Annotated in this window: 59 protein-coding genes and 1 tRNA gene (2 of these 60 only partly in view); 30 read left to right on the forward strand and 30 right to left on the reverse strand. The window is 59.7% G+C overall.

Annotated features, from left to right (window positions below):
* Together WJU23_RS22420 and WJU23_RS22425 are read left to right on the forward strand one after the other, a co-directional pair.
* Nucleotides 1-902 carry the 3' portion of a lactonase family protein gene (locus tag WJU23_RS22420; RefSeq protein ID WP_346334872.1) on the forward strand. The gene continues 178 nt to the left of window position 1, outside the view, so only the last 902 of its 1080 coding nucleotides appear in the window; the start codon falls outside the window, past its left edge; the stop codon is at nt 900-902.
* Nucleotides 903-948: 46 nt separating this feature from the next.
* A complete protein-coding gene (locus tag WJU23_RS22425; RefSeq protein WP_346334873.1) occupies nt 949-1746 on the forward strand; it encodes an endonuclease/exonuclease/phosphatase family protein in 798 nt (265 codons plus the stop codon).
* A 14-nt stretch (nt 1747-1760) separates the two neighbouring features.
* Here the strand turns inward: WJU23_RS22425 and WJU23_RS22430 are convergent, their stop codons facing one another.
* Nucleotides 1761-2681, reverse strand: coding sequence for a hypothetical protein (locus WJU23_RS22430; protein WP_346334874.1), 921 nt, complete (start codon nt 2679-2681; stop codon nt 1761-1763).
* Nucleotides 2682-2929: 248 nt separating this feature from the next.
* Here WJU23_RS22430 and WJU23_RS22435 point away from each other — a divergent pair, with 248 nt between their 5' ends.
* The gene (locus WJU23_RS22435; RefSeq protein WP_346334875.1) at nt 2930-4039 is read left to right on the forward strand and encodes a L,D-transpeptidase family protein; all 1110 of its coding nucleotides are present in this window, start codon (nt 2930-2932) and stop codon (nt 4037-4039) included.
* A gap of 70 nt (nt 4040-4109) precedes the next feature.
* Here WJU23_RS22435 and pncA read toward each other — a convergent pair whose 3' ends face one another.
* The 6 genes from pncA to WJU23_RS22465 form a co-directional block, all read right to left on the reverse strand.
* The gene (gene pncA / locus WJU23_RS22440) at nt 4110-4637 is read right to left on the reverse strand and encodes a bifunctional nicotinamidase/pyrazinamidase (protein WP_346334876.1); all 528 of its coding nucleotides are present in this window, start codon (nt 4635-4637) and stop codon (nt 4110-4112) included.
* An 11-nt stretch (nt 4638-4648) separates the two neighbouring features.
* A complete protein-coding gene (locus tag WJU23_RS22445) occupies nt 4649-6109 on the reverse strand; it encodes a nicotinate phosphoribosyltransferase (RefSeq protein ID WP_346334877.1) in 1461 nt (486 codons plus the stop codon).
* A 28-nt stretch (nt 6110-6137) separates the two neighbouring features.
* Nucleotides 6138-6530, reverse strand: coding sequence for a hypothetical protein (locus WJU23_RS22450; protein ID WP_346334878.1), 393 nt, complete (start codon nt 6528-6530; stop codon nt 6138-6140).
* Between the two features lie 188 nt (nt 6531-6718).
* Nucleotides 6719-7666, reverse strand: a complete 948-nt coding sequence (locus WJU23_RS22455) for an ADP-ribosylglycohydrolase family protein (protein ID WP_346334879.1) — start codon at nt 7664-7666, stop codon at nt 6719-6721.
* Complete coding sequence (locus WJU23_RS22460; RefSeq protein WP_346334880.1) at nt 7663-8214, reverse strand: hypothetical protein; 552 nt, start codon at nt 8212-8214, stop codon at nt 7663-7665. The genes WJU23_RS22455 and WJU23_RS22460 overlap by 4 nt, the downstream gene beginning before the upstream one ends.
* Nucleotides 8211-8900 carry an NUDIX domain-containing protein gene (locus WJU23_RS22465; protein WP_346334881.1) on the reverse strand — a complete coding sequence of 230 codons (690 nt, stop codon included), beginning with the start codon at nt 8898-8900 and terminating at the stop codon, nt 8211-8213. The genes WJU23_RS22460 and WJU23_RS22465 overlap by 4 nt, the downstream gene beginning before the upstream one ends.
* A 268-nt stretch (nt 8901-9168) precedes the next feature.
* On the opposite strand from WJU23_RS22465, the gene WJU23_RS22470 reads away from it, so the two are divergent.
* From WJU23_RS22470 to WJU23_RS22530, 13 genes are all read left to right on the forward strand, one after another.
* Nucleotides 9169-9342, forward strand: a complete 174-nt coding sequence (locus tag WJU23_RS22470) for a hypothetical protein (protein ID WP_346334882.1) — start codon at nt 9169-9171, stop codon at nt 9340-9342.
* Nucleotides 9343-9429: 87 nt separating this feature from the next.
* Complete coding sequence (locus WJU23_RS22475; RefSeq protein WP_346334883.1) at nt 9430-9684, forward strand: GlsB/YeaQ/YmgE family stress response membrane protein; 255 nt, start codon at nt 9430-9432, stop codon at nt 9682-9684.
* A gap of 57 nt (nt 9685-9741) precedes the next feature.
* A complete protein-coding gene (locus tag WJU23_RS22480; RefSeq protein WP_346334884.1) occupies nt 9742-11565 on the forward strand; it encodes an alpha-amylase family glycosyl hydrolase in 1824 nt (607 codons plus the stop codon).
* 154 nt (nt 11566-11719) lie between these two features.
* Entirely contained in the window at nt 11720-13378 is a 1659-nt protein-coding gene (locus tag WJU23_RS22485; RefSeq protein ID WP_346334885.1) for a HAMP domain-containing sensor histidine kinase, read from the forward strand.
* A complete protein-coding gene (locus WJU23_RS22490; RefSeq protein ID WP_346334886.1) occupies nt 13375-14058 on the forward strand; it encodes a response regulator transcription factor in 684 nt (227 codons plus the stop codon). Before WJU23_RS22485 ends, WJU23_RS22490 begins: the two co-directional genes overlap by 4 nt.
* A 241-nt stretch (nt 14059-14299) precedes the next feature.
* Nucleotides 14300-14887 carry a TetR/AcrR family transcriptional regulator gene (locus tag WJU23_RS22495; protein ID WP_346334887.1) on the forward strand — a complete coding sequence of 196 codons (588 nt, stop codon included), beginning with the start codon at nt 14300-14302 and terminating at the stop codon, nt 14885-14887.
* 61 nt (nt 14888-14948) lie between these two features.
* The gene (gene trxA, locus WJU23_RS22500; RefSeq protein ID WP_346334888.1) at nt 14949-15266 is read left to right on the forward strand and encodes a thioredoxin; all 318 of its coding nucleotides are present in this window, start codon (nt 14949-14951) and stop codon (nt 15264-15266) included.
* Between the two features lie 30 nt (nt 15267-15296).
* Complete coding sequence (locus tag WJU23_RS22505; RefSeq protein WP_346334889.1) at nt 15297-15734, forward strand: DUF5069 domain-containing protein; 438 nt, start codon at nt 15297-15299, stop codon at nt 15732-15734.
* 27 nt (nt 15735-15761) lie between these two features.
* Nucleotides 15762-16784, forward strand: coding sequence for an NAD(P)-dependent alcohol dehydrogenase (locus WJU23_RS22510; protein WP_346334890.1), 1023 nt, complete (start codon nt 15762-15764; stop codon nt 16782-16784).
* A gap of 308 nt (nt 16785-17092) precedes the next feature.
* Nucleotides 17093-18175, forward strand: coding sequence for an alkene reductase (locus tag WJU23_RS22515; RefSeq protein ID WP_346334891.1), 1083 nt, complete (start codon nt 17093-17095; stop codon nt 18173-18175).
* Nucleotides 18175-19413, forward strand: a complete 1239-nt coding sequence (locus WJU23_RS22520; protein ID WP_346334892.1) for an MFS transporter — start codon at nt 18175-18177, stop codon at nt 19411-19413. The genes WJU23_RS22515 and WJU23_RS22520 overlap by 1 nt, the downstream gene beginning before the upstream one ends.
* Nucleotides 19410-19811: a nuclear transport factor 2 family protein gene (locus WJU23_RS22525; RefSeq protein WP_346334893.1), complete on the forward strand. Its 402-nt coding sequence runs from the start codon at nt 19410-19412 to the stop codon at nt 19809-19811. Before WJU23_RS22520 ends, WJU23_RS22525 begins: the two co-directional genes overlap by 4 nt.
* 54 nt (nt 19812-19865) lie before the next feature.
* Entirely contained in the window at nt 19866-20543 is a 678-nt protein-coding gene (locus tag WJU23_RS22530) for a DUF1080 domain-containing protein (protein ID WP_346334894.1), read from the forward strand.
* A gap of 373 nt (nt 20544-20916) precedes the next feature.
* Here WJU23_RS22530 and WJU23_RS22535 read toward each other — a convergent pair.
* Nucleotides 20917-20991, reverse strand: a tRNA-Val gene (locus tag WJU23_RS22535).
* Nucleotides 20992-21163: 172 nt separating this feature from the next.
* On the opposite strand from WJU23_RS22535, the gene WJU23_RS22540 reads away from it, so the two are divergent.
* Nucleotides 21164-22087, forward strand: coding sequence for a sugar phosphate isomerase/epimerase family protein (locus tag WJU23_RS22540; protein WP_346334895.1), 924 nt, complete (start codon nt 21164-21166; stop codon nt 22085-22087).
* A gap of 186 nt (nt 22088-22273) precedes the next feature.
* Nucleotides 22274-23719, forward strand: coding sequence for an MFS transporter (locus tag WJU23_RS22545; RefSeq protein WP_346334896.1), 1446 nt, complete (start codon nt 22274-22276; stop codon nt 23717-23719).
* Nucleotides 23720-23872: 153 nt separating this feature from the next.
* Here WJU23_RS22545 and WJU23_RS22550 read toward each other — a convergent pair whose 3' ends face one another.
* From WJU23_RS22550 to WJU23_RS22585, 8 genes are all read right to left on the reverse strand, one after another.
* Nucleotides 23873-24559: a pseudouridine synthase gene (locus WJU23_RS22550; RefSeq protein WP_346334897.1), complete on the reverse strand. Its 687-nt coding sequence runs from the start codon at nt 24557-24559 to the stop codon at nt 23873-23875.
* 34 nt (nt 24560-24593) lie between these two features.
* Entirely contained in the window at nt 24594-24980 is a 387-nt protein-coding gene (locus tag WJU23_RS22555; protein WP_346334898.1) for a ribonuclease E inhibitor RraB, read from the reverse strand.
* Between the two features lie 46 nt (nt 24981-25026).
* Entirely contained in the window at nt 25027-25353 is a 327-nt protein-coding gene (locus WJU23_RS22560; protein WP_346334899.1) for a hypothetical protein, read from the reverse strand.
* 15 nt (nt 25354-25368) lie between these two features.
* Nucleotides 25369-26214, reverse strand: a complete 846-nt coding sequence (panC, locus tag WJU23_RS22565) for a pantoate--beta-alanine ligase (protein ID WP_346334900.1) — start codon at nt 26212-26214, stop codon at nt 25369-25371.
* On the reverse strand, nt 26211-27059 hold the full coding sequence (locus WJU23_RS22570; RefSeq protein ID WP_346334901.1) for an ABC transporter permease: 849 nt from the start codon (nt 27057-27059) through the stop codon (nt 26211-26213). Before WJU23_RS22570 ends, panC begins: the two co-directional genes overlap by 4 nt.
* A complete protein-coding gene (locus WJU23_RS22575) occupies nt 27056-27949 on the reverse strand; it encodes an ABC transporter ATP-binding protein (RefSeq protein ID WP_346334902.1) in 894 nt (297 codons plus the stop codon). Before WJU23_RS22575 ends, WJU23_RS22570 begins: the two co-directional genes overlap by 4 nt.
* Nucleotides 27950-28006: 57 nt before the next feature.
* Nucleotides 28007-28663 carry a hypothetical protein gene (locus tag WJU23_RS22580; RefSeq protein WP_346334903.1) on the reverse strand — a complete coding sequence of 219 codons (657 nt, stop codon included), beginning with the start codon at nt 28661-28663 and terminating at the stop codon, nt 28007-28009.
* Nucleotides 28664-28732: 69 nt separating this feature from the next.
* Entirely contained in the window at nt 28733-29203 is a 471-nt protein-coding gene (locus tag WJU23_RS22585; protein ID WP_346334904.1) for a hypothetical protein, read from the reverse strand.
* Nucleotides 29204-29345: 142 nt separating this feature from the next.
* On the opposite strand from WJU23_RS22585, the gene WJU23_RS22590 reads away from it, so the two are divergent.
* On the forward strand, nt 29346-29954 hold the full coding sequence (locus tag WJU23_RS22590) for an FHA domain-containing protein (protein WP_346334905.1): 609 nt from the start codon (nt 29346-29348) through the stop codon (nt 29952-29954).
* A 59-nt stretch (nt 29955-30013) separates the two neighbouring features.
* Entirely contained in the window at nt 30014-31198 is a 1185-nt protein-coding gene (locus WJU23_RS22595) for a Gfo/Idh/MocA family oxidoreductase (RefSeq protein WP_346334906.1), read from the forward strand.
* Here WJU23_RS22595 and WJU23_RS22600 read toward each other — a convergent pair.
* Nucleotides 31182-34448, reverse strand: coding sequence for a PAS domain S-box protein (locus WJU23_RS22600; RefSeq protein WP_346334907.1), 3267 nt, complete (start codon nt 34446-34448; stop codon nt 31182-31184). The two genes, WJU23_RS22595 and WJU23_RS22600, sit on opposite strands and share 17 nt — an antisense overlap.
* A gap of 88 nt (nt 34449-34536) precedes the next feature.
* A complete protein-coding gene (locus WJU23_RS22605; protein ID WP_346334908.1) occupies nt 34537-34689 on the reverse strand; it encodes a hypothetical protein in 153 nt (50 codons plus the stop codon).
* Nucleotides 34690-34915: 226 nt separating this feature from the next.
* Between WJU23_RS22605 and WJU23_RS22610 the strand changes: the two genes are divergently transcribed.
* Nucleotides 34916-35305, forward strand: coding sequence for an EF-hand domain-containing protein (locus WJU23_RS22610; protein ID WP_346334909.1), 390 nt, complete (start codon nt 34916-34918; stop codon nt 35303-35305).
* A 72-nt stretch (nt 35306-35377) separates the two neighbouring features.
* Here the strand turns inward: WJU23_RS22610 and WJU23_RS22615 are convergent, their stop codons facing one another.
* Nucleotides 35378-36628 (reverse strand): hypothetical protein, encoded by a 1251-nt coding sequence (locus WJU23_RS22615; protein ID WP_346334910.1) that lies wholly within the window; start codon nt 36626-36628, stop codon nt 35378-35380.
* Between the two features lie 45 nt (nt 36629-36673).
* Entirely contained in the window at nt 36674-37834 is a 1161-nt protein-coding gene (locus WJU23_RS22620; RefSeq protein ID WP_346334911.1) for a PLP-dependent aspartate aminotransferase family protein, read from the reverse strand.
* Nucleotides 37835-38003: 169 nt separating this feature from the next.
* On the opposite strand from WJU23_RS22620, the gene WJU23_RS22625 reads away from it, so the two are divergent.
* Nucleotides 38004-38255, forward strand: a complete 252-nt coding sequence (locus WJU23_RS22625) for a hypothetical protein (RefSeq protein ID WP_346334912.1) — start codon at nt 38004-38006, stop codon at nt 38253-38255.
* A gap of 16 nt (nt 38256-38271) precedes the next feature.
* On the opposite strand, the gene WJU23_RS22630 is transcribed toward WJU23_RS22625, so the two are convergent.
* From WJU23_RS22630 to WJU23_RS22670, 9 genes are all read right to left on the reverse strand, one after another.
* Complete coding sequence (locus WJU23_RS22630; protein ID WP_346334913.1) at nt 38272-39516, reverse strand: MFS transporter; 1245 nt, start codon at nt 39514-39516, stop codon at nt 38272-38274.
* A 65-nt stretch (nt 39517-39581) separates the two neighbouring features.
* Nucleotides 39582-40472 carry a helix-turn-helix domain-containing protein gene (locus WJU23_RS22635; protein ID WP_346334914.1) on the reverse strand — a complete coding sequence of 297 codons (891 nt, stop codon included), beginning with the start codon at nt 40470-40472 and terminating at the stop codon, nt 39582-39584.
* A gap of 123 nt (nt 40473-40595) precedes the next feature.
* Nucleotides 40596-41945, reverse strand: coding sequence for a DUF1501 domain-containing protein (locus WJU23_RS22640; RefSeq protein WP_346334915.1), 1350 nt, complete (start codon nt 41943-41945; stop codon nt 40596-40598).
* Between the two features lie 21 nt (nt 41946-41966).
* Nucleotides 41967-43955, reverse strand: a complete 1989-nt coding sequence (locus tag WJU23_RS22645; protein ID WP_346334916.1) for a DUF1549 and DUF1553 domain-containing protein — start codon at nt 43953-43955, stop codon at nt 41967-41969.
* Nucleotides 43952-45400, reverse strand: a complete 1449-nt coding sequence (locus tag WJU23_RS22650; RefSeq protein WP_346334917.1) for a polysaccharide lyase — start codon at nt 45398-45400, stop codon at nt 43952-43954. The genes WJU23_RS22645 and WJU23_RS22650 overlap by 4 nt, the downstream gene beginning before the upstream one ends.
* A gap of 99 nt (nt 45401-45499) precedes the next feature.
* Complete coding sequence (locus WJU23_RS22655; RefSeq protein ID WP_346334918.1) at nt 45500-47122, reverse strand: M56 family metallopeptidase; 1623 nt, start codon at nt 47120-47122, stop codon at nt 45500-45502.
* A 9-nt stretch (nt 47123-47131) separates the two neighbouring features.
* Nucleotides 47132-47536: a BlaI/MecI/CopY family transcriptional regulator gene (locus WJU23_RS22660; protein ID WP_346334919.1), complete on the reverse strand. Its 405-nt coding sequence runs from the start codon at nt 47534-47536 to the stop codon at nt 47132-47134.
* Between the two features lie 58 nt (nt 47537-47594).
* The gene (locus tag WJU23_RS22665; RefSeq protein ID WP_346334920.1) at nt 47595-47723 is read right to left on the reverse strand and encodes a hypothetical protein; all 129 of its coding nucleotides are present in this window, start codon (nt 47721-47723) and stop codon (nt 47595-47597) included.
* Between the two features lie 272 nt (nt 47724-47995).
* On the reverse strand, nt 47996-48502 hold the full coding sequence (locus WJU23_RS22670) for a hypothetical protein (RefSeq protein WP_346334921.1): 507 nt from the start codon (nt 48500-48502) through the stop codon (nt 47996-47998).
* A 92-nt stretch (nt 48503-48594) separates the two neighbouring features.
* On the opposite strand from WJU23_RS22670, the gene WJU23_RS22675 reads away from it, so the two are divergent.
* The 3 genes from WJU23_RS22675 to WJU23_RS22685 are packed head-to-tail and all read left to right on the forward strand — an operon-like array spanning nt 48595 to nt 50589.
* On the forward strand, nt 48595-49140 hold the full coding sequence (locus WJU23_RS22675; protein WP_346334922.1) for a flavoprotein: 546 nt from the start codon (nt 48595-48597) through the stop codon (nt 49138-49140).
* Complete coding sequence (locus WJU23_RS22680) at nt 49137-49787, forward strand: phosphopantothenoylcysteine decarboxylase (RefSeq protein WP_346334923.1); 651 nt, start codon at nt 49137-49139, stop codon at nt 49785-49787. Before WJU23_RS22675 ends, WJU23_RS22680 begins: the two co-directional genes overlap by 4 nt.
* A gap of 43 nt (nt 49788-49830) precedes the next feature.
* Nucleotides 49831-50589, forward strand: coding sequence for an inositol monophosphatase family protein (locus WJU23_RS22685; protein WP_346334924.1), 759 nt, complete (start codon nt 49831-49833; stop codon nt 50587-50589).
* A 12-nt stretch (nt 50590-50601) separates the two neighbouring features.
* Here the strand turns inward: WJU23_RS22685 and tyrS are convergent, their stop codons facing one another.
* Nucleotides 50602-51774, reverse strand: coding sequence for a tyrosine--tRNA ligase (tyrS, locus tag WJU23_RS22690; protein WP_346334925.1), 1173 nt, complete (start codon nt 51772-51774; stop codon nt 50602-50604).
* 171 nt (nt 51775-51945) lie between these two features.
* Between tyrS and bioD the strand changes: the two genes are divergently transcribed.
* The 5 genes from bioD to WJU23_RS22715 form a co-directional block, all read left to right on the forward strand.
* Nucleotides 51946-52578, forward strand: a complete 633-nt coding sequence (gene bioD / locus WJU23_RS22695; protein ID WP_346334926.1) for a dethiobiotin synthase — start codon at nt 51946-51948, stop codon at nt 52576-52578.
* 115 nt (nt 52579-52693) lie between these two features.
* The gene (locus WJU23_RS22700) at nt 52694-53416 is read left to right on the forward strand and encodes a metallophosphoesterase family protein (RefSeq protein ID WP_346334927.1); all 723 of its coding nucleotides are present in this window, start codon (nt 52694-52696) and stop codon (nt 53414-53416) included.
* A gap of 45 nt (nt 53417-53461) precedes the next feature.
* Entirely contained in the window at nt 53462-54427 is a 966-nt protein-coding gene (locus WJU23_RS22705; RefSeq protein ID WP_346334928.1) for a glycosyltransferase family 9 protein, read from the forward strand.
* Between the two features lie 77 nt (nt 54428-54504).
* Nucleotides 54505-54744, forward strand: coding sequence for a DNA-binding protein (locus WJU23_RS22710; protein WP_133795053.1), 240 nt, complete (start codon nt 54505-54507; stop codon nt 54742-54744).
* 42 nt (nt 54745-54786) lie between these two features.
* Nucleotides 54787-55539: the start of a serine/threonine-protein kinase gene (locus WJU23_RS22715; RefSeq protein WP_346334929.1), read on the forward strand. 1269 nt of this gene lie beyond the right edge of the window; the window shows 753 of its 2022 coding nt (coding positions 1-753); its start codon is at nt 54787-54789; its stop codon lies off the right edge, out of view.

Here is a 55539-nt window from a genome sequence, read left to right on the forward strand (position 1 = left end):
CAGGCAGCCTAGCTGTCAGCCAGGACCAGCGGCATCTCTATGCCGCTGTGCGCAGCACCCGCCAGTTCGCCTCATTGGCGATTGATCCTGCCACCGGCCTGCTCGCGGAGCCTGTCCTGACCCCTCCCGGCATCAATGCCGCCTATGTGCATGTGGACAAAACCGGCCGCTGGCTGCTGGCCGCCTCCTACAGTGAGGGCATGGTCTCCCTGAGCAAGATCACCCAGGGCGTCATTGACGGCGCGCCGGTGCTGACCATGGAGACCGGCAAGAAGGCCCACAGCATCCAGACCGATGCCGCCAACCGCTTCGCTTTTGTGCCCCATGTGGGGGAGCTGAACAAGGTGGAGCAGCTCCGCTTTGATGCCGCCGCCGGCACCCTCAGGCCGAACACACCGCCCGCCCTGCCGGGAGGCGAAGGGGAAGGTCCGCGCCACATGCAGTTTCACCCCAACGGGCGCTGGGCCTACTTCGTTAACGAACAGGGAAAAAGCGTGACCCTGTGCGACTACAACGCGGAAACCGGCACCTTGAAAAGCCGCCAGTCCGTTTCCACCATCCCGGCAGACTGGGACAAAACCAAGGGCTCGTGCGCGGACATTCATGTGAGTGCCGATGGCCGTTTTGTCTATGCCTCCAATCGCGGCCATGACAGTCTGGCCGTCTTTTCCATCCATCCGGAGACCGGGGAGCTGACCTCCCATGGCCAGACGCCGACGGAAAAGACCCCGCGTTCCTTTTGCTTGGTGCCAGGAGGAGAAAACTATGTCATCTCGGCGGGCGAGGGCTCCAATCGCCTCATCGTCTTCCGCCGCGATGCTAAGACAGGCGCCCTCACTCCGCTGAAGACCTATGACTGCGGCAAAGGCCCGGCCTGGGTCACTGCTGTAAAGTTTGACTGAGCCTTATACCTGCCCCTTCACCTCCTCATTTCATCTGCTAAACCATATGCGCTTTATCCTCTTCTTGGCCTTGGTCAGCATCACTTTCAGTATGAAGGCGGCGGAGCCTGCACCGGTGCTGCGGGTGCTGTGTTACAACATTCATTATGGCCAGGGCATGGACGGAAAGTATGACCTGGAGCGCTTGGCCAAAGTCATCACGGCGGCCAAGCCGGACCTTGTGGCGCTGCAGGAGGTGGATGTGGTGGTGCGCCGCTCCGGCCAGGTGCACCAGGCTCAGAAGCTGGGGGAGCTGACCGGCATGGCGGTGCGCTTCGGTCCCACGCAGCACTATGAAGGCGGTCTGTATGGAAATGCCATCCTGACCCGCCTGCCCATCCTGGATGAGCTCATCCACCCCCTGCCTTATACGGAGGCCACGCCGGAGCGGCAGACCTACCCGCGTGGGGCCATCGCCCTGAAGGTGCAGGCACCGGACGGGCAGCCGCTGCGGTTCATCAGCACGCACTTTCAGCATAACCTGCCGGAGGACCGGGTGGCCCAGGCCAAGGCGGTGAACCAGCTCTTCGCCGCAGAAGGCGACACCCTGCGCACAATCCTTGCCGGGGACTTCAATGCCACGCCTGAGGCCGAGCCCATCACCATTCTCACAGAGCGGTGGACCCATGCTCTGGATGCGGAAAAGGCTCCCTCCTCCCCCTCCGTGCAACCGCGCGCGCGTATAGATTATATCTTTTACCGCCCGCAGACCCGCTTCCGCCTGCTTAGCAGCGAGGTCATCCCGGATGCCATGGCCTCCGACCATCGCCCTGTGCTGGCCACCTTTGAAATCCTGACCCAGTAGTCCAAGGCCATCATTCAGTATCGCTTGAAGATGATTTTCAGTGAGGTGTGCTTCAAGATCTCTAATTGTTCCGGGTTCAGGAAAGCCGCTGCCCTTTGGAGGTATCCCGCGTCGAGTTCGTATTCGCCAGTTGCGATTTGTGCAGCGGTCGGGCTTGGGGTGCTGCGTTTGACAGGTTTGGACGACCTCTCCTGGCGGATGTCGGCCATCAGCCCCATGAGCTGGTCCCGCTGCTCCAGAGTCAGAGAGGCACCGGCGGAGTCAAAGCTGCCCATAGCGATTTGAACCAGCCCGCGCTCACCCTTGCTGTTTTCCCAGATTTGAAAGGCCTTGAAGTCCTCTTCATTGTTGAGGAAATGCCGGATGGCCTCGTCGGACTTCTTGCGGCTGGCAGTCATCTCCTTGGACAGGGCGTTGCGTTCCTCTTTGGAAAGACCGGGCTGGGTCATCTTCGCCATGTTCTCCCCCTGGATGGTTAGGCGCTCCTTGAGCAGGTGGCGGAAGCTCTCCAGCTCCGGCCCCGCCAGGCCGAAATCCTTGATCAGTTTTCCATAGGTGATGTCAATCTGGCCGATCTCCGTCTGAACCCTTTTTTCATGATAGGCGGCCAAGTCGAAGTTTCGTTTCGTGTCCGTGTTTCCGCCAGAGGCGGCCGTTACCTGGGGGTCGCTGCGCATCCCGCCGCCCGCCGAGGTGGCGGCGGTTTTCTCCGCCGCTTCGGCCAGCGCATCTGCCTTTTTTTCTGCCGCCAGGGCGGTGGTTTTGAGTTTGTCATGCTCGGCCTTGAGGGCCGTGTGCTCCTGCCGGATCTGGCGCAGTTCATTCTCAAGTTCCTGCACTCTTTCAGCCATCGGGCTTGGCTGGGAGGTATAGATGCCAGCGCTCCCGGCGATCATCACGAGGGCTCCCACGGTATAGAGACTTGTGCGTTTCATCTTGGATGACAGTCTGATGTTGGCGTTGCTAAAACCGCCTGAAGATTAACAAAAACCTGCATTGGCAGGCAAGCCCATTATATTCGACTGGTTAGGCAGCATTGATGAGCAGACCGAATCCATGTTTTGCACGGGGTATAAATTCCGAGGTCCGCCCCTTGACCAACGGACATAATCCCGTGATTTATAAGGACTCCAAAAACGGCCATCCTCTCCCTCTCAAGCTCCCCCGGTGGAATCCGTTACCCATGAATACTCTGCTTTCTCCTTTGGTGACCCTGCTGCTCGTCACCGCCCTTATGGGCAGCTTCGCCAGCCCTGCGGCGCACGCCATCATTCCAGATCCCATGCCCCCTGCACCGGAACCCGTAGAGGACATCCTGCGGCTGCAGATCTTTTTGGACACGCAGCTCTTCGGCCCGGGCAAGCTGGACGGCCGCCCGGGTGAGATCACTGAAAAGGCGCTGAATCGATATCAGACCGCCCAGGGCCTGCCGCTGACAGACGTCGCCACGCATACGCTGGACCTCTCCAGCATCGGGACGACCTATACCACTTATTCCCTCCGGCCTGAGGATCTGCAATACATCGGCGACCTGCCCAGCCAGCCTTCGGCGCAGAGCAAGAAGAAATACCTGCCGTATGACTCCGTGCTGGAGTTCCTGACTGAGCGTTTTCACTGCTCCCCGGAGCTGCTGACCTACATCAACCAGCCGGTGAAAATAGGCAGCTTAAAGCCGGGTGAGGTGGTGAAGGTGCCCAATGTCCCGCCCTTCCTCATTGAGGAGCTGACGCAGATCGCCAAGCTTCCTGAAGTGCCTGAATTCCTGGGCCGCGTCATCAAGATTGATACGCGGGAAAAGATCCTCACCCTTTATGATGGTGACCGGTTGCTGGCCAGCCTGCCCATCACTCCCGGCAGCGGCTACCTGGCCACCCCGCCTGGGACTTGGCGCATCGTCGGCATCGCCCAGATGCCCACCTTCCGCTGGGACAAAAGCGTGCTGGAATACGGCGTGCGCAGCAGCAGCTATTACAACCTTCCCATGGGGCCGAACAATCCGGTGGGGGTCATGTGGATTGGCCTGAACAAAGCCGGCATCGGCATTCACGGCACCAATTCCCCGCAGACCATCGGACGCAGTTCCAGCCACGGCTGCATGCGCACGGCCAACTGGGATGTCGTGCGCTTGGTCAAATTGATCACCCAGGGAATGACCGTCATCATCGAAGGCCCCGCCCCCGTCCCCCGCCCCGTATTGGCCAAAGCCAAAAAGACTGAAGAAGAACCCCCGCCTGAAGTTCCTGCAGAGCCGGAACCCAAAAAGGGTTTCAAGCTGCTGTTCTGGAAAAAGTGAAATCAACCGAGGACGCACCCTGCCGCCCGCATCTCTTCCACGGCCCGGTCCACATCCCCCGGCAGCAGATTTACCCCCGGCAGGCATCTAGCATCAGCTTCACCCGGAAGCGCTTTGCCAGTGCATCCAGCACGGTGAATTTCACGCAGTAGTCCGTGGCCACTCCCGCCACATGCAGCTCTACCACGCCCTGCGCTTTCAGCCATTCGCCCAAACCTGTTGAGGCCCGGTGGCCGTTGTCAAAAAGACCGCTGTAGCTGTCGATCTGCGCATTCATCCCTTTGGTAAACACCCTCTGGATGCACCGAGTCTCCAGCCCTGGAGCAAACAATGCCCCGCCGGTATTCTGTACACAGTGCACCGGCCAAAGCGTCTGCGGCAGGCCGTCTAACAATATTTGCTCATAGACCTTTCTGCCCGAATGGTTCACCGCAAAGCTCCCATGATCCTCTGGATGCCAGTCCTGGGTCGCTACCACCAGGTCAAAGTCTGGCATCATCCCGTTCACCACGGGGATGATCTCATCACCCCCAGCCACAGCCAGCGCTCCGCCGGGCATGAAGTCATTTTGAATGTCAATCAGCAGAAGTGTTTTCATATGATAATCCGTTAGGCCGTTGCTCCAACCTTTCCCTTCGCCGCCGCCATCATGGCCAGCTTCCTTTCCGCCAGCGTGCGCTCCACTCCTGCCGGGTATTCATGCGGATGTTGCAGCCGTTTCACCGTCGCATTCAGATGCGTCAGTTGTTCCCGGCATCGCGCCTGGATCTCCGGCAACGTCGGCGGTTCCCCAACCAGCACGCCTTTGCGGAAAACCGGCCTCAACAGATTCTCATGGGTCGCTCCATCCGGCATCGCCTTCACCCGCGTCGGATCTGCCGGATGCACGATCTCCGTTGGCATCGGGCAGCCGCTTTCTTCATCAAAGATCGCATCGCCCCTGAACTCGCCGTTGAGGGTGAACCGCCGCACCTGCTGGATGCCCGGATTGCTCACCTTGATCGCCTGCTCGCTCAGCTTGATTTTTGGCTGCCACTCCCCGTTTTCATCACGGATGGCACCCAGTTTATACACCCCTCCCAGCGCTGGCTGCTCGCCCCCGGTCACCAGTTTTGTGCCCACACCCCAGACATTGATGGCCGCGTCCTGATGCTTCAGGCTGTCGATCAAATGCTCATCCAGATCATTGCTCGCCACAATCGTCGCATTGGGGAAACCCGCCTCATCCAGGATGCGCCGCGCCTCGATGCTCAGCCACGCCAGGTCACCCGAATCCAGCCGGATGCCCGCCAGTTCATGCCCCTCCCGCCGCAGCCGCAGGCCGATCTCCACCGCATGCCTCACCCCCTCCAGCGTGTCATAGGTATCCACCAGAAACACACAGTTGTTAGGCATGGCCTCCGCATACGTCGCAAAGGCCTCCAGCTCCGTATCAAACGACATCACCCACGAGTGCGCATGCGTGCCCCGCACCGGAATCCCGTGCCTCATGCCCGCCAGCACATTCGAGGTCGAAGCACACCCGCCAATGAATGCCGCCCGGCTCGCCATCACCGCCCCGTCCGGTCCCTGCGCACGCCTCAGGCCAAACTCCAGCACCGGTTCACCCTGTGCCGCCAGGCACACCCGCGCCGCTTTCGTTGCGATCAGCGTCTGAAAATTCACGATGTTCAGCAGCGCCGTCTCCACCAGTTGCGCCTGGATCAGCGGCCCCTGGATTCTTAGCAGCGGCTCATGCGGAAACACCACCGTCCCTTCCGGGATCGCCTCCACATTGCACTGCCATTCCATCTTCCCCAGATACTCCAAAAAATCCTTCTCGAACAACGGCCGCCCGTCCCGTCCCGGCAGCGTCGCCAGATACTCCAGCTCCTCCTGGGCAAAACGAAAACCCTCCAGCCACCGCACCACATCCCCCAGCCCCGCGGCGATGGCATACCCACCCGCGAACGGCAGCTTGCGGAAGAACAGATGAAACACCGCCTCCTGCTCCGCCTTGCCAGACTTCCAGTATCCGGCCGCCATCGTGAGCTGATAGAGATCCGTGAGAAGGGGGGTGTTGGTTGTCATAAAAAAGGTAAAAAAGAGGGAATCGGAATCACGAAAGACGGCCATCCAGATAATCCCGCAATCGCGGATTCACCCGCTCCGCCCACACCCCGTGATACCACGGCGAGCGCATTTGCAGGCCGATCACCAGCAGCGTCACCGGCACCTGCCAGCCACACGCCGGCCACCAGCCCAGCTGCCCCTGCGCCGCATGAAAAAGCACGTTCAAAACCAACGCCCCCGCCCACAGCATCTCCCACCTCCGCCACACCATGAACACATTGCAAAACAAAAAGAAATGCCCCACCGCCACCGGCACAATCCACCACATCTCATTCCCTTGCGAGTGCAGCCACCATGCCAGTATCACCCCCACGATGAGTATGACCGCATCTCCGATTGAGAACCGCAAGCCGTGGCGCCGTGGAGGTGGTAGATTCATGTCTGATATTTAGGCTAACAATAAGTGTTTAATGTATCTCCCAGCCCCAAACGGGCGGCACAACAGGGCCCAAGGCAAACGAAGTGCAGCCCTTGGGTTTGGACAGGCTGCCCCCACCCCCGCGAAAGAGCCCTGAAAGGGTCGGACACTCCAGATTCCTCGCGGACAAACCTGCGAACCGCCACCATTCATAACGTCTTAAAAAGCGAGTTAAACCTTTCGAAAAGGCCTCTGAGATCACCTTGCCTTGGCAAGACCTCCAACCATTCCTGCGGGATCGCCTCCAGTCCGTAATAGATCCCCGCCAGTCCTCCGGCCACGCAGCCCGTCGTGTCTGTATCATCGCCCAGGTTCACAGCCTTGAGCACGCATTCGGCGAATGAACTGGTGGTCAGAAGGCACCACAGGGAGGCGGTGAGGGTATCCAGGACATACCCTCCGGAGCCGATCTGAGATTCGGCAATGTCCTGAAGAGAAGGCTGCATCAGCACGCTGAAGTGGCCAAACTCGCCTGCTTTTTCAAATATCCCGGCGAAACAGGATTGCGCCTGCATCAGCGCGGTTTCTGGTCTGAGACCTTCAGTGATGGCACGCACCATCAGCCCATAAAACACACAGGCCATTTGTGACCGCAGATGACCATGCGTGATGGCCGAGGCCTGGTGAATCCGCTTCCAGAACGTTTCTTCATCCTCCTTGAGCGCGGCTAGCACCACCGGCAGAATGCGCATGAGCGATCCATTGCCATTGCTGAATTCATCCCGGCCACCAGCCTGTTCAGCCGGAATTCCGCTACGGATGCGATTCAGAGCACTGCGTGTCGCAATGCCGATGTCGAAGATCGTACCATGCGCGGTCCACAGTCCCCCTTCATACCAGCGCACAAAACGCTCCCCCATGTCCTGGGTATCAAATCCCGCTTCTACCAGGCTTTCAGCCGAGCACAGCAGCAAGGCCCCATCATCGGACCATGTGCCCGCTGGTTGGCCATGGGTGCCGTAGTCCCGCATGCCGGTGACCGGATCTGCCAGGCGATCATTGCGTGGTTTAAACTCCACCGGTACCCCCAACGCATCGCCGACGAGCGAGCCATACAATCCACCGAGAAAACGTTGTTGTTGGTTAGGCCGGTTCATTGGTTCGCCTTCCAGTTTTGCACAAAGGTGCGTTGTTGTGCTGTTTCAGGAATGACCGGAAAATGAATGCGGGCGTGAGCGGTGAGCTGGATCAGTTTGCCCAAAGGATCCGTCTCACCATGCCGGGCCAGCCAGCAGCCGATGACGGTGCCCGTTCGGCCCTTGCCGCCCCAGCAGTGAACATAGGCCGCGCGGTCCTCGGCCATGACTTCATCCAGGAGGTCCAGGGTGGTGACCATGTCGGCGACGCGGGGAATGCCCAGATCGCGAGTCGGGCTTCGATCCCACGTCACCGGCTCTCCACGGATAGCACCCAGATCAAACCATTCGGGGGTGTAGTCGGTGAACTTCCTCCGGTTTATGGGATCCGATTCATCCTCCTCCATGAGATTCGTGATGTGCGAGATGCCACAATTGAGCAGCGATTCCAGCTTCGCTTTGGCGACAAAGGGATCCCGGTCCCCAGGAAGAAATCCGGCAAGCAGCTTGCCTGGGACGACCCAATAACTGCGGGCAAAAGGGAGTTGGGGAAGACGTGGTGGTTTCATAATTCAAAGTGGAATCCCTTCTTCTTCAATTTCTCATACCGCACGGGATCAAAACGGAAGAGTTGGGCGGGGCGGTGGGCGCCTTCGCGGTGGGTTTCATTCAGGGGGAGGAGCAGGCCGAAGCTGAGGACTTTTTTGCGGAAGTTCCGTTTGTCCAAAGGGGTGCCCAATACGGTTTCGTAAAGATGCTGGAGTCGGCTCAGGGTAAACTTGGGCGGCAGCAGCTCAAAGCCGATGGGCTCATAGCGCAACTTGCCGCGCAGGCGCTGGAGAGCAGTGGCCAGGATGTCGGCGTGGTCAAAGGCCAGGGCGGGAACTTTGCTCACAGGAAACCATTGGGCATCTGCCGCATCGGTGGTGGCGTGGGTGCGGTGGTCCGCAGGTTTGGTGAGGGCGTAATAGGCCACGCTGATGACCCGCTCACGTGGATCCCGGTCCACCCGGCTGAAGGTATAGAGCTGTTCCAGAAACACCGTTTCCAATCCCGTCTCTTCCGCCAGCTCCCGTCGTGCGGCTTCATTCAGCGTCTCATCCACATGGACGAAACCGCCCGGCAGCGCCCACTGGCCTTTGAAGGGATCCAGCCCACGCTCAATGAGCAGCACCTTCAGTTCCGTGTCATCGAAGCCGAAGACCACGCAATCCACCGTCAGCGCGGCGCGCGGGTATTCATAAACATGCTTCATGCAGGTATAGTAAGTGTATAAATGACACGATGTAAAGCTAATCTTTTTGGCGCTTTGCAATGAGGCTCATAAACCTGAGTGCAAATAGCCCATCGGGCGTCTTGCCCGCCGTGCATTTCGCACATTTCACCACTTTTTAGATCCCATTACTGACGGACATATCACTGGTTATCAACACTTTACGGGCTCAGTGAATTCCATGGCACGCTCACTGCAATGGAGTCCGGGGTGCGCTAACCGCACTTTCAACCTCAAACGAATAATGCTTATGAAACTGATCCGTATCCTGACTCTCGCTCTCACCGCTTCCGCCCTGACCCTCACCACGGTGAGCTGCCGGGAAAAATCCACTGGCGAAGCCATCGGCGACAAAGTGGATGACGCGCTGGATGCCCGCCCTGCTGAAGGTGTCCGCGATGCCGTGGAAAAAGTGACCGAATAATCCCCCGGAAACCTGGCCGGCTGATGCCCCCGCATCTCCGGCCAGGTGCCATCCCTTTCTGACCAAACCTCAAAGACTCCACACACTATGGGCATTCTCTCCTGGATCATTCTTGGCCTCCTTGCCGGCGGCATCGCCAAATTTCTCATGCCGGGCAAGGACCCTGGCGGCTGTCTGATCACCATGCTGCTCGGCATCGTTGGTGCTTCAGTCGGCGGCTGGATCGGCACCACACTTGGCTTTGGTTCCGTGCAGCAGTTTGACATGCGCAGCCTCGGCATCGCCATCCTGGGATCTCTCGTCATCCTCCTCATTTACCGCATGATCGCGGGCCGCCGCTAAAAGCTGCCGCCAGCATCAGGACGCCGCCCCCCAACTGCCCTTTAAACTGATCCTTATATGAGTGATCGCAAATCTGCTGTGCAAAAAATCAACGTCGTCCCCGGTATGGGCTGCATGGTGCAGCCCCAGGGCACGGCCTTCCGTGTCTGGGCACCCCATGCGGACAGTGTTTCTGTCGTGGGAAGCTTTAATAAATGGGATCCCAAAGCCTGCCCCATGACCCAGGAGGACGGCGGCACCTGGTATGCGCTTGTGCCAGAGGCGGAGGAAGGCCAGGCCTACCTCTACCACATTCGTAACGGGGACAATGAATTCACTCGGCCGGACCCCCGTGCCCGGCTGATGGAAAACTCCATCGGTAACTCCCTCATCTGGAAGCCGAAGCCGGAAGCTGCCGGGGAAAAATTCACGGCTCCGCTCATGAATGAGATGGTCATCTATGAGATGCACATCGGCTCCTTTCACGTGCCCGAAGGTGCCGCCCATGGGACCTTTGCCACTGCGATTGAAAAGCTGGAATATTTAAAAGAGCTGGGCATCAATGCCATTGAGGTCATGCCTGTGGCCGAATTCGCCGGGGACATGTCCTGGGGTTATAACCCCGCCTGCCCGTATGCGGTGGAATCCGCCTATGGCGGACCGGAAGGGCTGCTGGCCTTTGTAAAAGCCGCGCACGAGCATGGCATCGCCGTCATCATGGATGTGGTTTATAACCACTTTGGCCCTTCCGATCTCGGCCTCTGGCAGTTTGACGGCTGGTCAGAGAATGACAAAGGCGGCATCTATTTTTACAATGACCACCGCTCCAATACCCCCTGGGGCGATACCCGCCCGGACTATGGCCGAGGGGAAGTGCGCACCTACATCCGCGACAATGCCCTCATGTGGCTGGAGGAATACGGCGTGGACGGCCTGCGCTGGGACATGACCGTTTACATCCGCAGCTGCCAGGGGAATCCAGGCCATCCGGACGATGACCTCATGGAAGGCTGGGGCCTCATGCAGTGGGTCAATGAAGAGATTCATGCGAAGTATCCGGAGGCCATCACCATCGCCGAGGACCTTCGCGACAGTGAATGGTTGGTGAAGGGCACAGGGGCCGGTGGCGCAGGTTTTCGCACCCAGTGGAATGCCGCGTTTGTGCATCCCGTGCGCGATGTCATGATTCAAACAGAGGACCAGCACCGCCGCCTGGAGGCCCTCCAGTCAGCCCTGACCTGCTGCTTTGATGGAGATGTCTTCAAACGCGTCATCTATAGCGAATCCCATGACGAAGTGGCCAATGGCAAAGCCCGGCTGCCGTCTGAAATCGTGCCTGATGATGCCGGTGCCAAGCCTGCCCGCCAGCGTGCGAACTTGGCCGCTGTGCTGGTTTATACCGCCCCCGGCATCCCGATGATCTTCCAGGGACAGGAATTCCTGACGGATGAATGGTTCCGGGATGATGTGCCACTGGACTGGTCCCGCACGGAGACGTATGCAGGCGTGCTGCAGATCTACCGTGACCTGGCCCGCATCCGCACCAACAAGGATGGCTGGTCGGCCGGCCTCATGGGCCAGCATATAGTGGTGCACCACGTCGAGCATGAGTGCAAAGTCATCGCCTTCCGCCGCTGGCGCGAAGGCGGGGCAGGGGACGACGTCATCGTGGCATTGAACCTGGGCCATCAGGCTGCCAATGACATCCGTATTGGCGTTCCTGCCCCCGGGCTCTGGCGGGTGCGCTTTCACAGCGATGCCCAGGTCTATGGGGGCGACCTGGGCGACCATCCCTGCGTGGACACCGAGGCGGAAGAGGCCGTATGGGACGAGCAGCCTTACAGCATCCAGCTTTCTCTTGGCAGCTATGCCGCGGCCATCCTTTCCCAGGATGCCGGTTAAACTCGCCTCATCGCCCTGCTTGTCAGACTAACGATCTTTGTGAAAACCCCAGGCGGCCCCTGGGGTTTTCTCTTTTGATTCTCAGACACGCGAACATTATCTGCATAAAGCCGCTATCATGGCATCGGCATGGCCTTATCGTAATACAAAGTTCATGCCGCAACGCCGCACCAACCTGCTGCTCATCCTGCTCGTCGTCACGCCCCTGGCTTTGCTGACGTGGCTGGGCACCTACCTCATCCGGGACGCTGCACGCAGCACAGACTCCGCCATGCAGGCTGTGCTGGCGGAGCGGCTTGTGGCAGCAGATCATCAGCTTGTGGATGACCTGCGGCGCTTTACCGACCACCTTGACCAGGTCGGTGATGACCCCGGCGATCCGGCACGCAGCATTGCCGGCAGTCTGGGCAGCCATCGCTGGGTCATTGAGACCTGGACCATCTCTCCAGAGGGCCAGGTGGATCCCGTTATGGAACAGGGAGATCATTCCCACAGCCATGGAGCAGAGGCCAGCACCCGCTCCCGCATACTCCACGGATTGCTCGGCCAGTCCCGGTTGAGTTTCGTGGAGTTCACAGATCCGTTCATCCCTGTCACTGAACGATCGAGCAGGCAGGAGCCGGATCTCAGCCGTCAGTCCATGTGGCTGACCTTCATGAGAACGGACAGTTATGAAACCAGGGGGCTGGTTCCACAAAAGCCCCCGGCCACTTTCCCGTCAGGCTGGCATGTCACGGATGGCGACTTCATTTACTGGCGTAAAACGGACCTCAACGAAATTGTCTGTGCTCGCATGGATAGCGGGCCTATGCGAAAAGCTCTGTATGACCGTCTGGCTCCTCCCGGCCAGCAGAACTATCCGGGCAGGCTCATCTTGATGACCCATAGCGGCATCCCTCTCCATACCTCCGGCCGCAGGCTGCCGGGTTCTGAATCCGGCCCTGCGGCCTTCAAGCAATGCTCAGCCCCCTTTAACCAGTGGGTGCTGGCCTATTCACCGGCGGCCATGGAATTCCCAAAACCCTATTTATTTCCCATTTTGTTAGGCGTTGGCTCTGGCTGCCTGCTGGTGCTGGCGCTGGCGTGGACCTTCTTTCGTGAAAATGCCCGTGAGCTGCGCCTGGCCCAGCAGCGGGTCAGCTTTGTCAACCAGATCTCGCATGAGCTGAAGACGCCACTGACCAACATCCAGCTTTACACGGAGATGGCCGCCCACCGCATCGAAGGCAGCGGGGACATGATCGCCCAGCGACATCTGCGCGTCGTGGAGACAGAGACCGCGCGGCTGAACCGGCTGATCCAAAATGTCCTCAACTACGCACGCCAGCAGCGGGACAAGCTCAGCGTGCAGCCCCGGCCCATTGTGCTGGATGAAGTGGTGGGCCGCGCCGTGGGCAACTGGCGGGCACTCCTGGAAAACAAAGGATTCAAAGTCCATCTGGCCTTGAAAGGCCCCGCTTCCATGAAAGCGGATGCAGATGCACTGGAGCAAATCCTCAGCAATCTCCTGTCCAACGTGGACAAATACGCAGCTCATGGCAAATGGGTCTCCATCACCACAGAATCCGCCGGCAGCTCCGCACGGGTCATCGTGGAAGATCGCGGCCCCGGCATTCCTTCCGGCAAACGCCGCATGGTTTTTGAACCCTTCGAGCGTCTGCGCTCCGACCTGAACGAAGGCGTCAGCGGCACCGGCATCGGTCTCACCATCTCCCGCGAGCTTGCCGATTTGCACGGTGGCTCACTGGAGGTTTGCAGCTTGCATAAAGATGGGGCTAAATTCATCCTGACCCTGCCGATTCATCCTTTATGAAAATCCTCATCGCCGAAGACGACGACCATACCCGCGAAGCTCTCCGCGAGGTCCTCAGCATGGAAGGCTATGAGCTCATCACCGCCAGCGATGGTCTGCAGGCCGTGGATTTCTTCCGTACCACCCGGCCGGATTTTGTTTGCCTGGATGTCATGATGCCCGGCCAGAACGGCTACGAGGTCTGCAAACAGATCCGCAAGATGGATGAAAACGTCCCCATCCTCTTCCTCACCGCCAAGGCAGAGGAGATCGACACCGTCCTGGGCCTCGAACTGGGCGCAGATGACTACATGACCAAGCCCTTTGGCGTGAAGGAGATCATCGCCCGCATCCGCGCCATCCTGCGCCGCACCGCCTCCCGTGCGGGGGCTGCCCCGCAGGAGGAGGATTTCATCATGGACGACTTGCGCATCGTCTCAGCAGAGCTGCGCGCCTACCGCGATGGAACGGAGATCCAGCTCAGCCCGCGTGATGTAAAGGTGCTGAACCTGCTTTATCAGCGCCGGGGGAAGGTGGTGGACCGCAACACCATGGCCGATGAGGTCTGGGGTGTGGACTACTTTCCAGAGAGCCGGGCGCTGGACCAGCACATCTCCCAGTTGCGCAAGCGCGTCGAAAAAGACCCGGCCAACCCGCGCATCATCCGCACCGTCCATGGTGCCGGTTACCGCTTTGAATAATGGTGGGCCTGCGCGTTCCATGAACCCTGTAGGGTCTCATGGAAGGAGGTCACACAGAAGGATTCCGCGAGATGGCTTGATGCCTCGGCTTCCGGGCTGGCTGGGGCTTCTTCATGCCTCTCTTTCACCACTCGAGGTCCATCCAACTGCGGTGTCCTTTTCTTTGAGGCTCTGTAGCATGCACCCGATGTTTCCAATAAATCTTGACAGATTAGACCGATTAGTCTAGTCTGTGTTTGTCATGAATGATCGGACTACTAAAGAACGCATCCTCGACGCAGCTGAAGGGCTGATGCTCGAGAAGAGCTTTCATTCCGTGGGTCTGAATGAAATCCTCAAGGCCGTGAAGGTGCCCAAGGGCTCCTTTTACCACCACTTTGAATCCAAAGAACAGTTCGGCGTGGAGATGTTGCGGCATTATGTGGCGGAATCCACCGCCTACAAGATCCGGCTGCTTCTGCCCCCCAATCCGGAGCCAGACCCTCTGCTCCGCCTGCTGACTTATTTCGAGTCCAACATCGCCAAAGCCACGGAATCCCAGGGTAAATGCCCCTGTTTGGTCATCAAACTGGCCTCCGAGGTAGGAACTTTTAGCGAACCCATGCGCCAGGTCCTGGCGGAAGGAACCCGCGAATGGACCGGTGTTTTCGAGCGCTTGCTCAGTGAAGGATTGGAAAAAGGTAGCATCGCTCCCCACATCCGCCCCGCCCTGATGGCACCTGTCATCCTGGATTTGTGGACCGGGGCCATGCAGCGCGCCTCCACCACCCGCAGTGTCACTCCTCTGCGGGAAGCCATCGCCTTTTTGAGGTCAGTTCTCATGCCCTGATTTTTCAACAAATCATTAAACCGACTGGTCTAATATATTCGTAAACTTCAACACAACACCTATGAAACCTCAAGCACTCACCAACGAAACATTTGATGCCGCCATCAGCAACAACTCCGGTCAGCCCGTCCTTGTGGACTTCTGGGCCGAGTGGTGCGGCCCTTGCCGTATGCTGGCCCCCATCCTGGACCAGCTTGCCGGGGAGCAGGAAGGCAGCGCCACCATCGCCAAGGTGGACATTGATGCCCATCCAGAGCTGGCCGCGCGCTTCGGCATCCGCGCCATCCCCACGCTCATCGTCTTTAAAGATGGCAAGCCGGTCAACACCATCACTGGTGTGAAGAGCAAGGCTTTCCTTGAAGCCGCCCTGGCCGCCTGATGCGATCCTGAAGGAACTTAATTCCCCCATATGGATCTCACCCAGCGTCCTCCCCGCAGCCCACGTGTTCGCCTTGGCGGATACGTGTTGCTGCCTCGCGTACTCGACAAATGCCGCGCGGAAATCGCCGCCACCTCGGGCGACTATCATTACAACTGCCCCATGGACCGCCGCTTTTTTGAGTTTGCAGGCCTCGACCACGAAGCCTTAAAAACCGAAGTGGCCAAAGGCGGCGGAGATAGCGAAGTGCTCGCCTGGGTGCTGGCCAACCGAAAGAACCAGCATAGCGACTGGGAGATCGCCCAGTGGAGCGCCCACCGCGAAGCAGCCGCCCCTTCCGACAACGAAAGCCGCGACTTCATCAACCAGATGGTCGCCCAGGCCGGCGGTGCCACCCGTGAAGACATCGCCACCATCTTTGATTACCTGGATCTCGACGATCATGTCACCTTCGGTGGCAAAGCCTAGTTTTCATCAACCTCAAACATCTCCCACATGAGCACTCCCATCCGCGCCCTCGCCGCCCTTGGGGCCAAACAGGCCCTGCAATCCTTTGAATACACCCCCGGCCCTCTCGGTGACGAGCAGGTCGAGATCGCCGTAGAATCCTGCGGCATCTGCCATAGTGACCTTTCGATGCTCGACAACGATTGGGGCATCTCCAACTATCCCTTTGTGCCCGGCCATGAGATTGTGGGAAAAGTCGTGGAACTGGGACCGCATACCAAGCGCTTGAAAGTGGGTGACCGCGTCGGCCTCGGATGGAATTCCGGCAGTTGTGGTGCCTGCGCCCAATGCCTCTCCGGCAATCAAAACCTCTGCCCCTCGGCCGAGGGCACCATCGTCGGCCGCCATGGCGGCTTTGCCACCCGTGTACGTGCACACTGGACCTGGCTGAATCCACTTCCCGAAACGCTGGATGCCAGCAAAGCCGGGCCGCTTTTCTGTGGCGGCATTACCGTTTTTAACCCCATCATCCAGTGCGGCGTCCTGCCCACAGACCGTGTCGGTGTCATCGGCATTGGCGGCCTGGGCCACCTGGCGCTGAAGTTCCTCCGCTCCTGGGGTTGCGAGGTCGTCGCCTTCACCAGCAGCGAGGCCAAACGCGAAGAAGCCCTGCAGCTCGGTGCCCACCGCACCCTGAACTCCCGCGACAAAGGTGACCTCAAAAACGCCGCCAGCAGCTTCGACTTCATCCTGAATACGACCAACGTCGCGCTCGACTGGAACACCTACATCGCCGCCCTCAAGCCCAAAGGCCGCCTGCACACCGTCGGTGCTGTTTTGCAGCCCCTGGACCTCGCCGCCTTCCCCATGATCTCCGGCCAGAAGTCCGTCTCCGGTTCCCCCCTCGGCAGCCCCGCCACCGTGGACACCATGCTGGAATTCTGCGCCCGCCACAGCATCGCCCCCACCATCGAGACCTTCCCCATGTCCCGCGCCAACGAGGCCCTGGACCACCTGCGCTCCGGCAAAGCCCGGTATCGCATCGTGCTGGAGAATGATCTGGCGGATTAAACGGCCCGCGTCGCTTAAAAATGACTGTCCAAAGTTTCCCTTATGCGGCCTGCCATTCGCTCTTCATTTCATGTCCTGAAGGCCCTTCGCTGCTCCACTCTCCCGTTGCAAACTTGTCCAGCAACTGGCGGCGACGAGAGAGCATCAGGCTGGACGTGAGGAACTTGGTAGGGCCGCCCCACGGCGTTTTTCACCGGAAAGGCGCATCATGTCGCGCATGTCCTCTTTGGAGATTTCGACGGTCACTTTCATTGAATTAAAATAGCCTCACCTCCTCGAAACGCAAAACTGAAATAGCATCCTATATCATGTCCTCCCCTGCCCTCTTCACTCCTCTCACCCTCGGCGGCATTGAACTGCCTAACCGCATCTTGATGGCCCCGCTCACCCGTTGTCGGGCGGATGCTGACCATGTCCCCACGGATCTGATGGTGGAATACTACACCCAGCGCGCCAGCGCCGGCCTCATCATCGCGGAGGCCACGATGGTCATGGAAGGAAACTCCGCCTTTGCGGGTCGTGAACCAGGCATCTATTCCGACGCTCAAATTGTCGCCTGGAGAAAGGTTACCGATGCCGTCCATGCCCAAGGCGGGCGCATCTTCCTCCAGCTCTGGCACGGGGGCCGCGCCTGCCATCCGTACTTTAATGATGGGGCCACCCCGGTCTCCGCCAGCCCCCTTCCCATCACCAACGACGAGGCCCACACACCCGAAGGCAAGAAGCCCTATGCCACCCCGCGTGAACTGGCCGATGACGAGCTGCCCGCCATTGTGGAAGGCTTTCGCAAAGCCGCTCTCAATGCCAAAGTGGCAGGCTTTGACGGTGTGGAAATCCACGGAGCCAACGGATATCTGCTGGACCAGTTTCTCCGCGATGGCAGCAACAAACGCGGCGGCGAATACGGCGGCCCGGTCGAAAGCCGTGCACGACTTTTGCTGGAGGTGGTAGATGCCGCCATCAGCGTCTGGGGCATCGGATTGGTTGGCGTGCGCCTCTCTCCGCTGAACAGTTACAATTCCATGGAGGACAGTGATCCCGCTGGCCTAACCGCTTATGTCGCCACGCAGCTTCAGCAGCGCGGCATTGCTTATCTGCATCTCATGCGCGCCGATTTTTTCGGCGTCCAGCAGGGGGACATGGTCAGCATCGCCCGCGACTGTTTTAAAGGTTCGCTGATTGGCAACATGGGCTACACTCCCGAAGAGGCGGAACAGGCCGTGGCAGAGGGCATCCTCGATGGTGTGGCTTTTGGCCATCATTACATCAGCAACCCGGATCTGGTTGAGCGCATCCAGGCAGGTGTGACTTTGGTGGAGCCTGATGCCAGCACCTTTTACACCCAGGAAGCCAGGGGTTATACCGACTATCCACCCCTGGCTGCGGCGTGATGTCCACCACACGCCCGCCCATCTCTGAAAAAGCGCTGCTGATCCTCCTGGCCACGGTGCAGTTCGCCCACATCATGGATTTCATGGTCATGATGCCGCTGGGTCCGCAGCTCATGCGTGAGCTGGACATCGGCCCGGAAAGGTTCAGCGGAATGGTGGCCGCTTATACCTTTGCCGCCGGTCTTGTCGGTCTGCTGGCGGCACCGTTTATGGACCGCTTTGACCGGCGCAAGCTGCTGCTTTTTTGCTTTGCCGGATTCATCCTTGGCACTCTGGCATGTGGTCTTGCCCATACGGCGGATGCGCTCACCCAGGCTCGCATTGTCTGCGGAGCCTTTGGCGGTGTATCAGGCGCGCTTATCATGGCTATCGTCAGCGATGTCGTGCCGCCCGTAAGACGAGCAGCCGGCATGGGCATCATCATGACCGCTTTCTCTGCGGCAGCGGCTTTGGGCGTGCCGTTGGGGCTTTATCTGGCGCAGCGCTTCACCTGGGAGACACCCTTCTTCGTCATCGTCGGCATTGGCGTGGTCACCTGGATCGCACTCTGGTATTACCTGCCGCCCGTGCGCGATCATTTAAATACCAGTGCAGCTCTACGTGGCGAGGCCTTCTGGGCGCTCCTGCGCAATGCCAATGCCGGCTGGGCGCTCCTGTTCATGTTCATGCTCGTCATGGGTCACATGATCATGATCCCACTGTTGTCCCCATACCTGGTGCATAACCTGGGCCTGCCTGAAGAAAGCCTCTCCTTCGTGTATCTCATCGGCGGTGTGCTGACCATTTTCACTTCTCCATGGGTTGGCCGTCTGGCGGACCGTCTGGGCCGCATCCAGGTGCTCGGCATCATGATCATCGTCGCTGCCGCCGTGGTGCTCACCATCACAAACGCACCCCGTCTGCCCATCGCTGCCATCCTTACCCTCAGCGGCCTGTTTTTTATCTTTGCCAGCGGCCGTTTCGTACCGGCACAGGCCATCGGATCACTCGCCGTGCCTCCTTCACAGCGTGGGGCATTTATGAGCCTCAATTCTTGCGTGCGTGACCTCGGGGCCGGCGTCGCCGCCAGTCTGGCCGGTTATATCGTCACCACTGGGCCCTCAGGTGAAATGGTCAACTTTCATCACATCGGCTACCTGGCCGTAGGCGCTTCCGCGCTCAGCTACTTAATCGGCACTCGCGTGCGCACCCAGGACATCACCCCGCCTGTGGCGGTTCCTCTTGCCTCAAACCCATGACTCCCCTCGAAACCATCCGTGAGCTCTACCGCGCCATGCGTGAAAAGGACGACAGCGCCGTCTTCGCCATCTGCACACCGGACATCGTCTGGCAGCAAAGCGCCGGATTTCCCGGCGGATCCACCTGGCATGGCCCGGCCGCAGTCATTGAAAACGTCTTTCGCGCCAATGCCCGCCGCTGGACCGGCTTCGCTTTCACCCAAGAGGAGATGATGGCCGCCGGCGACCGCGTCATCGTCCTCGGCCATTACTCCGGCACCGTTCCCGCCACGGGAAAGGCCATGCGCACCGCCGTCGCCCATGTTTATGATCTCACCGACGGCAAGGTCTCCCGCTTCCGCATGTATGCGGATACCCATCCCATGTGGCAGGCGATGACAGCAGATGCCGATGCCTGAGATGAGATATTCCGCCAGATGTCCCCGGCAGGCAGCGTTCATGATCTCCCTATCATGAAATCCAGCCTGTTACTTCCCCTCGCCCTTTTTTCCCTGCTCACCGCCGCCCGCGCTGACGACGCCTTCGTGCCCCTCTTCGACGGCAAAACCCTCACCGGCTGGGAGCAGCACAGCGGCACCGCCGAATACCGGGTGGAAAATGAAGCCATCGTCGGCAAGACCGTCCCCAATACCGGCAACTCCTTCCTCTGCACCGCCAAAAAATATGGCGACTTCATCCTGGAACTCGAATTCAAAGTGGACCTCTCCATGAACTCCGGCATCCAGTTCCGCAGCAACTTCTACGATAAGGACACCGAGATCGAAGTCGCCGGCAAAATGAAAAAGATCCCTGCCGACCGCGTCCACGGTTACCAGTTTGAGATTGACCCCAGTCCCCGTGCTTTCACCGGTGGCGTCTATGACGAAGGCCGCCGCGGCTGGCTCTTCGACCTCAAGGAAAACGAAGCCGCCCGCAAAGCCTTCAAACAGGGCGACTGGAACAAAGCCCGCATCGAGTGCAAAGGCGACAGCATCAAGACCTTCATCAACGGCGTCCCTGCCGCCGACTTCAAAGACGCCATGACAAAGGAGGGCGTCATTGCCCTCCAGGTCCACGGCGTCGGCAAAAAGACCGAAGCCATCGGCAAAGAAGTCATGTGGCGTAACATCCGCATCCAGGAGCTGAAGTAAGATCCGGCGAGACGGCTTTCTGCCTGCAATCGAAGGCCGGTTGATCTCCCGATCCTGCACCTCCTGCGCAGGCCGGGCATCATCTGGCCTTCTTCATTTCGTCGTCCTTGCAGCCAGGAGTGGCCGAATCACTTTCACCCTACCGCCGCCCGCATTTCATCCACATAGCCATTTGCAATCCACTCCCCGGCAGGTCTGATAGAGCTTCCCGGAAGGAGAGGTTTTTAAACCACTAATGCTCAGCAATAGGCACTAATGTTTCAGAAGGAGGGGCATTAATGAATGGTCCCTCATACGGGATTCCGGGCATTCATGTGGGCCACAATTTATGTGTGAATGCCTGCGTGTCTCATCTCCTGTGAATCGAGGGAGATGGTGCGCGGTACAGGATTCGAACCTGTGACCCCCACCATGTCAAGGTGATGCTCTACCACTGAGCTAACTGCGCGTTTGTCGGACGGATTCATTAATGCGTCCCTGGCGGGTGGGCAACTGTTTTTTCAGGGGGTGTTGAAACGGCGACAGGAGAGAGGGGTGGGAGGAACAATTTCTCGCCTCGGGACGGGTTTGTTGTTAATGCTGGGGTTCACCCGCCGTTCAATCCAACCCTTCCTTCTTTTATGATCTCACGCCGTTCCTTTCTGACCACCAGCCTGGGTGCCCTGGGCGCCACTGCTCTCCCCGCCATTGAACCGATCAACCGCGCAGGGAAAAGCCGGATGCAGATCGGCGTGGCGGCGTATAGCTTCCGTGAGAAATTCCAGTGGTCGCGAGGCAAGGAGCAGAAGGCCAAGGACGGCGGGAAGCTCTGGAGCATCCTGGATTTCATTGACTGGTGCGCGGACAACAACGTGCCCGGAGCCGAGGTGACGAGCTATTTCTTCCCGCCGGATGTGGATGAAAAATTTCTCCTGGAGGTGAAGCGCCATGCCTACCTGCGCGGGGTTCAACTGGCCGGGACGGCGGTGGGCAACAACTTTGCCCTGCCCAAGGGGGAGAAACTGGACGCCCAGATCGCCGATGTGAAGCGCTGGATTGACTATGCGGCGATCATGAGTGCGCCGCATATCCGGGTGTTTGCGGGGCCTGTGTCCAAGGAACTGAGCGAGGAGGAGGCCGTGGCCAACTGCCTGGCCGCCTACCAGGAATGCCTGGACTACGCCGGCACCAAGGGCGTCTTCCTGGGCCTGGAAAACCACGGCGGTATCGTCGCAGAGCCGGAAAATCTGATCAAGATGGTGAAAGCAGCCAACAGCCCCTGGGCCGGCATCAACTTCGACAGCGGTAATTTCCACACCGAGGACCCCTATGCGGATCTGGAGAAGATTGCCCCATATTCTGTCAATGTGCAGCTCAAGATGGAAATCAGCCGCAAGGGTGTGCCCAAGGGAGAAGGAGAGCCGAGCGATGTGGACCGCGTGATCAAGATCCTGAAGGATGCCAATTACCAGGGCTGGTTCACCCTCGAATACGAAGTCAAAAACGTGGACCCTCTGGTGGAGGTACCGAAGGTCATCGAGATGCTGAGGCCGAAGCTGGCGTGAGGATGAGCATCTGGGTTATACCTCTGAAAAAATGACAGACCCGTAGCTGAATCAAGCTTATGACCTGAGCGTGCGTATTCATAACCTTCGCGATTCCCACCTGCGCCGCGCCGAAGCTTCATAAAAACAACTGCAATCAACAGCCAACCATCGCCAGCAACTGCAAACAGCATTCCCCCTCCTCCCATGCCTGCCCCTAAACTGACCTCCACCCAATGGCTGATCTGCTTCATTGCTTCGATCGGGTTCGCTTTCGACATTTACGAACTGCTCATGCTGCCGCTGATTGTGGGGCCGGCTTTGCAGGAGCTGCTGGGTGCGGCGCCTGGAACCCCGGAATTCAACAGCTGGGTGGGCAAGCTGTTTTATATTCCTGCCATTGCTGGGGGCATCTTTGGCCTGCTGGGGGGATACTTGACGGACATTTTGGGCCGGCGGCGCGTGCTGACTTGGAGCATTTTGCTTTATGCCTTCGCAGCCTTTGCGGCGGGGTATTCCACCAGTGTGGAGATGCTGCTGTTTTTCCGCTGCCTGGTATTCATCGGTGTGTGCGTGGAATTTGTGGCGGCGGTGGCTTGGCTGGCGGAACTTTTCCCGGACCCGAAGCAGCGGGAGAAGGTGCTGGGCTATACGCAGGCGTTTTCCTCCATCGGCGGTCTGCTGGTGGCGGTGGCCAACGGACTGTGCGTCAAATACTCGCTGAGCTTTCCGGCCATTCATTTCCCGGATTTCCTGAGCGGAATGTTTGGCGGCGGCACGGTGGCGGATGAGCACGCCGCCTGGCGTTATACGCTGATGTCCGGCCTGATTCCGGCCATCCCGCTCATCGTCATCCGTCCGTTCCTGCCGGAATCCCCGGCCTGGGCGCAGAAGAAGGCGGCGGGCACACTGAGGCGTCCAAGCATCGGCGAGCTGTTCACGCCGGAGCTGCGCCGCACCACGCTGGTGACGACGGCGATGTTTGCCATGGCCTATGGGGCGGCCTTTGGGGCCATCCAGCACATTCCGCGCATCATTCCTGGGCTTCCGGAAGTGAAGGCCGCCGCAGTAGCGGCCTCGGAAGCGGCAGCGACGGAAAATGCGGGTAAACCGGCAGATGTGGTGAAGAAGCTGTCTGTGGTGGCCGGCAAAAAGGCGGAGCAATCCATCGCAGCGAACACCACAAAAATCCAGGAGGTGGGAGGCCTCGTGGGCCGCTTCATTCTGGCAGCACTGGCGGTGATCATCGTGAGCCGGCGCAAGCTGCTTCGGCTCTTTGTGGTGCCGGGGCTGGCGGTGATGCCCATAGTGTTTGCCTACTGTGCCGTGACGGGACTGATCCCGCTGCAGATCGGCATCTTCTTCGCGGGGCTGCTGACAGTGGCACAGTTCAGCTTCTGGGGGAATTACCTGCCGCGTGTGTACCCGATGCACCTGCGCGGCACGGGCGAAAGCTTTGCGGCCAACATTGGCGGGCGCCTCATCGGCACCTCTTTTGCCTGGGTGACGACGACACTGGCGACGACTACAGATCTGGCAGCGGCTCCGGCCAAGCTGGCCTACACGGCGGCGGCGGTGGGCTTTGGGGTTTATTTCATGAGCCTGATCCTGTCGTTCTTCCTGCCTGAGCCAAAGGAAGAGCTGATGGATTGATCCGGCGTACAGTACTCATCACTCCCTGTCCCGCGACTGCGGCGATCCGAGTGATGAGTCTGGAAAGTTTGAATCGCCCACGTTGACGAACTATGGGCGAGGCGCTCGTCTGGAAGCTTGGTTCAGTGAACATCACTCGGAGAGTGATGAATACTATACCGGCAGCTCAAGCATCCGCCACTGGCTGGGGGCCAGATCATCCAGGGTATAGGGTCCAAAGCGGCTGCGGTGGAGTTTTTCCACATGCCAGCCCTGGCTGGCGAACATGCGGCGGACCTGGTGATACCGGCCTTCCATGAGGGTGAGGCGGGCGGTGAGGGGGGCGGTGATTTCGAGCTGGGCGGGGAGGCAGGGCCGGTCCTCGCCACGGAGCATGACGCTGCCGCTGGCGAAGGTGGCGACGAGGGCGGGATCCAGCTCGCGGTCCACGGTGACTTCGTAGATCTTTTCCACTTCGGCCTTGGGGGAGGTGAACTGGTGGACGAGGGGGCCGAGGTCGGTGATGAGGATGAGGCCGCTGGTGTCCTTGTCCAGCCGGCCGATGCTGGTGACGGCGGGCTTGCGGGCCATCCACCGAGGCGGCAGCAGCTCATAGATGGTGGGGCCTTCGCCATCGCTGTGGGTGCAGACGTGGCCTAACGGCTTGTGTAACATGGCGAGCAGGCCGTGGGGGGCCTCCAGCGTTTCTCCATCCAGGGTGATGTCTTCCGGCTCCACCTTGGTGTCGGCTTTTTTCAGAACTTCTCCAGCCCGGCGTACACGACCGGATTTGACAAAATCCGCGACTTCCCGGCGCGAACCGTAGCCGAGGGAGGAGAGCAGTTGATCAAGGCGGGGCACCGGCGCAGGCTAGCGATGCGGAGGGAGGGTGCAATTACTCGCTCTCGTTTTGGATGGGACCGATGTCCATGCCATCGTAGCAGTCCAGGCCTTGCTCATGGGCGAAGAGGTAAAGCTCGTCGTTGCGGGCATCCAGAGTCTGCGGGGTGTGCATCTCCTCCTTCTCCACATGCAGCCACCAGGGGCGGGAGGCTCCGGGGGTTTCTTCATCAAGCTGGTAGATGTTCACAAAGCGGTAGCCTTCTCTAACGAGGATATCCCGTGCCTTCTCCAGGGCGGCGGGCTCATGGTGAGTGAAGAAGTAACCCCAGAGCATGTCGCCAGCCATGTTCCAGTCCGTCTTTTCGACGATGCTGGCGAACATCTTCTGGAGCATTTCGATGGTGATGGTTTTGGGCTGGCGGGGCTGGGGGTCGGACATGGGAGAAAATGAAGGCACCAAGCGGTCTGTTGAAAAGCCGAATGAATCATTTCCCGGAGTTTTTTTCGTCCAGGATTTCGCCGAGTTCATCCACGGAGGCGTTGCCTTGAAAACTGGGGGAGAAGGGATCCAGGCGGTCACTGCGGCGTTTGAGGCCAAGGAAGATGAGGCCGATGGCTGCCGTGAGGCCAGCCCGTGCCCATTGGTAGTTCATCAGGTTTCGGAACTCTGCCGGCTGGGTCACGCGGTCTGCCTTGCTGCTGCTGGCACTGCGGGGGGCCCTCACTTCCACCTGGCCGGAGAGTGATTCCTGAATGCCATCGGCCAAGAAGATCAAGGAAAGCAGAAGGAGACCGTAAGCGAGCCATTTCATAAATGAAGGGTCAGTTTATCTGACCAGTTCAATGTTATCAATGAGCCGCGCTTTGTCGAAGAAAACGGCGAGGGCGATGAGGCCGTTGTTCTGAACCAGGTCCAGGGGCTGGAGGGTGTCGCGGTCCACGATGGAGATGTAGTCTTTGCGGCCGAGGGTGGCTTCATCGGCGAGGTAGTAGTGGATGATCTCCAGAAGGCGGCGGGTGCCGGTAACGCCGGTGAGCCAGGCGTCGCGGGCTTTTAACAAGGCGGCGCGCAGAGCGGGGGCCTGGGCGCGCTCGGCAGGGGTGAGGTAGCGGTTGCGGGAGCTCATGGCCAGGCCATCGGGCTCGCGGACGGTGTCGATGCCGTGGATGTCCACGGGGAAGTCCAGGTCTCGCACCAGACGGCGGATGATGGCGAGCTGCTGGTAGTCTTTTTTGCCAAAGAGGGCATCGTCCGGCTGGACGAAGTTGAAGAGCTTGGCGACGACCGTGCAGACGCCGTCGAAGTGGCCTGGGCGGCTGGCTCCGCAAAGGACGTTGGAGAGGCTGGTTTCATGAATTTGAATGCTGCGGTCGTGGTGATAGACCTCCTTCACGGCGGGAGCGAAGACCATGTCGGCCCCGGCTTCCTGGCAGATGGCCAGGTCGGTTTCCAGGGTGCGGGGATAGCGGTCAAAGTCTTCATTTGGCCCGAACTGGAGCGGATTGACAAAGATGCTGGCGACTACCTGGGCGTCAGGTCCTGCCATTTTGCGCGCCTCGCGGATGAGGGTGGCGTGGCCTTCATGCAGGGCGCCCATGGTGGGGACGAAGTAAACTCTGTCGGCGGCCTTTCTCCAGGCGCGCAGTTCTTTCACAGTCTCGATCAATGTCATGATTTCAGGTCTCTGGATTCGAATACGGCGGCACCCACAATGAAGAGGGAGGCATTCACGGCCGCCAGGGCGGTGTAGTCGCGGATGATGACGGGCCAGGGGATGTCCTGGGACAGGATGCGGGCCCAGCTGATGATGTGCTTGGTGAGCAGGAGGTGGTCATAGCTCTCCATGAAACCGGTTTCCCGCAGGATGCGGTCAATGAGGAAATAGGACAGCGCGGCGATGGTGGCGGCAGCCGGCTTGATGGGAAAGCAGGAGAGGAAAAAGGCAATGCTGCTGACTGTGGTCATGCTGAGTGAGAGAAAGAGGGAGGCCAGGGCAAAGCGTTCCATGCCTTGCCCCCAGTCATAAAATTCCAGAACGCCGACATCCGGAACCATCGCAAAAAATCCGCCGCCCCAGCCTTTGACGGACAGGCCTAACAAAAAGGCTGTCCAGGTGATGAACTGCACCAGGGCGATGGTGTAGCCGATGCAGGTGAGGTACTTGATGAAGAGCAGGCGCACGCGGCTGATGGGGCGCACGAGCAGCATGCGGTAATGGCCGTCTTCATTTTCCTTGGCCACGATGTCACCTGCGACGAGGGCCAGATAAATCGCACCGAGCAGCACGACGGAGAAACCGAGGATGACCTGGGCCAGGGTGAGCGCGGAAAAGTAATGCTCAAAGGACTGCCCCTGGCGGGAGATCATCCGCTCAAAGATGCGCTCCACCCCTTGCAGGCGGAAGACAATCAGCAGTACGATTTCCAGAAGCAGAAAGGCCCCAAAACCGATGTAGGTGCGGCGGCGGGCGAAGAGCTTCAGCAGTTCACCCTGCCACTGGCGGAGGAAGAGGATCATGGAGCAGTGAGGCCGAGGTAAAATTCTTCCAGGGTGGGTTTGTGCGGCTGCCAGGAGTCCACCCGCACACCCGCCTCCACCAGGGTTTTCAGCAGCTCATGGCCGATGAGATGAGGCGGCAGCTCGACGAGATTCGTCACGGGGTCGATCATGGCTCCGGCGCGCGAGATGACGTCTTTGGCCTTGGCGGCATCCCGTGTCTGGAGGTGAAAGACGCCCTGTTTTTTTTCCTGCGAGGGCACGGGACCCTCGTACATTTTTTTACCCTGTTTAAGGATGACGCAGCGATCGCACATCTGCTCCACTTCGACGAGGAGATGGGAGTTCAGCAGAATGGTCATGCCGAACTCTGCACGGAGTTTGAGGATGAACTCGCGGAATTCACGAATGCCTTCGGGGTCGAGTCCATCGGTGGGCTCGTCTAACAACAAGCACTTCGGAAGCGGCATCAGTGCCTGGGCGAGCGCGAGGCGCTGGCGCATGCCGTGGCTGTAGGTCTTGGTTTTGTGATGGGCGCGGTCGGCGAGGTTGACCAACTTCAGGATGCGCCGGGCCTCCTCTTCATCCCACCAGCCGGAAAGGGAGCACAGCACGCGCAGGTTCTGCCAGCCGGTGAGGTATTCATAAAAGTGAGCGGCCTCATAGATGGCGCCGACATGGCTCAGGGCCAGAGAGCGATGCTGCTGGACGGAATGGCCGGCGATGCGCACCTCGCCCTCGTCAGGGCGGACCATGCCGAGGGTGATGCCGAGGATGGTGCTTTTTCCCGCGCCATTGTGGCCCAGCAGCCCCAGGATTTCTCCCTGGCGCATCTCAAAGCTGACGTCATCCAACGCCAGACGGCCATTGGGCCAGCGTTTGATGAGATTGCGAACTTCGAGGAGGGCCATTAGGAATGCTCAGCATGGCGGAGGCGGTGCCACCTCGCCAACAGGAATCTTTACCCCTTAGTGTCCTATGGTGAAGGTCACCCCGCCGACACGCCCCCGGATGCTGCTGCCAAAGTGGTGATGCGATCCATGATAGGGCGGACAGTGCCGAAAGACAGGATACCCGCCCAAACCGAATCCACCAAAGCCGTAGCCCAGGTAGCCGGGGAAACCCCAGGCCCGGTCGCGATAGCCAGCTCCCCGATAATCGCGGCTGTCAAAAACGGCTCCGAGTGCGGGGACTTCCGGAACGATGGACGGATTCGGCGGTGGGGCCTTGGCAGCAGCTTCCAGAGCCGCGCGGGCCAGGATTTCCTCACCGCGCAGGCGTGCCAGCTCGATCTGCTGGGCCATGAGGAGGGCCTCAGTGCGCTGCTCATCCTGCTCGCGGCGGATGGCCGCCAGTTCTTTGCGGCGCAGCTCCTGTTCGTATTGATAAGATGCAGCCTCTTCAGGATCATAACCCAGACGGTTGCGCCATTCCTGGGACAGGTCGGTGAAGAGGACCTTGGCCGCGCCATTGGCGTGAGTGAAGGAGACGCCGTCGGGATGCACCTTGACGATCTTGCACTGCGTGTAGGTTTTTCCCGTGAGGGTGGAGATCCTGGCAATCGGAGCGGCCTGCAATGACGCCGCCGCCAGCAGCGGAAGCAGGAGGAGCGTGAAAGCTTTCATGACAGTCTTGTTAGACGGCTCAGAGCAGCATTCCTTCAAATTTGGCGGCGTCAAGGACCGCAACGAGGGTCATTTGTAACCGGTGATGATGGCGCAGGCGGTGTCTTTCCTTTTGCCCGCTTCTGTCTGATGTACGGTCACGACATAGACGCCCGTCTTTTTCGGCTTGAAGAAAAGCAGGAAACCCCAGCCATCCACCACGGGCTGAATCTCCCCCACCGGCTCGCCTTTGAAATCCAGGACAGAGCCGCTGATGTGGATGCCGGATTTGCGAGGAACTGCGACTCCAATGCAGTAGTCGTTTCCCTTGAAGAGCTGCATTTTAACGGCCTTGCCGATGCCCTTTTCCAGCTCGCCGGTCCAGGCCTCCGCCCGGAAGATGTAGCCGGCTTTTTCCTGGTCCCGGGCCATGGCCTGGGCGGCCGCCTCAGCATCATCCGCAGGCGCGGCAGACAAGGGAAGAAGGATGGAAGTGAAAAGACAGGTCAGCAGTACAAAAGCGGACCGGGACAGGCGGACGGAGAAAAGGGGACGGTTCATGACGGGGGCACGGTAAGGGGGTCAAAAGGCAATCTTTGCGTAACATAGGCATTGCATCAGCAAAAAGCCAAGTTTCTGTGCAACGAGATTGATTTGCCACCCCGGCACTCAGCAAAAAGCTCTGTCCCCAAGACCCCGCATCATGGCCACGCTTATATTTTACCTTGAAGATGGAACCACCCTTAATCATACCCTGGATGAAGGTGCGACGACCATCGGCAGGCATCCTGACAGTGTTGTGGTGCTCGAATTTCCATCCGTCTCAGGGCATCATGCCATCATCGAGCTGGCTGAAAACGCCTGTTATATCACGGACCTGAAATCCAGCAATGGCACGCATGTGAACGGCGTGACGATTGAGGAGGCCCAGCTCAATGATGGGGACCGCATTGGCTTTGGCGATGTGCAGGCGGTGTTTGCCGCCGGAGAGGCGCCGGCGGTGATCCATGTGCCGCCGCCGGTCCTGGATGTCCCTGTGGCCGCTCCCCCGCCGCCACCGGTAGCCAGGGCCGCCCAGCGTCCGCCAGCTCCCAAACGCAGCCCGCAGGTCCGCCGCAGCGGATACCCGGATGAAGGCGGCGGCTGTGGGACCGCCATCGTCGTCATCGGTCTTTTCATTGTGGCTCTCATCGTAGGATTGTATATGCGGCATTACAAGGAAACGGAAGGCGGCAACTTCTTCCAGGATGTGGCGGATAAAATGGGGGCCAAGATTCCCAAGATCAAGATCGAGAAAAAACCTGGCGAGTAATCAGGGGCTGAATTTTGGCCGGGTACGCGGCGTTAATCAGAGGTCACTTTTCACCTCTCATGAACCGCCGCGCCTTTCTCTCCACCTCCCTGGCCACCACCCTGTCCCTGCACCAGGCCCGCAGTGCACCTTCGGCGCGGACACGTGTCGCCGTGATCGGCCACACAGGCCGGGGAAACTTTGGCCATGGTCTGGACTCCATGTGGCTGGACATGCCGGAAACGGAAGTCGTGGCTGTGGCGGATGCGGATGCCAAAGGCCTTGCAGGTGCCGTGAAAAAGCTGAAACTGGAAAAAGGCTATACTGACTACCGGAAAATGCTGGCGGAAGCCGGGGCGGAGATTGTGGCCATCGGCCCGCGCCACATTGATCAGCATCATGAGATGACCCTGGCTGCCATCCAGGCCGGTGCGCGTGGCATTTACATGGAAAAGCCTTTTGTGCCCACGCTTGCCCAGGCGGATGAGATCATCGCCGCCTGTGAAAAGACCGGAGCGAAGGTGGCCCTGGCTCACCGCAACCGTTACCACCCTGTGCTGCCTGCGCTGAAAAAAATGATCGCCGACGGTGCCATTGGCCAGCCCTTGGAATACCGCGTGCGCGGCAAGGAAGATGCCCGTGGCGGATCGCTGGACCTGTGGGTGCTCGGCTCCCATCTTTTCAACCTGGTTCATTACTTCGCCGGAGAGCCGCGTGCCTGCACGGCAGGCGTGTTTCAGGACGGACGGCTGATTACCCGTGCCGATGTGAAGGAGGGGGCGGAGGGCATCGGCCCCCTGGCGGGCAATGAAGTGCATGCCCGTTTTGAAATGACTGACGGCCTGCCTGCCTTCTTTGACTCCGTCCAGAATGCCGGGGTCAAAACCGCCGGATTTGGCGTTCAGATCATCGGCACAGAAGGCATCCTGGACCTGCGTATTGATGCAGAACCGCTGGCCCACTACCTGGCAGGCAGCCCCTTTGGTCCGAATGACAAACCGCGACTTTGGCAGCCTGTCACCACCGCCGGTGTCGGTCAGAAGGAAACGGTGGAAAACATCCGCAAGCTGGTGGGCGGACACGTCGGGCCGGGGCGTGATCTCATCGCAGCAGTCAAAGAAAACCGGGAGCCTCTGTGCAACGCCAAGGATGCACGGGTGACGCTGGAAATGACGATGGGCATCTTTGAATCCCACCGCCTGGATGGCCGCCGTGTGGAACTGCCGCTCAAGGACCGCAGCCACCCCCTCACCCGTCTTTCCTGACCTCTTCTGATGCGACCATAGAGAGGTGAAGCAGGGCCTGGCGCAACTGGGCGAACTGGACGGGCTTGGTAAGGTGCACGGCAAAGCCAGACTGATGGGCGCGGTTGATGTCCTCCTCCATGCCGTAACCTGTGAGGGCGATGCCGCGCAGCCCATGCTGGGTGTGCAGAATTTTCATGAGATCCATGCCGGTGCCATCCGGCAGGCCCACATCGCTGACGACGGCGTCGAACGGGTGATTTTCAGCGGCCTCCAGGGCCGTGGCGACACTGTCTGCCGTGATCACCTCATGACCCGCACGCTTGAGGAGACGGGCCAGCACAACGAGAGTAGGCTCATGATCCTCCACCAACAGGAGACGCATGGCAGGCTGCGAGGATTCCTGTGACGCACCGGTTGAAGCGGTGCCAACGGTGGACAAAGCAGGCTGGGAGGGACAGTCTGCCGCCATGGCGGGCAGCAGAATGCGGAAGACGGAGCCCTGACCCGGTCCGGCACTTTCCGCCTGGATCTGGCCCTCATGCATTTCCACCAGAGCTTTGGAGATGGAAAGGCCAAGTCCAAGTCCGCCAAAACGATGATCATTGGCCAGGCCTGCCTGCTCAAAGGGTTCAAAAATCCGTCCCAGCTTTTCATTGGCAATGCCGATGCCGGAATCAGACACTTCCAGCACAAGACGGCTGCCCTCATCCCTTGTCGAAATGCGGATGCGCCCCTGCGGAGGAGTGAATTTGACCGCATTTTTCAACAGGTTCCAAAACACCTGCTGAAGCCTGGCAGGATCGCAGTTGAGGGTGGTGTTCCGGGCGGCGAAATCTATGGACAGCTTCAGGCCTTTGGCCTGCGCCTCCTCCCGCACAATCTCCAGCGCCAGACCGATAAGCGTGTGGGCATCTGCCTCCTGGAGCCGCAGTTGCAGCTTCCCATGGGAAATGCGGGTGATGTCCAGCAGGTCATCAATCAGCCTGGCTTCCAGGGCGATGTGCCGCTGGATCATGGAGAGCGTTTCCCGCGTGGTACCGTCCAGGCTGCCGTCTTCTGAAAGGGATTCCGCCGCCATCAGCACCGGTGTCAGCGGCGTGCGCAGCTCATGGGAAAGGGCGGCTAGAAAGTCATCCTTGGCGCGGTTGGCACGCTCCGCTTCTGCACGTGCGACACGGGCGGTTTCCTCCGCGCGGACCAAGTCATCAATGTCGGTGGAGGTGCCGTACCATCGGAGAATGTGCCCGGCGTCATCCCGCAATGGCAGCGCCCTGCCGAGAAACCAGCGATAATGACCGGAGGCGCTAAGCCAGCGGTAGCGGGTTTCATAAGGCTCTCCGGTTTTGATGGAGTGCTGCCAGCGTTCCAGGCAGGCAGGCAGGTCCTCAGGATGCAGTACAGTCACCCAGCTTTCATCCAGGCCTCCGCCCTCCTGCAGGCCGGTGAAGTCATACCAGCGACGGTTAAAATAATCCACGCCGCCATTGGGACGCGCCAGCCAGACGACTTGCGGCGTCACCTCGGCAATCTGGCGGAAGCGGGTTTCGCTTTCCTCCAGTTCCCGGGTTACCCGCACGCGCTCCAGCGCCTCCCAGCAGCGGTTGGCTACATGCTGCACCAGGCCCACTTCTGCCTGGGTCCAGCGGCGGGGAGTCTTTTGGTGAACAGCCATTTTGGCCACAAACCGGCCGTCTTTATGCAAGGGCACACAGATGAGCGCCCGGATGCTGGCAGCCTCATAAACGGCCAGGTCCTCCGGTGCCGGCTGATGGTGCTCTATATCTTCGACGATGTAGGTGACATCTGCTTGCATGGAGCGGAGAACATCACTTCCAAACCGGGTGAAGAAGTAGCGTCCAAGCAGGCTGGGCACGCCATGGGTGTAGTCCCCCAGGATGTTCACCGTCTTCCCGTCCGCCTCCACCTCGGCATAGTTGCAGCGGTCCACTTTTAAATGCTGCCCAAGCAGGCGCGCCGAGGTGTCCACAATCTCCACCGGATTGCCCAGCGGCCGCACTGCATCATCCAGAGCGACCAGGAAACGCTGGCGGGCGGTTTCCTGCATCCGGTCAGTGATGTCCACAAAAGCGCCGACACTGCCGCGCGGGCTGCCCTGTTCATCGAAAATAGGTGCCGCGTACTCCAGCAGCCTCAGGGTGCGGCCGTCTGCATGAACTAGATTGAATTCCTGGTTCCGGATATCCCTTCCCTCGCTCGCGGCAAGTTGCATGGGCAGCCGGTCACCAGGCACCTCCTGGCCCTCGTCATCCAGGATGCGGAAGTTTTGCGGGCGCTCCTCCTCCGGGGCGGTTTTGGAAGCATTCAGTTCAGGAGCAAGGCCCAGGACCTGGGCAAAAGCCCGGTTGACCCGGATGTTTTTACAATCCCGGTCCAGGGAGATGCCGATGCCGATGGGCAGCACATCCAGCAAGGTTTCCAGTTCCGCCACCCGGGAGCTGCTTTCCAGGTTCAGCCGGCTCAGTTCTTTCTCCGCGTGGCGCTTGGCCGTGATATCGGCAAAACGTACCGCCACTTGGCCACCAGCCATGCCATCGAAGGGAAAGGCATAAACATCAAACCAGCGGCCCAGAGATTCAGACACTTCCTCAAAACGGGTGGGCTGACCTGACCGCGCCACTTGGCCATAGATTTGAAACCAGCGTTCCTCGTGATTGGGATTCAGTTCCCGCATCCTTTTTCCCACGGAATCCTTCAGACCAGAGTGCTGTTCAAAGGACTGGTTCACATCCACAAACCGGTAGTCATAGGGGGTGCCGTTCTCATCCCAGATCATCTCAATGATGCAAAATCCCTCATCAATGGAATTGAACAGGGAACGGTAGCGCTGCTCGCTGGTCTGGAGGGCTGCGGCGATGCGTTTTTCCTCCGTCACATCCCGGAAGTAAACGGAAAGGCCGCCGCCCCTGATGGGGTAGCCACGGAGAATGAACCAGCGCTTCCAGTCAGTGTAATAATAATCGAATTCCACCGCCCTTTCCTCCTCTACCGCACGCCGGAATTCCCGTTCCAAAAGCGTTCCCGCAGTTGCAGGAAACACATCCCAGTGAGAGCGGCCAAGCATCTTTTCAGGATCACCCATGATGGGGAGGAGGATCTTCCTGGCAGCTTCATTCAGATAGATGATCCGCCAGTCACTATCATAGGCGCAGAAAGCATCCGAGATGCTTTCCAGAATACGCGTTACTCTTTCCTCACCTTCACCAGGAAGGGGAGGAGGGGCAGGTGTATGTTGGGAAGGTGTCTCCATGAAGAGTCCGGTTACTGTGAAGTCCCCGCTTTTTCAGTCAATCAAGGAAGTTCCAAGATCAACACGGCTCTTCAATAGCGGAACCGCTTTACCCTTGTCCCGTGGACGCAGCCAGGAGCGTGGAGCGGATGACCGCCTCCTCCGTCGGCACACTCGCTTCTCGGGCTCCAATGGCTGCCATGACCAGGGTAAAGGCAAGCAGAAGGCTCACCAGGAAGGGAGTGAGAAGAATGTCTTTCATCAATGATTTATCGAACCCGCCCGGCAGATTGCGCCTGTCACTTTTGGCCTCTGCCGGATAAAATAAGCTACACATCCGTACTCCGCAGCGGATGCGAACCCATACGCCCAGGCCTCTGCGGAAACTCTGCCTGCCAGCTCTTCCGGCGGCCCCTGGATCAAATCTTAAACAAACCGGATTCACCATTATGAAAAACAACATCATCAGGTCCCTTTGCCTTGTTGGCATGGCATTCTCCCCGCTTACCCTTCTGGCTCAGGTTCCCGCCACGCCCCCCACGGATACGACGACGACCACCACCATCACCACGGAGACACCGAGCGGCACGGCAACCTCTGTGCGCACCAGCAATGACAATGAAGCAGCGAATCAGCTTCTCAGAAATCCGGAAGAACTTTTCCGCAGGCTGGACGCCAATGCGGATGGCATTCTCAGCATGACCGAATTCCAGCGCGTCTCAGCCCTGGCTGACGGCGCCACCACGGGACGTCCAAGCGCCGCATCCATCCCCGGCACCGCTCCAGGCACGCCCATTCCATCAGCCGATACCCGCGTGAGCCCTGCTCCAGCCACGGGAACGGCTGCGGGCACCAATACGGGTTCACCTTCCCGATAACCTCTCATTTCTGTTCTGTCCCCTGCCTCATCCTTCACGGGGTGACACAGGGAACAGTGTTTGAATCTACCATCAGTCCCGGCGCAGTTCATTGCGCAGTTGAAGAATGCCATCCCGCAGGCCGAAAAGTCCCTGCTGCCAGTTTTCCATGCGCTGCCGGTGGGCTTCTAATTCAGGGCTGGCCTGCAGATCCTGCACCGCAGCCAGAGCTTCATTCGCCCAGTTCAGGCAGCGTTTGGTGATGGCCAGCACATACCCCCGGTTATAATCATCGTCCAGATCCCGGCGGGCATGCAAGGCTCCGGCCAGCTTGCCGCTGATCTGCATGACATTGGTGAGGTAGCGGTCCAGCGGATGGTCGCGGTCCTCGCCCCGGCTTTCATTAAGGTCTGTTCCACGGATGTCGCTCATCACCTGGGACAGGTAGTCACGCGCTTGCTGCTGCAGCGGATGGGGCTCCAGGGCCTCCTGTTCCTCCAGCCAGTTGCTTTCTTCAGCCTCTTCGGCCGCCTCATTCATCTGTTCTGCCCACTCACGGCGGCGCTTTTTTTCAGGGCTGTCATCATCAGAGGGCAGCACGCCTTCCTGCGCATCTGCCATGTCCTCCAGCAGGTGGTCCCAGCCCATGACAAAGGCGGTCTTCTCCTCGGAGTCGTCATCTTCACCGTACTTCTCATAGGCTTCCATGCTGGCATCCGTCAGCCGGTCGGAGGCCTTCAGCTGCTCCTCCCATTCTTCCTCTGTCAGTTCCAGGCTGTCGCAGGCGTCTTCATTTTCAAGGTCTTCCTCATCTGCCTCTTTCGGTTCCGGGCGCTGGATGATGCCCGCCAAGAAGTCCCGCATGGCCTGCATATTGGCCAGCTTTTGCGCGCCCTCTTCATCCTCGTCCATCTCCCATTCATGCCCGGACACGGTGATCTCAAAATCTGCGCTCTCCACCACGCAGCGTCCCTGCTCAGGCGTAAACCACTCCAGATACAGGCTGTTGCGCCATTCCGTTGGCACTTCGGCGATCCTGTTTTGCTGGTAGGCCTCCTGCCACTCCTCCTCCGGTACGGTGAAGACCTTCACCTTGCGCGAGGCCGTGATGTCTCCCGCCATTCCGGTTTGAACGGCGTTCAGCTTCGCCGCCGCAGGCTGAGGCTGCGGCGTGGGATTTTTAAAGGCCACCCGTGTGCCCGCCACATCCCGCCAGGCATCTCCGTCAAGGTCCAGCACTACCGGTTCCTCGCGTCCCAGCAGCCACAGCTTTCCCCGCACACGCCCCCGCTCGGTATTGTCAATTTCACCGTGGAGGATGGCGGTATCGATGCGGTGGGCCATGAATGTTCGGTGCTTGAAATAAAAACAGTCTAACTAAAAGGAGGATTACGCTTTCAGCGCCTGCTCGATGTCTGCCCAGAGGTCCTCAATGTGCTCGATGCCCACGGAGAAACGCACCAGGCCGTCGGTCACGCCGGCAGCTTCGCGGATGTCTTTCGGGATGGAGGCATGGGTCATCGTGGCCGGGTGGCAGACCAGGGACTCAATGCCGCCCAGGCTCTCCGCCTGGGTGAACAGACGCAGCCGGCGGATGAAGGCCAGCGCCTCATCCTGCGTGTGGCCAAAGTCCGCCAGCATCATGCCGGAGCCGCCGCTCATCTGCCTGCGCGCCAGTTCATACTGCGGGTTGGATGGCAGGAAAGGGTAGCGCACGCTTTTCACATCTGCCCGCGCTTCCAGCCGGGTGGCCAGCTCCAGGGCATTGGCACTGTGCCGCTCCATGCGGATGGCCTCCGTCTTCACACCACGCGAGGTCAGCCAGGAGTCAAACGGACTCGGCTGCAAACCCAAAGCCTTTTGGGCAAAGATCATCTTCTCCTGCCATTCGGCGGAGTTGGAGCACACCGCACCACCCAGGGCATCGGAGTGACCGTTGGTATACTTGGTCGTGCTCAGCAGGGACAGGTCCGCACCGAGATCCAGCGGCTTTTGCAGCAGGCTGGAGGCAAAGGTATTGTCCATCACCACTGTGGCGCCGACGCTATGCGCCACCTCTGAAATGGCCGCGATGTCCAGGATCTTCAGCAGCGGATTCGTGGGCGATTCCAGCCACACCAGCGCCGGTTTGATCTCGGCAATGCGCGCATGATTGGCCGCATCCGCCAAGTCCAGATACTGGATGTCCACATTGAACTTCCGCAGCACCCGCTCAAACAAACGGTAAGTGCAGCCGTAAATGTTCTGCTCAGAGATGATCGTATCCCCTGCCTTCAGGCCAAAGGCGATGGCCGTAATGGCGGACACGCCGCTGGCGAAGACGGTGCAGTGCTGCGCGTTCTCCAGGCTGGCCAGCGTGGTCTGCAGGTTGCGGTAGTTCGGGCTGCCGCTGCGCGTATAGTCAAACCCTCCCGGATTCCCCGTCTCGTAGGTCGAGGTCATGTAGATCGGCGGAATCACCGCACCAGTCTCGCTGCGGTAATCCTGGCCGATGTGGATGGCTCGGGTTTCAAAACGTGCCTCGCTGGGCACTGTAGGGTCGTCTTTCATGGTCGGGAGGCCACACAAACATGCGGCGGCCCAAGATGCAAGTTTCCAGGGCCTGCCTCTTTATAGTGAGGTCGTGATTCAAAAGCTCATTCATTCCATTTATCGTCCAACGCGCCATTCCGCCTGGTGGCAGGGGCTTTTTCAGGGGCTGGTGGTCTTTTCGGCTTTCGTGGCTTGGCATACCAGTGAGCTCTGGCTGCGGATTGCGCTGGGCGCTTTGATTCTCCACGCACTCACTCTCTTCCATAGCGGCCTGATTACGGGAAGCACCTGGATCAACAACAAAGGAAGAATCGATTTTTACAAAAGGGACACGGCTTCGTCTTCCTACTGGATCGCGATGTCCTTTCACGGACTCGTGATCATCATCGCAGGCTATTTCCTCATGCTGAGCTTCTTTGAGCCGGGCAGCGGATCCTGAGCTGGGTGTGTGGGCGTCACTTCTCCCCGGCCGTTTCCACATCCGGCAAAAACACCGTCAGCAGTCCCAGCAGGGGAAGAAAGGCACAGGCAGCGAAGACAAAATTGATCCCTCGCGCATCCGCGACCGCGCCCAGAACGGCGGACCCGATGCCCGCGATGCCAAAGGCCAGGCCAAAAAACAGTCCGGCGATCATGCCAACCTTTCCAGGCATCAGCTCCTGGGCATAGACCAGGATGGCTGAAAAAGCAGAGGCTAGAATGAGGCCGATGATCACACTCAGCAGTGCCGTCGTCACCAGACCTGCATGCGGAAGCCACAGGGAGAAAGGCGCCACGCCCAGGATGGAGACCCAGATGACCCGCTTCCGCCCGATGCAGTCCCCCACCGGCCCGCCGATGATGGTCCCTGCCGCCACGGCAAAGAGGAACATAAACAGGTAATACTGCGACTGCTGCACCGAGACCTGGAAGCGGTCCATGAGGTAAAAGGTATAGTAGCTGGTCAGGCTGGCCAGATACACATATTTGGAGAAGATGAGCACTACGAGTACTGCCACGGCTGCCACCACTCGGCGGGTCGCCGGGCCGTCATTCACCTCACGCGCAGCGCCAGCCACCGGGGCGTGCCGCTTGTGGATGCGGTGCAGATTCCGCGCCTGCCACTGCCCCACCTGGAAGAGCACCAGCACCCCCAGCATGGCGATGACGGAGAACCACGAGAGGGCACCCTGCCCATGCGGCACAATGAACCACGCTGCCAGCAGCGGACCGATGGATGAGCCCGCATTCCCGCCCACCTGGAACAAGGACTGCGCCAACCCACGCCGCCTGCCTGCCGCCATGTGGGCGATGCGTGAGGCCTCCGGGTGAAACACCGCCGAGCCTGCCCCTACCAGACCGGAGGAGATCAGGATGGTGACAAAACTGTGCGCCTGGGAAAGAGAAATCAGCCCCACCAGCGTCATGGCCATGCCCACGGGCAATGAATAAGGCATCGCCCGCTTGTCCGTGATGTAACCCACCAGCGGCTGCAGCAGCGAGGCCGTGCATTGAAAGGTCAGTGTGATGAGGCCGAGCTGGGTAAAGGTCAGCCCATAGGATTCTTTAAGCACCGGATAAATGGCCGGCAGCAGGGCCTGGATGGTGTCATTCAACAGATGGGAAAAGCTGATGGCAAACAGCAGGGCAAACACCGTCTCCGTAGCATTCGTCTGCGGCCTCACCTCAGGCGGCAGTTGCTCAATCGCAGTCTCATTCATAGGACGGTGACTCTTCGCGCAAAGTCCTCCTTCCTCAATCTCCGCTCCTGGTGCTGAATGGCCTCTCAATGGTATTTTTCTCGGATCGCCTCTCGGAACTGTGCGGGCGTTTCTCCCACATATCGGCGAAAAAAGCGGCTGAAGTAGGAGGGATCGTGAAAGCCTGTTTGATAGCCGATTTCCGAAACGCTCAGATCTGAATGCAGCAGCAGCCGCTTCGCATCCAGCAGCCGACGGTGGCGGATCAGCTCCCCGGCGGAGTGGCCGGTTTCTTCGTGGATGACGTCATTCAGGTGGTTCACCGTCACGCCCAGTTGCTTCGCATACGGGGCCAGCGCCTGCCATTCCCGGAAGTGATGCTCCACGGCCAGTTGAAACTGCCGGGCCAGCAAGGCGGCGCGACTGGCCTCCCGCACCGGCAGTCCGGCCGCGTCCAGGCGGCTGGCCTCAATAAATAATAGCCGCAGCAGCGCCCGCAATGCCTCCATTACGCCCCTTTGCCCGCCATCGTATTCCCGCTGCAAATCGGCAAAGAGAGCGATAATCCGGCCTGCCTCCTTCTTCTCCACCTGGAACCAGGGCGGCGCAGCAGAGGCGAAGAAAAACGGCAGCTCAAAGAGCATGCTGGGCGGCGGGGACGGATGATCAAAAAACGCCTGGGTGAAGGAAGCCACCGTACCGCGCATGGCCGCAGAGCGCGGATAGATCGTATGCACCTGGCCGGGGCCCAGGAAAAACAAGGTCACACCGCTCACGTCATATTCACGGAAGTCATGCATCAGCCGCGCCGGTCCCTGGATCAGGAACACCTGGAAGAAATCATGGAAATGCGGGATCATCCGCGCCGGCTCCCGGCTCATGGACAGCTCCAGCGGCATCACCACCACGCCCTGCTCCCGCAGGCTGTCCTGCCCATAGTCGCTCATCTGGAGAGCAGGGATCGTGCGGCGGTTCATCCCGATACCAAAGCACAGTTTATCCAGGATTCGCCAATTCAAACTTCTGACATTAGTGCCTATTGCTGAGCATTAGTGGTTTAAAAATTGTTTGTGAACGAGCTTATCGAGCCACACTTATAGTTATGTCAAAATATCCTTTGCCACTTCCCCGGCCACATCCGTGAGCCGGAAATTCCGGCCTGCGTAGCGATACGTGAGCCGCTCGTGATTGATGCCAAGCAAGTGCAGCAGGGTCGCATGCAGGTCATGTGTGCCGATGATCCCGGTGGCTGCGGTGTCGCCCATCTCATCCGTGCTGCCGTGTACATAGCCTCCTTTCACACCGCCGCCGACCATCCACATGGTATAACCGCCGCCGTTGTGGCCACGGCCATTGTAGATCTCATTGTCATAAACGGATCCGCGCCCGAATTCACCGCCCCAGAGAATGAGGGTATCCTTCAACATATCGCGTTGTTTCAAGTCTGCGATCAGCCCGGCGATGGGCCTGTCAATGGACCGGCACTGGCGGCCCAGGTTCTCGCGCAGGCCGTTGTGATGATCCCATCCGGGTGAGGTGAGCTGGATAAACCGCACCCCTTTTTCCGCCATGCGGCGGGCCATCAGGCACTGCGTGCCAAAGCGTTCCGTGTCACCATCATTCAGGCCATACATCTCGCGGATGTGCTCCGGCTCCTTGTCCAGATCCAGCGTCATCGGCACAGACGTCTGCATCTTATAAGCCAGTTCATAGGACTGGATGACGCCTTCAATCTCCGGGTTGCCCGGCACCTGGCCGGACAGCCGGCGGTTGGCTTTTTGGATGAAATCGATCTGCCTTTTCTGGTCCGCATCGGACAGGCGGGTATTGGCCAGATGCGCTACCCCGCCGCCGCTGGTGTTCAGCCGGGTACCTTGAAAACTGGCGGGCAGAAAGGCGGAGCCGTAGTTCATCGCGCCGCCATTGTCGGCGATGGGATTGATGGTGACAAAACCGGGCAGGTCTTCCGCTTCCGAACCGAGACCATACACCACCCAGGCCCCCATGGACGGCCTGACAAAGGATTCGCTGCCAATGTGCAGCGCCACCGTGGCCATCTGATGCGCATTGGTGGCCGTCTTCATGCCATTGAGCACGCAGAGACTGTCGGCATGTTTGGCCAGTTCGGGAAAAGCCTCGGAGATCATCAGGCCGCTCTGGCCGCGCGGTTTGAATTCAAACACGGACCCCATATATTTCTGCAGCTTCTTTTCCTGCGCGCGGACCAGTTCAGGCTTCCAGTCAAAGGTGTCCAGATGGCTGGGGCCGCCCTGCATGTACATGAAGATCACCCGTTTGGCGCGCGGGGCAAAGTGCGGGGGTTTGGGGGCCAGCGGATTCAACGTCTTCGGCGGTGCCGCTCCTTGAGCCCACTGCTGGCTCAAGGCCTGGAAAGCCAGCCAGCCAAAACCGGCGCTGGTGTTCTGAAGGAGATGGCGGCGGGTGTTCATGGCAGCAGATCTGAACTGGGGTTAAAACACATAACGAAACTCCGCGCTGCCCAGCAGGGCCTGAACCAGGGTGGTCCAGCGGGCGGCCTGGTCGGGGCCTTCCAGGCTCTCCAGCAGGGCGGTCGCATCGGCAGTTTCTTCCGGCAACGGTTCGCGGCCTAACAAAAAGAGGTACAATTCGCGAATGCTTTCCGGCATATCTTTGCCCATCTCCGATGTCCGTGAGGCGATCTCTCCCGCCACATTCTCCATGAACGGACTGTTCATGAAAAACAGCGATTGCGGCGGGGTGGTGGTGACGTCGCGCTGGCCTTTGATCTGGGTGGGTCCGGGAAAGTCAAAAGTGCTGAACAGCTCGGGCACCCCATCGCGGATCACTGGCAGGTAAACGCTGCGGAAGGGATCATCCACGCCCAGGAAACTCTGGGTCACCCCCAGTCGGCCTTTGCCTCCCGTGCCGCCTACTTGGATGCCTTCAGGCCGCGCCAAATCCAGACGGCCCGCCAGTTGCAGCAGGCTGTCGCGTAACGGTTCGATCTCCAGGCGGCGGACGTTCATGCGCCAGTGCAGCCGGTTCCCCGCATCCGGGTGCTCCGCATCAGTAGCGTTCCCGGAGGAGGAAGCCAGCCGGTAACTTCGGCTGAGCATCAGGCTGCGGATCAGCTTTTTCACCGACCAGCCGCCTTCAGTAAAACGCAGGGAAAGATGATCCAGCAACTCCGGGTGGGTGGGATCGGCACCGGTTGTGCCGAAGTCATCCACCGTCCGCACAATCCCCTCGCCAAACAGATGCTGCCACACCCGGTTCACCATCACCCGCGCGGTCAGCGGATTCTCTGGCGAGGCAATCCACCGGGCCAGCTCCAGACGGCCTGAAGAACCAGCAGCAATGGGCGGAAGCGGCGGCAGTCCGGGGATGGTGATCGCGCCCCGCTGCGGCGCGGCTTCACGCTCATAAGGATCACCGCCAACTGCTAGTTCGCAGTCACGCACATCGCCGTCCACCACACCCATGCAAAAGTGAGGGTCCAGGTCGTAACGCGGCACTTTTTTGGGATTCCCCAGCGAGCGGATGTCCTCCATGGAATGCACACCGGCGGGCAGTTTTTGTGGCGGGCCCACGGGCTCCTCTACGGCGGCGGGCAGGTCTACCAGCATCTCAGGGTCCACATACCCGGCACGGGTCAGGTCATGGCGGTTGGCCAGGCCGGAGAGGGTGCGGCTGCTGTAAAAGATGCCTGCCAGCGCATAGTAGTCCCTCTGGCTTACCGGGTCTGTTTTGTGGTCATGACATCTTGCGCAGCTTAATGTTAGGCCAAGAAAGGCGCGGGAGGTGACGTCCATCTGGTCATCCACCTGGTCGAGAATAAATTGTTCATAGCTGCCTTCCTGCAGGCTCAGGCTGCCAAGCGCCAGCATGCCTGTGCCGGTGATTTGATCCCGCCTTTGCGCCACGGTTTTTGCGGGCAGCAGATCACCGGCGATCTGCTCCGCAATGAACCTGTTGTAAGGCTTGTCCGCATTGAAGGAATCGATCACCCAGTCCCGGTAACGGAAGGCATACAGGAAAGGCGCGTTCCACACACGGCCGATGCTGTCCGCATACCGCACCACATCCAGCCAGTGACGCGCCCAGCGTTCCCCAAAGCGTTCGCTTTCCAAAAAGGCGTCCACCACTTTGGCATAGGCGGCTTCATCCACGGATGGATCATTTACGAATGCCTCCACCTCCTCTTGGGTGGGAGGCAGACCGCGCAGGTCAAAGGAAGCACGGCGGATCCAGACGGCGCGCGGTGCATCGCCTACCGGCTTCAGATTTTCCTGCTCCAGCCCGGCCAGGATGAACTTGTCCAGGTCATCTCTGGGCCACTCGGCATCTTTCACTTCCGGTACCGCCGGGCGCTGCACCGGTTGATAAGACCAGGGCACGGGATTGTCATAGTCACCCGCAGGAAGTCCCGCCGTGGTCAGCAGCAGACCAGCAAGCAGGCATGTCCCGCAGGCTTTCATGCACCGCCGCCTTTCGTTTTTAGCCACACACTCAAAGCGCGGACATTTTGCACAAAGGTATCGCTATGAATGACGCCGCCTTTGGGATCGGTCTTCTTGCCGTTGGCATCCCGCATCGTGCCCCGCTCATCCTTGGTTTCCGTCCACGATCCATCCGGTTTTTGCTCAGCCAGGATGCTGGCGATGTCCTTGTCCGTGGGCGGGGACGACCAGCGCTCCTTTTCTGTGCGTGGAAACACCACCGGCTCGTCACGAAAAATCTTCCGCCCAGCGGCCTCGATGGCATCCAGCTCACTGTCCCACACCCAGCCATAATTGGAAGAGGCCTTCTTGTCGCTGTAAGTCAGCTCGAAACCTTTGCCGCCTTCGCCGCGCTCAAAATACAGCGGCTTGTTGGTTTGCAGTTCATAGAAACGGGCCAGCCTGTTGCCAGGCAGGAGCGACTTGCGCAGGTAAGTGACGGCCTTGGCCACGGGAGGCAGATATTTCTTATCACCCGTAGCCACAGAGAGCTTCAGCAGCGCCCACATCGCAGCCTGGGATTCGCGACCGCTGACGGAGCTGGGCTCAAAGGCGCGGCTCCACACGGGTTGCATGTCCGCATTGTATTGCTGCGCCCAGGCGGGTTGCGGATCCGGCATCTGAGCGGTGACCAGGAAGTCGCCTCCGCGTCTGGCTGCAGCGAGATACTTCTCATCCTGCCGTAGCTTCCAGGCCAGCAGAAGCGTGTCCATCAGGGTGGCATGAGTGTTGTCATTGAGAACATAACAGCCGGTGAAGTCCTTCGGCCATTTGCGCGGCCAATCCGCCGGATAGTTGCCAGGTTTAATGGGATACTTGTCCGCAGGCGGGGGCGATGCCGGCCAGGTGTCAAAGCTCGCCGACCAGCCACCCGCCGGATACTGGGCATTCATGATGGCATTCAGCGCATAGTCCGCCGCTTCATGGATCTCCTCATCCTTGCCGCCTAGCGCATGGTCCACCCGCACCAGCAGCCGCGTGGCCGCCTGGGTCACATCATCATCCACGGTGGAGTAGTTGGTGTCCTTGTGCTCCCTCTGCCGCCAGATGTGCCAGCCCGCCTCGCCCTGAGGAAACTTTTTCCGCTCAATGAGCCTCCCATCCACATCCCGGCGATAAAGCATCTTTTCCCGGCTGCGACCGTCGAAGTGCCCCGAATAATCCCATCCGCCGGAAGTGAGTTGCGTGCGGCTCACCGCATGCGCCGCATCCACCGCCGCCTTGAGACAGGCTTCATCCTTCGTGGCCTCATACGCATCCAAAAAAGCCATCCCCACCGCCGGCGTCCCCGGCGGCTGAATCCAGATCGTGTCCGGCCCCGGACTCCCCTCTGCCTCGCGCAGCTTGAAGTCCGCGCTGTAGCGGTAAACGTAGCCGCCATGAGACGCGGCCTTGCCACGATAAAAGGTGACGGCTTTGGACAAGGCCTGACTCACTTCACCTGGCGATGTGCCATGGACAAATGAGGGCAGCAAAAGGCCGAGAATAATAAGGCGCATAAGCTGAAAACAGATGAGTTGGGCTCACTCCGCCGAGATCCTGACGCTCTTGTTGCCGTTGTCGCGGACGGCGTCCATCACACCGGTCAGGACTTTGTAAGGGACATCATCCTCGGCATTGATGATGACGGAGGCACCGGGATGCTCGGGCAGGTAGCTCTGAAGATGGCCGCGCAGACGGTTCATAGGCACTTCTTCACCTGCCACCAGGACGGTGTTTCCTTGGTTGATCACGCGGAGTTTCAGGGTTTCCTGGGAGCTGCTGCGGCCAGCCTTTTTCTCGGCGCTCTCACGGCCCCTGTCGCCATCGCGTTCACCTGTCTTGGGGCGTTCGCCATCGCGCTCACCGGTGCGGGGTTTTTCGCCGTCACGCTCACCCGTTTTGGGCCGGTCTCCATCGCGGGTGCCGGGGCGGGGCTTGTCGCCATCGCGGGGGCCTGTTTTCGGTCCGCCTTCGCGGTCGCCCATGCCGGGTTTTTTGCCGCCATCGCCGTCACGCTGGCCTTCCTTCATTTTGCTACCATCGCCTTCCCGCGGGGCCTCAGCTTTTTCATTGGGGTTGCTGGTGCGCTCACCTTCCCGGCTGCGGTCCTTGGCGGGGAGGTCCTTCTCGGCGGAGGCGCTGGCGGTGGTGAAGGCGTAACAGGTGATCACACCAAAGGCCAGTGTGAAGACGGTTTGAAGCCAGGGGCGGTTGCGGTGGGGCCGGGCGATCATGGTGATGCGTTGCAGCAGGGTGGGATGGTTGCGCACGCATGGGGCCAGTCCTGCAATGGCCGGAGGTGCAAAAAAGGTTTCCTGGATGCGGAGAAGGGTGTGTCCGTAGGACAATCGTTCGTTAGGCGAAAGCAGGCTCAGCACGGCGGCATCGCAGCGTAGCTCGCGGTCCGACTGAAAGCGTGCGCCGATGATCCAGACGAGCGGATTGAACCAGTGCAGGGCCTGGACGGCCAGGGTGGCCCAGTTCCACAGCAGATCCCGATGCCGCACGTGCATGAGCTCATGCAGCAGCACATGGCGAAGGCTGGCTTCATCAAAACATGACTGCCAGTCCGCAGGCAGCAGCAGGCGCGGTGTGCGCAGTCCCGTGATGGCCGGTGTGCTGCCGGCAGGAAGAAGCAGAATGGACACCTGCCCGGGCACTCCCGCGAGCCGCCGGGATTCCCTCAGCAGTGCCATGAGCTGCGGGTGATCTGCCACCGGACAAGCCAACAGTTTTTTTTCAAAACTCCGCTGCCGGCAGGCCGCAATGCCGACGACAGTTAAAACACCAGCCAGCCACAAAGCTGCCATGATCTCCATCCAGGAAACCGATGGCTCAGGCCCCGTGTCTGTGACTTTTGACGTCGTCATGGACGAGGGTGTCAGATTGGTGGGAGATGCCTCTCGAGGCAAGGCTGCTGCCTCAATTGGAGGGACTATCAAGATGGCGCTCTGCCCCCATCCGCCCAGGCCAAATCCCGCCGGAATGCAGGCGGGAAGCAGCAGCTTCAGCCCGACGAGAACCCAGAGACCCATCCGCCACGCCGGGCCAAGTCGAGGCCCTAGCACCGCCCGCAGGCCGAGCACGGCCAGGATGAGCACACTGGCTTCCAGCGAGGTGCGGAGCAGCCAGTGCAGGGCAGAATCCAAGGCGGCGGCATTCATGGCATCAGCTTATTTTTTGAGATTCATCTCTGCCTCACGCAGAACTTTGCGCAGGGCTTCCAGGTCATCTTTTGACACCTGCTCCCGCTCCATCAGACCCGCCACAAATGGCGTCAGGCGACCGTCGAAGACGCGCTCCAGGAAGCTGCGGCTTTCTTCATGCTGGCATTCATCCTGGGCCACGGCGGGCGAATACCGAAACTCGCGCCCCACTGTTTCCACGGCGAGCGCTCCCTTTTCAGCCAGGCGGCGGATGAGGGTCTGGACGGTACGAGGTTTCCAGTGCAGCCGGCCTTCCAGCTCCTTCACCACCTCCGCGACGGTGCTGGCACCACGCTCCCAAAGTACCTTCATGACGGTCCATTCCGCATCGGAAATTTTAGGAGCAGGGGGAGCTTTGGGCGGGCGTGGCATTTTTTGAATTACAAATGTAATCGTGAGTTTACATGTGTAATCCGAAAGGATGCAAGAATTAGTTTCTAACTACAACAGGTCGCAACCGCCACCAGGCGCATTCGATGGGGAAGAAGGAGACGAAGTGCATTTGATCCGGCTGGAACTGGGCCAGGGTCTCCAGGATTTCGGGCTCGTGCTGCTTCACGATTTCAGCGTCGGGGCAGAGGGAATTGGGCGATGGTTTCCGGAGAGACGGTCCACTTGCTTTTCCTTTCATAAGCCGAGAAGTCCGGTAGCGGTTCAGCGGCAGGCAGCACGGTAGCCAAAAACAGGAAAAAGAAAAAGGGAATGGCAGGTTTCTGGGAAACCGGACGGTGAATGGAGGATGAAGATACCGCCCAGCCATGCCTTGAACGAAGCCCTGTGGCATTCCTTCCAGCCGGGCAGAAACAAAGAGGCCGGCAAGTGCGATGGGAATTACTGGATGGCTCTGGTCCAGGTCTTGGGCTTGCCGTTTTCCAAGGATTCCAGATCCAGGGGAGCAGCGGTTTTGACCTCGGCTTTCTCGCCCCGGATTTCGAGGGTGAGGGCCCCTTGCAGGTGGGATTTTTCCAGCCAGTAACGCAGGCGTACATCCTGGGCGGTTTGAGCGGGAATCTGGGGCGGCTTTTCCGTGGCGAGCATGAAGGGCGGCACTTCCTTCCCCTCAGCAGTCAGCAGGCGCACGTCCGGCGGCTGGAGGGAAAGGGGACGTGGGGAGGCATTTTGATAACGCAGTTCCAGGTCCAGCCGCGCATTGCCAAAATCCCGCTCCAGGGTGCTGCGGTGGATTTTCAAGACGGGGTCTGATGACGTGCTTGAGGAGATGGGCTGAGGGTCGCCATCGTCATTACCGGGACCTGAATCGGTGGTGAAGACCCAGATCGTGGCCCCCAGGCTGAGGAGGATGAGCAGCCAGACTTCGAAGCGTTTGAAAAAAGACATGGGGAGTGGGAGCGGCAGCGAATCATGGTTTCGAGGAATTGCACGGACAAAGGCGGATTTGCATGAGGGCGGGGGCGCGTTTAAAAGAAGGCATGTCACGCATCGTCCTCGGCATCACCGGCTCCATCGCCGCCTACAAGGCAGCGGATCTGGCCAGCCAGCTCACCAAGGCCGGGCATGAGGTGACCTGTGTGCTGACGAAGGGGGCCCTGGAATTTGTCACGCCGCTGACGCTGGCCACCCTGTCGCGCCGCCCGGTGGTGACGGATCTGTTTGCGGAAAAAGAAGGCTGGCAGCCGGGACACATCCAGCTCGCCGATGATGCGGACCTGCTCTTGATTGCCCCCGCGACGGCCAATGTCCTGGCGTCCCTGGCGCATGGATTTGCCAATGATGCGCTGACGGCCATCGCCCTGGCGACGCGGGCGCCCATTCTGATCGCCCCGGCGATGAACGGGAAGATGTGGCTGCACCCGGCCACGCAAAGGAATGTGGAAACCCTCAAGGGATGGGGCGTGCAGTGGGTGGAGCCGGCGGAGGGCCTGCTGGCCTGCGGCTATGAAGGCGTGGGCCGCCTGGCCCCGGTGGAGGAGATCCTGGCGGCAGTGCACACCCTTTTGGAAAAAGGCCTGGCATGAAAATCCTCATCACCGCCGGTCCCACGCGTGAGCCGCTCGACCCGGTGCGCTACCTGAGTAACCGCTCCTCCGGCAAAATGGGCTATGCCCTGGCCGAAGCGGCGCGCGAAGCCGGCCATGAGGTGATCTTGATCTCCGGCCCGGTAGTGATCTCCGCCCCCGCAGGAGTGACGCTGGTCCAGGTGGAGACAGCACGCCAGATGTATGAGGCTGTGCGTGACCGCCTGGAGGGACAAAACGCAGCCATTTTTTCCGCTGCGGTGGCGGACTACCGGCCCGCATCGCAGGCCGAGCAAAAGATCAAAAAGACGGGCGATACCCTGACGCTGACGCTGGAAAAAACGGAGGACATCCTGGGCTCCGCCCGCAGTGTCTTTGGCTTCACCGGATACCTGGCCGGGTTTGCGGCGGAGACGGAGCGGCTGCTGGAGCATGCGCAGGACAAGCTGGTGCGCAAAGGCTGCGACCTGGTCATCGCGAATGATGTGTCGCAGGCGGGCATCGGATTTGACAGCGAGGAGAACGAAGTCACTCTGTGTCTGCCTGACGCCTCGCCGTTCCCCCTGCCGCGTCAGTCCAAAGCCGTGCTGGCCCGCGAGCTCATCGCATTCATCACCCAGCAGGCGTCTTTGAAAAAGTTATTTTGAACCCCATTCCGACGAACCGGGAAATTTCGTCCCCCATACCTCCATGCCAGAGCTTATCACCATCGCCCTCGAAGCCGCCCACCAGGCCGGCAAGCTGATCAAAGACAACTTCGGTTCTGAAAAGACCGTCAACGAGATGCACCGGCGCGATGTGAAACTGGAGCTGGATGTGCGCACGCAGCAGCTCATTGCCGACATCATCCTGGGTTACCACGCGGACCACCGCATCCTGGGCGAGGAAGAAGGCGATGTCGGAGGCGATGGTAATGTGGAATGGATCGTGGACCCCATTGACGGCACGGTGAATTATTTCTACGGCATCCCGCATTTTTGCGTGTCCATCGGCGCGCGTGTGCGCTCCACCAAGGAGCCGCTCCTGGGCGTCATCCATGACCCGATGCAAAATGAAACCTGGTCCGTCGTCAAAGGCGGCGTGCCCACCCTGAACGGCAAGCCCATCTCCACCAGCAGCCGCAGCGAGATGAACCAGGCCGTGGTGACCGTCGGTTTTTCCAAGAGCAAATCCGCGCTGGATGCCGGCTTCGAGCGTTACCGCCGCATCAGCTACGAGGTTTTTAAGACCCGCATGCTCGGCAGCGCTGCGCTGGCCCTGGCCTACATCGCCTGCGGCCGCCTGGATGCTTATGTGGAAGAGCAAATCAGCCTTTGGGACATCGCCGCCGGCGTCATGCTGGTGGAAGCCGCCGGGGGCAAGATCGTCACCCGTGACAGCACCGTCCGTCCAGGCACCATGTTCATCTGCGCGACGAACGGGAAGCTGGATATTGAGCCTTATCTGTAATCCAAAATCAGGTCACGCCAGCCGCACGCTGCGCTTTTTATCCAGCTTCAGCACGGCACCGGTTTCCCAGGCGGGTTCGGCTTTGGGGTCGCTGAGTTTTTCGCCGTTGAGCTGGATGCTGCCACCCTGGATGAGGCGGCGGACTTCGCCGCCGGAGACGGGCTGGTTGAAGACGGACTGGTAGGCATGCTGGACCACGCCGAGCACGTCTTTGCGGTCGCTGAGGGTGAGGAGGGGCAGCTCCACGTTGGCGAGGTCCTTTTTGCTGAAACGGAGGTCCCAGTCAGCGCGGCATTCCTGGGCGGCGGTATCGTTGTGGTAAACAGCGACGCATTTGCCGGCGAGGGCTTTTTTGGCTTCCATGGGGTGCATGGTGGCATCCAGTTCTTCGCCAAGGACGAGCAGGTAGTACTTGGCCATGAGCTCATCGGGGATGCTCATGAGTTTGCCGAACATCTCCTTCGGCGCATCAGTCAGGCCGACATAGTTGCCGAGGGATTTGGACATTTTTTTGACGCCGTCCAGGCCTTCCAGCAGCGGCAGGGTCATGCAAATTTGAGGCTCCATGCCCTCTTCTTTTTGCAGGTCGCGGCCTACCAAAATGTTAAACAACTGGTCACTGCCGCCGATCTCGACATCGGACCGCACCACGACGCTGTCCCAGCCCTGCATGATGGGGTACTGGATCTCGTGCAGGCGCACCTCGGTGCCGTTGGCGACGCGGTTTTTGAAGTCTTCGCGCTGGAGCATCTGCTGGAGGGTGACGCGGGCATTGAGCTTGATGACCTCCATAAAGGGCATTTCCTTAAACCAGCTGCCGTTGAAAACGACCTCCGTTTTGTCTTTGTCGAGGACGAGGAAAGCCTGGTCAGTATAGGTCTTGGCATTGGCCAGGACCTCATCATAAGTCAGCGGCGGGCGCGTGGTGGAGCGGCCGCTCGGGTCGCCGATCATGGCGGTGAAGTCACCGATGATGAGGACGATCTGGTGGCCCAGGTCCTGAAACTGGCGCAGTTTTCTCAATGCGACCGCATGGCCCAGATGAATGTCCGGGGAGGTAGGGTCCACTCCGAGTTTGATACGCAGCGGCGTGCCCTTGGCCAGCTTGGCCGCGAGCTCTTTTTCACTGTGAATGGTCACAGTGCCGCGCTTGAGGATGTCAATTTGTTCAGAAACAGGGAGCATGATGGGAAAGTATAAAACCTGATGACCAGGAGGCACAGCATGCCGAATCTCCGGCAAATGACAAATGGCCAGAGCGAGGCAGGTGTTTTTGTTATGGTTTGGGCTGCTTTGCAACGGAATGCCAGCTCAATCCCCCGTTGCCGATCCGGCCTCGGCACGCCATAACTCTGCATGCATTACTTCATCACCGGCACGGATACGGACGCCGGAAAAACCTATGTTTCCTGTCTGCTCATTGAGGCTCTTCGGCGCGAGGGGCATGCAGCGGTGGGATACAAGCCGCTGGCTTGTGGGGACCGGGTTGATGCCCATGCGCTGCGCCAGGCGGGTGAGGATGCGCTGACGTTGGAGGAAGTGAACCCGGTTTATCTGAAGGTGCCCGCCTCCCCGTATGCGGCATCCTTGTTGGAAAACAAAACGGTGGATGTGGAGGCGGCGCGGCAGGGATTTTTCAGTCTGGCGGCTCGTTTCAGCCACGTTATTGTCGAGGGGGCAGGAGGCTGGGAGGTGCCGCTGACGGACAAGCTGAGCATGGCGGATCTGGCTGCGGATTTGGCCATTCCGATCATCGTGGTGGTGAACAACCGCCTGGGCTGCCTGAACCACACCATTCTGACGGTAAAAAATATCCAGTCTCGCGGCCTCACCTGCGCGGGCATCATTCTGAATTATGCCCAGGATGAAAGGGATCTGGCCAGCATCTCCAACCGCATGATTTTGGAGCAATGCCTGGGCGTGCCGGTGCTGGCAGAGGTGATGCACGGGGAATCGCAGTTAGACTGGCCGCGCGAGTTACCTTTATAAAAAGTGTCACCTTGGGTCACTTTTAGGTTATGTATTGGAGGGCACTTTACCGAAATGCTTGATTTCCCTGCCGCCGTCCCGATGATGCCCTTTTTATTCCCATCGCTCAACCTCGATGAAATTCGCCATTTTCGGAGACATCCACGCCAATCTTGAAGCCCTGCAGACGGTACTGTGGGATGCCCAGGAACAGGGCTGTGCCAACTATGTCTGCCTGGGCGACATCGTCGGTTATGCCGCCAACCCGGTGGAATGCCTGGAAACAGTGCGCCAGATGGGCTGCCCGGTGGTGCGGGGAAATCATGATGAAGGCGCGGCCAGTGAAAGCACGCTGGAAGAGCTGAATCCGCTGGCCCAGGCGGCCCTGCTGTGGACGCGGCAGCAGCTCAGTGAAGAGCAGCGCCAGTGGTTGAGGGAGCTGAAACTGGTGCGCCAGGTGCGGGACTTCACCATCGTCCATTCCACGCTCGATTCTCCGGGGGCCTGGGGTTACGTGACCAACCGCTTTGATGCGATGGCCAGCTTCAGCTACCAGTTTACGCAGGTTTGCTTTTACGGTCACACGCATGTGCCGCGTATTTTTGAAAAGGATGATTCTGTACGGGCTGCCCGCGGCAATGACGTGACGCTGCAACGCGGGGTGAAGTATTTTGTCAATGTCGGCAGCGTCGGTCAGCCGCGCGATGGCGACTGGCGCGCGTCCTACGCCATCTACGATGTTCAGGCGCAGACCATCTCCATCCGCCGGCTGGAATATGACATCCAGACGGCCCAGGACAAGATCCGCGCCGCCGGTCTGCCCTCCCTCCTGGCTGAGCGGCTGTCCCTGGGCAAATAAATGAGCGCATCCGGGCTGCCTTCCCTGGCGGGATTCCGCTCCGCCGTGATCGTAAAACCCAGTTCGCTTGGCGATATCGTCCACACCCTGCCCGCTGTGCAGGCGATCAAGGAGGCGTATCCGGCGATAAAAATCCGCTGGCTGGCGAATACGGAGTGGACCCCGCTTTTACAGGGTTCCTCACTGCTGGAAGAGGTCATTGCCTTTCCGCGCAAGCAATGCCGGGGGCTGCCGGGACTCTTCATTCTGCGGCGCTGGGCCAAAAGCTGGCGCAGCATGGGGCGGGAAGACCCGGAGATAGTGCTGGATTTCCAGGGGCTGTTTCGTAGCGGATACCTGTCCCGCACACGCGGTTCCAACCCTGTCATCGGCCTCTCGGATTCGCGTGAGGGCGCCCGGTTCTTTCATGATCATGTTATTCCGGTGGATGCCTCCGCTCATGCGGTGGACCGCTACCTGGCCCTGCCACGGGCCTTTGGCATTCCGGTGGATACAGGGCGGCTCACCTTTCCTTTGGCAGAAGGGCGTTCGCCTGCCGGCTGGCCTGACAGAAGGGACTTGATCGTTTTGCATCCCTGGTCGCGGGGAGAAGGAAAATCGCTTTCGCCCGAGGTCCTGCAGGCGCTCTGCACTGCCCTGGCTCCACTGCCTGTGGTGCTGGTTGGCATGTCCCAGGGAGCCGCGATTCCTGCCGGCGACCACATCACGGATTTCAGCAACCGGACCTCCCTGGCGGAACTGGTTTGGGTATTGCGGCAGGCCCGCTTTGTCATCAGCGTGGACAGTGGGCCCATGCACATTGCCGCCGGAGTGAATGACCGTGTCCTCGGCATTCACACCTGGAGTGATCCGCGTCAGGTGGGCCCCTATAATCCGAACGCATGGGTCTGGAAGGCGGGCCGGATTGACCATCGCAGCGCCTTTCATCCGGGGGAGTGCGAAAGTGAAAAGCAGGTCTCCGCTGCCGATGCCCGGCACATCGCGGACTTCGTGCGCAACTTCCAAGACTAAACATTGACATTCCGGGGCTGATTTCTACACTCCTGCCTGTAATTCAACTGCATACGGGAACTGGAGGTTACCACTCAATGAGGAACGACGAATCTGAAGAGCCTAGGCGCGGCAGCCCAGCGCTGCATTCTGAGAAGATCATGACTGACCGGAAGATCTTCTTCCTCGATCTCAAGGAAAACGAGCGTGGACGCGTGATCAAGATCACAGAAGACGTGCGCGGACGCCGTGATACCATCATGCTGCCTCTGGAAGCCGCCGATGAATTTCTGGACGCGCTTCAGCGCATCCTGGAAGTCGAGCGCGATCTGGAGTAACCGCCCTTGCATTAGCCTTTCCCTCTTGTCCCTGGAGAAACCATGACGGAGGAGGAAATTTTTTATGCCATCCTCACTCTGGAGGATTCGCAGGCACAGAGGCGGATGCTGGAGGAGCAATGTCGTCATGACCCTGTTTTGTACCGGCGTGTGGAGGCCCTGCTTGACTCCTTGAAGGCAGAAAACTTCATGCGGGTGCATTTGGAACCTCCGACGACTGTGCAGCCGCTGCTGAAAACGGAGAGCGAGGTCATCGGCCCCTACAAGCTGCTGCAGCAGATCGGTGAAGGTGGCTTTGGCACCGTCTGGATGGCGGAGCAGACGCTGCCCGTGCAGCGCCGGGTGGCACTGAAGATCATCAAGGCGGGCATGGATACCAAGGAGGTCATCGCCCGCTTTGAGCAGGAGCGCCAGGCGCTCGCCATGATGGAACACCCGAATATTGCCCGCGTGCTGGATGCCGGGGCTACGGAAACCGGGCGTCCTTATTTTGTCATGGAACTGGTGCGGGGCATCCCGATCACGCGTTTTTGTGATGAGCATCTTCTCACGCCTCAGGCCAGAGTGACGCTTTTCATCAGTGTTTGCCGCGCCGTCCAGCATGCGCACATGAAAGGCGTCATCCACCGGGATCTGAAGCCTTCCAACATCCTCGTCACGCTGCATGATGGCGTGCCGGTGGCCAAGGTCATTGATTTCGGCATCGCCAAGGCCATGCAGCAGCGCCTGACGGACAAGACGCTCTTCACCCATTTTGAGCAGATGGTCGGCACGCCCTTGTACATGGCCCCGGAG

The sequence above is a fragment of the Prosthecobacter sp. SYSU 5D2 genome, from assembly GCF_039655865.1.
In the GTDB taxonomy this organism is placed as follows: Bacteria; Verrucomicrobiota; Verrucomicrobiia; order Verrucomicrobiales; family Verrucomicrobiaceae; genus Prosthecobacter.

Bases quoted from the DNA above. Each gene is read 5' to 3' on its own strand.
- WJU23_RS22425 (WP_346334873.1), top strand. From the start codon at position 949: ATGCGCTTTATCCTCTTCTTGGCCTTGGTCAGCATCACTTTCAGTATG.
- WJU23_RS22430 (WP_346334874.1), bottom strand. From the start codon at position 2,681: ATGAAACGCACAAGTCTCTATACCGTGGGAGCCCTCGTGATGATCGCC.
- WJU23_RS22435 (WP_346334875.1), top strand. From the start codon at position 2,930: ATGAATACTCTGCTTTCTCCTTTGGTGACCCTGCTGCTCGTCACCGCC.
- pncA (WP_346334876.1), bottom strand. From the start codon at position 4,637: ATGAAAACACTTCTGCTGATTGACATTCAAAATGACTTCATGCCCGGC.
- WJU23_RS22445 (WP_346334877.1), bottom strand. From the start codon at position 6,109: ATGACAACCAACACCCCCCTTCTCACGGATCTCTATCAGCTCACGATG.
- WJU23_RS22450 (WP_346334878.1), bottom strand. From the start codon at position 6,530: ATGAATCTACCACCTCCACGGCGCCACGGCTTGCGGTTCTCAATCGGA.
- WJU23_RS22455 (WP_346334879.1), bottom strand. From the start codon at position 7,666: ATGAACCGGCCTAACCAACAACAACGTTTTCTCGGTGGATTGTATGGC.
- WJU23_RS22460 (WP_346334880.1), bottom strand. From the start codon at position 8,214: ATGAAACCACCACGTCTTCCCCAACTCCCTTTTGCCCGCAGTTATTGG.
- WJU23_RS22465 (WP_346334881.1), bottom strand. From the start codon at position 8,900: ATGAAGCATGTTTATGAATACCCGCGCGCCGCGCTGACGGTGGATTGC.
- WJU23_RS22470 (WP_346334882.1), top strand. From the start codon at position 9,169: ATGAAACTGATCCGTATCCTGACTCTCGCTCTCACCGCTTCCGCCCTG.
- WJU23_RS22475 (WP_346334883.1), top strand. From the start codon at position 9,430: ATGGGCATTCTCTCCTGGATCATTCTTGGCCTCCTTGCCGGCGGCATC.
- WJU23_RS22480 (WP_346334884.1), top strand. From the start codon at position 9,742: ATGAGTGATCGCAAATCTGCTGTGCAAAAAATCAACGTCGTCCCCGGT.
- WJU23_RS22485 (WP_346334885.1), top strand. From the start codon at position 11,720: ATGCCGCAACGCCGCACCAACCTGCTGCTCATCCTGCTCGTCGTCACG.
- WJU23_RS22490 (WP_346334886.1), top strand. From the start codon at position 13,375: ATGAAAATCCTCATCGCCGAAGACGACGACCATACCCGCGAAGCTCTC.
- WJU23_RS22495 (WP_346334887.1), top strand. From the start codon at position 14,300: ATGAATGATCGGACTACTAAAGAACGCATCCTCGACGCAGCTGAAGGG.
- trxA (WP_346334888.1), top strand. From the start codon at position 14,949: ATGAAACCTCAAGCACTCACCAACGAAACATTTGATGCCGCCATCAGC.
- WJU23_RS22505 (WP_346334889.1), top strand. From the start codon at position 15,297: ATGGATCTCACCCAGCGTCCTCCCCGCAGCCCACGTGTTCGCCTTGGC.
- WJU23_RS22510 (WP_346334890.1), top strand. From the start codon at position 15,762: ATGAGCACTCCCATCCGCGCCCTCGCCGCCCTTGGGGCCAAACAGGCC.
- WJU23_RS22515 (WP_346334891.1), top strand. From the start codon at position 17,093: ATGTCCTCCCCTGCCCTCTTCACTCCTCTCACCCTCGGCGGCATTGAA.
- WJU23_RS22520 (WP_346334892.1), top strand. From the start codon at position 18,175: ATGTCCACCACACGCCCGCCCATCTCTGAAAAAGCGCTGCTGATCCTC.
- WJU23_RS22525 (WP_346334893.1), top strand. From the start codon at position 19,410: ATGACTCCCCTCGAAACCATCCGTGAGCTCTACCGCGCCATGCGTGAA.
- WJU23_RS22530 (WP_346334894.1), top strand. From the start codon at position 19,866: ATGAAATCCAGCCTGTTACTTCCCCTCGCCCTTTTTTCCCTGCTCACC.
- WJU23_RS22540 (WP_346334895.1), top strand. From the start codon at position 21,164: ATGATCTCACGCCGTTCCTTTCTGACCACCAGCCTGGGTGCCCTGGGC.
- WJU23_RS22545 (WP_346334896.1), top strand. From the start codon at position 22,274: ATGCCTGCCCCTAAACTGACCTCCACCCAATGGCTGATCTGCTTCATT.
- WJU23_RS22555 (WP_346334898.1), bottom strand. From the start codon at position 24,980: ATGTCCGACCCCCAGCCCCGCCAGCCCAAAACCATCACCATCGAAATG.
- WJU23_RS22560 (WP_346334899.1), bottom strand. From the start codon at position 25,353: ATGAAATGGCTCGCTTACGGTCTCCTTCTGCTTTCCTTGATCTTCTTG.
- panC (WP_346334900.1), bottom strand. From the start codon at position 26,214: ATGACATTGATCGAGACTGTGAAAGAACTGCGCGCCTGGAGAAAGGCC.
- WJU23_RS22570 (WP_346334901.1), bottom strand. From the start codon at position 27,059: ATGATCCTCTTCCTCCGCCAGTGGCAGGGTGAACTGCTGAAGCTCTTC.
- WJU23_RS22575 (WP_346334902.1), bottom strand. From the start codon at position 27,949: ATGGCCCTCCTCGAAGTTCGCAATCTCATCAAACGCTGGCCCAATGGC.
- WJU23_RS22580 (WP_346334903.1), bottom strand. From the start codon at position 28,663: ATGAAAGCTTTCACGCTCCTCCTGCTTCCGCTGCTGGCGGCGGCGTCA.
- WJU23_RS22585 (WP_346334904.1), bottom strand. From the start codon at position 29,203: ATGAACCGTCCCCTTTTCTCCGTCCGCCTGTCCCGGTCCGCTTTTGTA.
- WJU23_RS22590 (WP_346334905.1), top strand. From the start codon at position 29,346: ATGGCCACGCTTATATTTTACCTTGAAGATGGAACCACCCTTAATCAT.
- WJU23_RS22595 (WP_346334906.1), top strand. From the start codon at position 30,014: ATGAACCGCCGCGCCTTTCTCTCCACCTCCCTGGCCACCACCCTGTCC.
- WJU23_RS22600 (WP_346334907.1), bottom strand. From the start codon at position 34,448: ATGGAGACACCTTCCCAACATACACCTGCCCCTCCTCCCCTTCCTGGT.
- WJU23_RS22605 (WP_346334908.1), bottom strand. From the start codon at position 34,689: ATGAAAGACATTCTTCTCACTCCCTTCCTGGTGAGCCTTCTGCTTGCC.
- WJU23_RS22610 (WP_346334909.1), top strand. From the start codon at position 34,916: ATGGCATTCTCCCCGCTTACCCTTCTGGCTCAGGTTCCCGCCACGCCC.
- WJU23_RS22615 (WP_346334910.1), bottom strand. From the start codon at position 36,628: ATGGCCCACCGCATCGATACCGCCATCCTCCACGGTGAAATTGACAAT.
- WJU23_RS22620 (WP_346334911.1), bottom strand. From the start codon at position 37,834: ATGAAAGACGACCCTACAGTGCCCAGCGAGGCACGTTTTGAAACCCGA.
- WJU23_RS22630 (WP_346334913.1), bottom strand. From the start codon at position 39,516: ATGAATGAGACTGCGATTGAGCAACTGCCGCCTGAGGTGAGGCCGCAG.
- WJU23_RS22635 (WP_346334914.1), bottom strand. From the start codon at position 40,472: ATGAACCGCCGCACGATCCCTGCTCTCCAGATGAGCGACTATGGGCAG.
- WJU23_RS22640 (WP_346334915.1), bottom strand. From the start codon at position 41,945: ATGAACACCCGCCGCCATCTCCTTCAGAACACCAGCGCCGGTTTTGGC.
- WJU23_RS22645 (WP_346334916.1), bottom strand. From the start codon at position 43,955: ATGAAAGCCTGCGGGACATGCCTGCTTGCTGGTCTGCTGCTGACCACG.
- WJU23_RS22655 (WP_346334918.1), bottom strand. From the start codon at position 47,122: ATGAATGCCGCCGCCTTGGATTCTGCCCTGCACTGGCTGCTCCGCACC.
- WJU23_RS22660 (WP_346334919.1), bottom strand. From the start codon at position 47,536: ATGCCACGCCCGCCCAAAGCTCCCCCTGCTCCTAAAATTTCCGATGCG.
- WJU23_RS22670 (WP_346334921.1), bottom strand. From the start codon at position 48,502: ATGTCTTTTTTCAAACGCTTCGAAGTCTGGCTGCTCATCCTCCTCAGC.
- WJU23_RS22675 (WP_346334922.1), top strand. From the start codon at position 48,595: ATGTCACGCATCGTCCTCGGCATCACCGGCTCCATCGCCGCCTACAAG.
- WJU23_RS22680 (WP_346334923.1), top strand. From the start codon at position 49,137: ATGAAAATCCTCATCACCGCCGGTCCCACGCGTGAGCCGCTCGACCCG.
- WJU23_RS22685 (WP_346334924.1), top strand. From the start codon at position 49,831: ATGCCAGAGCTTATCACCATCGCCCTCGAAGCCGCCCACCAGGCCGGC.
- tyrS (WP_346334925.1), bottom strand. From the start codon at position 51,774: ATGCTCCCTGTTTCTGAACAAATTGACATCCTCAAGCGCGGCACTGTG.
- bioD (WP_346334926.1), top strand. From the start codon at position 51,946: ATGCATTACTTCATCACCGGCACGGATACGGACGCCGGAAAAACCTAT.
- WJU23_RS22700 (WP_346334927.1), top strand. From the start codon at position 52,694: ATGAAATTCGCCATTTTCGGAGACATCCACGCCAATCTTGAAGCCCTG.
- WJU23_RS22710 (WP_133795053.1), top strand. From the start codon at position 54,505: ATGAGGAACGACGAATCTGAAGAGCCTAGGCGCGGCAGCCCAGCGCTG.